Here is a 55,632-nt window from a genome sequence, read left to right as displayed (position 1 = left end):
ACCATCGCCCCGCATATGGGGATCGAGACGGCCACGAAATAAAGACCGAGGAATATCAGCTTGCTGGCCGCGTCGGGGTCGCTCGCCTCCACGAACTGAGGCAGAAAAGTCAGGAAGAAGAGCGCGATCTTCGGATTGAGCAGGTTGACGAGGAGGCCCGTCATGAAGACGCGCGACATGGACCTGCGCTGCGCATTCTCCTTGGATACCGTGAGCGCCGAACCGTGCCGGATCGTGTCAACAGCGAGCCAGACGAGATAAAGCGCGCCGACAAGCTTGACGACGAAAAAGGCCGATGCCGAAGCCGCTATCAGCGCCGACAGGCCGAAGGCGACCAGCATCGTATGCACGACGCTTCCCGCGAGTGCACCTGCCATCGACATGAAGCCCGCCCCCCTGCCTTGCGAAAGCGCGCGGCTCACGAAAAGCGTCATGTCCGGGCCCGGCGTGACCGCCAGCACCACGCAGGCAAGGGAAAACGCGAGCAGAACAGGCGTATCAGGCACGAAATTCATGGCGAACCCATTCGGAATTGCGCGTGCAATCTACTCTTTCGCGCGGTTAAGGGCGACAGGTTTATCCGGCACGGCGATGCGCCCATTCCAGCGCGTCCTCCAGACGGTCGTTGCCCCAGAAGAGCTCGCCGTCGGGCGTGACGAAGCCTGGCGCGCCGAAAATGCCGAGACGCTTGGCCTCCTCCACCTCCGCCCTGAGGGCGGCTTTCACCTCGCCCGTTTCGATGCGCTCCATGATATCCCGCGCCGGCGCCCCGATATCGACCAGAACGGAGGCGAGAAACGCCGGATCGGAAATATCCTGTCGTTGCCCGAACTCGGCTGTGTAGACGGCCCGCACGAAACCGCCGATCCACTCACCCCCCCTAAGGCACCATGCGATGCGCGCCGCCTTGATGCCGTTTTGGGGAAACGGTTCGGGGCGCGACAAGGGCAGCGACAGGAGTTCGCACTGGCGTTCCATATCGCGCCACATGTAGGCCCCCTTGGCGGGCTGGATGTTGAAGGGCGAGGTCGACCATCCGAGTTCCGCGAAAATCGGGCCGAGCAGAAACGGGCGCCAGTCGATATCGACGCCGCGCTTGGCCGCAAGCGTCTCGATGCGCATCGCGCTGAGGTAGCTGTAGGTCGAAGCGAATTCGAACCAGAAGGAGATTGCGGGCCTGGTCATGATCGGGTCCTGCTAAAAGACGCGGCATATCGGCCATTGGACGCGCCCGTCAATTGGGTTAGGTGATGGGCTCATGAATAAGGCCGGAATGGCGCTTAAAACGGCAACGAGATGCAGAACAGCTTCATCAAAAGCCCATGGGCAGGAACGGTCAAGGCGGCGGCGCGCCACCCGGTGCTGGCGACGCTCGCCTATATCGCGCTCGTATCCGCGTTCTTCCTCCTGTTCCCGGGGGTGGACCGCTGGGCCTCCGGCCTTTTTTATTCAGGCGACGAGGGATTCCGGGCAAAGGATACCGCTTTTCTCGTCGAGCTGCGCCATCTCGGACCTCATCTGGTCAAGCTCATTGCCGTCGCCAGCCTCGCGGTTCTGGCCTTGAAGCTCGCCTTTCCCGATCGCAAATCCGTCGTGCCCTTGCGCGCCCCGCTATTTCTCATCTCGACGCTCATTCTCGCGCCCGGCATCGTCGTCAACGCGATCCTGAAGAACAACTGGGGCCGGCCGCGCCCGCGCAACGTCGATTTCTTCGGCGGCGACCTTCCCTACGTTCCAGTCTGGCATGTGACGGACCATTGCGACACCAACTGCTCGTTCGTTTCGGGTGAGGCGTCCTCCAGCATCTGGCTCCTGTCGCTGGCATTTCTCGCGCCGAAAACCTGGCGGCTTCCGGTAACCGCCGCCGTGCTCGTCCTTGCGGCGGCACTTTCGCTCAATCGCGTCGCCTTCGGCGGGCATTTCCTTTCCGATACGCTGCTTTCCTGGGGCATCACATTCCTGATCCTGCTGATCGTCCACCGGGTCTTCTACGTGCAGCCGCCGGCTTTCCTTTCCGAGGCAGCACTCGAATGCGGCTTCTCGCGCGCCGGCCGGGCGCTTAAGCGCAATCTTGCGAAGGCCGCAAACGGGCTTCGCTCCGGCTTGGCACGTTGGGCAGGGATGTTCGGAAAGGAATAAGCGCCACAGGTTTCCCGCGACGCACGATTCATCACCAGTCTCCCGCGTCAGTCCTTCGTCGACAGGATCTTCTCGATCTCCGAAGGCGGATGGCCGGTCAGGGTCTTGTCGACTTCGGCCACGACACGGCTCAGGACTTCCTTGTGGAACGCCTTGCGCAAGTCTCCCAGCGTCATGGGCGGCGCCGCCACCACCAGCTTGGAAAAGCGCCCCTTGTGCGCGGCCTTATAGAGCGCATCGGCGATTTCCTTGGCGAAACGGTGCTTTTCCAGCCTGTGCCAGTCGGTCGTCTCGACGGCGCTCTTGTGCTCGCTCGGCCCGTCGTTGAAACGCCCCGGCGCATCCGTCCCCTGTTCGCGCGTCGCGGGGTTTTCATGTTCGAGCATCTGCACCACCTGCAGGTTCGGGTAGTCGGCGTCGCCCTCGTTTCGGAAGACAAGCGCCTTCTCGCCGTCGCCGACGAGCACCCATGCATCATGGTCGATACGCACACCGCTCATGTCATGTCCTCCTGATCCTGACTGTTTCAATCTCGAGCCCGGAATTCAGCCTACCCTGCCGCAAAGCCGCCGCGCGCTCGAATTTCGTCGATCAGCGCAAGCGACCCGTCCCGAACCATCCGGTAAACGCTCGCGAAACCGTCGTTCCCGCCGTAGTAGGGGTCGGGCACATCGCTTGCGAGAAACCGGCGAAGCTCGGCTTTTGCGTTTGCCGGCCTCAACCGTTCGAGATCGGTCAGGTTGGAGCCGTCCATGGCGAGGATCAGCTCGAAGCGGGAAAAATCATCCGCTTTCACCTGCCGCGCGCGCAGACCCGCTATATCGATGCCGTTCAGGCGGGCGATATCGATCGAGCGCGGATCGGGCGGCTTGCCGATGTGCCATGCGCCCGTGCCCGCGGAATCGGCCACGACGCCGCGCCCAAGTCCCGCGGCCTTGGCCTCGTGCCGGAATATTCCTTCAGCCAGCGGCGAACGGCAGATGTTGCCAAGGCAGACGAACAGAACCGAGTACATTGAAGCGATGGCCTTCCTCCCCAGGGGCGGAGCATCCGCTGGCATGCGCACCCCGCCTCGTTATTTCATTTGGGGTTGGTATTATGCAGACGCAACGGGAGAAAGCGAATGGCCGACTTGCTGGACCGGGAAAGCCGTAAACGCGCACTTGCCGAATTGAAGGGCTGGTCGCTCGCCGAAAGGCGGGACGCCATCACAAGGACGTTCGAGTTCAAGACCTTCGTCGAGGCCTTCGGCTTCATGACCAGGGTCGCCCTGAAGGCGGAGAAGATGAACCACCATCCCGAGTGGTCGAACGTCTACGGGCGGGTCGAAATAACATTGTCGACCCATGACGCGGGCGGTTTGACCGAACTCGATGTGAAGCTCGCGAAAGCGATCGACAGGCTGGCCGGCGAATAGGGTCTGGACCCGATCAGCCTTTTTCGATCACGAAACGTGACAGCTCACCTTCCACCTCCTGGGAAAGAAGGCGGTGCCCGGCTTCATTGCAGAAATGGGGGATGTCGATCGTCGCCAGAGGGTCGGTCGCTTCGATCGAGACCCTTGCGCCGCTTGCAAGACGGGACATGGCCTTGCGTGCTTTCAGGACCGGCAGCGGGCATTTCAGCCCTTTCAGATCGAGATGCAAATCGCTTTCGCTCAACATGAACCCCATTGCAGACGGTGCGCACGCTAGGTGATGGACCCATTAACAAGGCTGAAATGGTATGCGCGAATTTATTCGGATGCCGGAGGGCTTTCCACGAAAGCGTCCCAAGCTGCTATATAGGTCAAAATCGCCATATTCGAAAAGACCTTGAATAAGGGTCTGGACCCATAAAATTGATGCAAATGGCACCTGAAACGGCAAAGAGATGCGAGAAGAAGGGCGCGGAGCGGGTCGGCCACCCGGTCAAGCCCTTCGACGCGGCAGATCGAAGCCGTTTCGGTGTCTGGAAGATATGGCCGATTTGGCCGGCTGCCTTGTCGCAAGATCTTGAAAGCCTGCCTGGTTTCTTGCGCTCTTGCTCCTCGTATCCGCCTCAAATCGGCTCATACCATTTCCGTCAATTTTATGCGTCCAGACCCTAACCGGAGACCACCCTATGAGTGTTAGCTTTCCCTCCCCTGTCGATATTCTGGATTTCTGGTGGCGGGCAGGCCCGTCGAAGTGGTTCGCCAGGAACGAGAGTTTCGACACGGAAATCCGCACGCGTTTTTCCGGTGCGGTGGAGGCGGGCCTCAACGGCGATCTCGACGATTGGGCGAATGCGCCGCATTCCGCGCTGGCGCTCATCATCCTGCTCGACCAGTTCCCCCGGAACATCTTTCGCGGCTCGCCGCGCGCCTTTGCGGGCGACGCCAAGGCACTGGAAATCGCAAAGCGCAGCGTCGAAGCCGGCTTCGACCGGGCGTTTCCCAGGGAGGCACGAACCTTCTTCTATCTGCCGTTCGAACATGCGGAGGACATGGCCGCGCAGGAACGTTCGGTTGATCTCTTCCGCCGTAACGGCCGGGAAAACGAGCAGCTTTATTCGCTCATCCATATGGATGTGATCCGCCGCTTCGGCCGTTTTCCCCACCGAAATGAAGTCCTTGGCCGCGAAACGACGGAAGCCGAAGCCGCCTATCTCGCGGACGGCGGCTTTTCGGCCTGATCCGGGTTCTCCGTCGGATCCAATCGGAGATGGTGGACTGAGCTCGCCACGGCGCTCACCGTCACGGTGGCGGTGGCCGCCTGGAACACATGGAGCCACGCATGCTCTCCGGAAATCCGGCGAGGCCGCATTGAAGAAATCGCCAAGCGGTTTTGGCGGTCGCTTGTACCTTAGAGCATGCCCCTTGCCTGCAACATCCGGTTCTGCTCCTTCGGCTCTTGCGTGATCGAACGCTAAGTAAACATGCAATTGACGTATAGTTGCCCATTTTATAATCAATATCGTATTTTTAATTTGCTTAATTTTTAATCACTCCATACTCTAACAGACACCCTTTTCCACTGTTCATGCCGGCCTTGCTGCACTGCAAGATAGCACCTTGAGATTCCACGACGAATCCGGCTGAAAACTTCTCTAACTCCCCTGATTTCGCCCACGTTTCCCGAGTTGGCACGGTCCTTGAAATAACGCATGGGCATCGGCCTTTCCCGCCGCTTCCGGCGGCCGGGTTGACCTCAGCCGGGCCGCAACAGGCATCGGCATGGAAATCGAAGAAGAGGATCGGGAAGCGAGCATGAAAATAGTGATGGCTATCATCAAGCCGTTCAAGCTCGACGAGGTGCGCGACGCCCTCACGAGCATCGGCGTCCAGGGCATCACCGTCACCGAGGTGAAGGGCTACGGGCGCCAGAAGGGACATACCGAAATTTATCGCGGCACCGAATACGCGGTGAGCTTCCTGCCGAAGCTCAAGATCGAGGTCGCCGTACCGTCGGAGACCGCCGACAAGGTCGTGGAGGCGATCGCGTCCGCCGCCAAGACCGGCCAGATCGGCGACGGAAAGATCTTCGTCTTCCAGATCGACCAGGCGCTGCGCATCCGCACCGGCGAATCCGACGCCGAAGCGCTTTAACCGCGCGGCGACCAAAGCAAAATTCCCAAAGGAAAGACCCATGAAGAAACTTACCCTTCTTACAGCCGCAGCGGCCGGCAGTCTGATCTTCGGCTTCGATGCCGCAATTGCCCAGGAAACGACGGCGCCAGAGTTCGCGGCCGCCGCAGACACGGCCTATATCTTCAACACGCTGCTGTTTTTGATCGGCGGCTTCCTCGTCATGTTCATGGCGGCGGGATTCGCCATGCTGGAAGCGGGCCTCGTCCGCTCAAAGAACGTGTCGATGCAGTGCCTGAAGAACATCGCGCTTTATTCCATCGCCTCGCTGATGTTCTGGATCTTCGGCTACAACCTCATGTACGACGGCGTCGACGGCGGCTTCATCGGCTCCTTCACGCCGAAGGCGATCCCGGCTCCGGACGCCGACGCCGGCGACTATGCGGCGGCTTCCGACTTCTTCTTTCAGCTCGTCTTTTGCGCCACCACGGCCTCCATCGTCTCCGGTACGCTCGCCGAGCGTATCAAGTTGTGGCCGTTCCTGATCTTCACGGTCGTCCTCACCGGCTTCATCTATCCGATCGCCGGTTCCTGGCAGTGGGGCGCGGGCTGGCTTTCCGAAATGGGCTTTTCCGATTTCGCGGGCTCCACGCTCGTGCACTCGGTCGGCGGCTGGGCGGCTCTTGCCGGCGCCTTCGTGCTCGGCGCGCGCAAGGGCAAATTCGGCGCGGACGGCCAGGTTCACGCCCTTCCCGGATCGTCGATGCCGCTCGCCACGCTCGGCACCTTCATCCTGTGGCTCGGCTGGTTCGGCTTCAACGGCGGTTCGCAGCTTGCCATGGGCACCATCGCGGACGCTTCTTCCGTCGCCCGCATCTTCGTGAACACGAATGCGGCAGCAGCCGCCGGCGTGGTGGTCGCCATCGTCGCCACGCAGATCATGTACAAGAAGGTCGACATCACCATGGCGCTCAACGGCGCTCTGGCCGGCCTCGTCTCCATCACCGCGGAGCCGCTGACGCCCAGCATCTTCATGGCGGTCGTCATCGGTGGCATCGGCGGCATCATCGTCGTCATCGTCGTGCCGCTGCTCGACAAGCTGAAGATCGACGATGTGGTCGGCGCCATTCCGGTGCACCTTGTCGCCGGCATCTGGGGCACTTTGGCTGTCCCGCTCACCAACGACGGCACCAGCTTCGGCACGCAGATCGTCGGCATCGTCTCCTACGGCGTCTTCGCCTTTGTCGCGAGCCTGGTAATCTGGGTCATCCTCAAGGCCACCATCGGCGTCCGCGTCACCGAAGAGGAAGAGGCGCTCGGCCTCGACAAGGCGGAAATCGGCGTGGAAGCCTATCCGGAGTTCGGCGTCGGCAGCCAGCGCGTCTGACACCGCAACATCTCTACCCGTCGCGCTTTCCCGTTTCGGAAAGCGCCACCTTCGGGCCCGGCGAAAGCCGGGTCCTTTTTATTTGCCCACAGATTGCCCAAAGCGCCCAGTTTTTATGCCTCGTTTTTCGGCAGTTACGGCCAACAGGCGCACCGTGCCCAAAGATTAACCGCGCGTTTGCAGTGGCAAACGGCATCTTGCCCAGATGGCATGCCTCTTGAATTCATAACTGCCCGAAATGCCGGCAAACGGCGAAACGGGCAAGGGGCATTGTTTGATGAACGAGGGTGCAAACGTCTTTTTCGTGCTTTTGGGCGCGATACTGGTTTTCGCCATGCACGGCGGCTTCGCGTTTCTGGAGGTCGGATCGGTCAGGCACAAGAACCAGGTGAACGCGCTGGTCAAGATCCTCGTCGATTTCGCGCTTTCAACGCTTGCCTATTTCATCATCGGCTACACGATCGCCTACGGCACGACGTTCCTTGCAAGTGCGGCCACGCTATCGGGCGAAAACGGCGGCGGTTTCGAGCTTCAGGGCCTGACGCTCGTGAAGTTCTTCTTTCTCACCACCTTTGCCGCGGCAATTCCGGCCATCGTCTCCGGCGGCATCGCCGAGCGGATGAAATTCGTGCCCCAGTGCCTCGCGACCGTTGCCCTCGTCGGCCTTGCCTATCCCTTCTTCGAAGGCATCGTCTGGAACGGCAATTTCGGCTTCCAGGGTTGGCTTGAGGCCGCCTTCGGCGCACCGTTCCATGACTTCGCGGGCTCCGTCGTCGTTCATGCGGTCGGCGGGTGGATCGCCCTTGGCGCGGTGCTTCATCTGGGCCCGCGCCTCGGCCGCTACACGCCGGACGGCAGGGCCGTCGGCATTCCCCCGTCCTCGCTGCCGTGGCTTGCGCTTGGCTCCTGGCTCCTTTGCGTCGGCTGGTTCGGCTTCAACGTGATGACGGCGGGCTCGCTCGAAGCCGTCTCGGGCCTCGTCGCGCTCAATTCGCTCATGGCCATGGTCGGCGGCATCCTCGTCGCGCTCGTCGTCGGGCGCAACGATCCGGGCTTCGTCCACAACGGCGCGCTCGCCGGCCTCGTCGCCGTCTGCGCGGGGTCCGACGTCATGCACCCGCTCGGCAGCCTTCTCGTCGGCGGCGTCGCAGGCGCGATCTTCGTCAAGGGCTTCGAGTGGTGCCACTTCAAGCTGAAGGTGGACGACGTGCTTGGCGTCTGGCCGCTGCACGGCATCTGCGGCGCCTGGGGCGGCATTGCGGCCGGCGTCTTCGGGCTGGAGACGATGGGCGGCATCGGCGGCGTCAGCTTCGCCTCGCAGCTCATCGGCACGCTTGCCGGCGTCGCCTTCGCCTTCGCCGCTGGCTACCTCGTCTACGGCGTCCTCAAGGCAACGCAAGGCATCCGCTTGTCGCCGGAAGAGGAGCGGCGCGGCGCAGACCTTTCCATTCACAAAATCGGCGCCTCGCCTGAGCAGGACATCGGGCGGTAAGGCAGCGAAAAAGCTCTCCCTGAGGGTGCAGCCGCCCTCAAGACTCGGCCCGGAGCCAATCGCTCCGGGCTTTTTTTTCTAAAGAACCACGATGCCGGAGTGCTTGGCCTTCTGCTCCGGCTCCACATGGATCGTCGTCTTCGCGCCCGGCACCGCCTCGCCGATGGCCGCCTCGATCCGGTCGCAGATGTCATGCGCATCGACGACCGTCATCTCCGCCGGCACCACCAGGTGGAAGTCGATGAAGGTCACGCGCCCCGCCGGCCTTGTTCGCAGGTCATGCGCCTCCAGCGCGCCTTCGCCCGCGCCGGAGATGATATCGCGGATCTTGTCCTGCACCTCCTGGGAGGCGGCCTCGTCCATCAGCCCACCGATGGATTCCTTCACAAGCTGCCAGCCCGACCAGAGGATGTTGAGCGCCACGAGCGCGCCGAGCAGCGGGTCGAGCGCGAGCCACCCGGTCAGGAACACAAGGGCCACGCCCGCCAGCACGCCGAGCGAGGAAACGACATCGGTGACGAGATGCTTCCCGTCCGCTACCAGCGCCATCGAGCGCGCCTTGCGGCCATGGCGAATCAGGACGAATGCCCACACCCCGTTGATGAGGCTGGCCCCGCCGTTGACCGCAAGGGCCTCAATGGTGAATTCGACCGGCTTTTGCGCGATGAAGGCGAACCACGCTTCGCGGGCGATCGACACGGCGGCCAGGACGATCATGACGCCGACGAAGACGGCGGCGAAATATTCCACCTTGTGGTGGCCGTAGGGGTGGTTGCTGTCAGCGGGCTTTGCCGCGTACCAGACGGCGCCCAGCGCCGCGATCGCGGAGGCAACGTTGACGACCGATTCCAGCGCGTCGGAATAAAGCGCGACCGAGCCCGTCAGGTGATAGGCGACATATTTCAGCGCGAGCACGACAATGCCGACGACAACGCTGCCGAAGGCGATGCGCAGACGAACATCCATACGCGCCACACTCTCTGCCGGGCAGGGCCGACCTCCGGGAACCGGAAAATCGGCGCGTCGCCAGTGAAAACTGGCAATGGCCTATCATTTTTTTGCGCTCGCGCAAGGCAAGGCGCGCCGATTACCGCGTCAACACGCAAAAAACCCGGCGAAACCTTGGGGATTCGCCGGGTATCGGGGAGCTGTCAAAAGAACAGGGTGTCCCTGCGCCAGAATATTCAGTGGATCGCGGCACCGAGGATCGGGCCAGGCCTGCCATGCTCCTCGATCTGGACGAGAGCCGCGAATCGGTCCGTCTTCATGCGCTCAAGTTCGCTCGCCGGCAGGCTGAAACTTGCTTTTCCGCCCTTCCACATGCCGACCGCACGCATATCGCGCACGATATTGGTATAGGTGATGGTTCGGCCCGTGTTCTCGCCCCTGCCGATCTGCACCGTCTCGCTGCTGTCGACGAAGAGGAAGAAGACGGTCGCGGATCTCGCGCCTTCCGGCAAGTCCCCGTCGATCTCGATCTCGATGAGCTCGCCCGCGGCTTTCACATCCACATCGCAAGGCATGGCGGAAGCGGCGCGAAGATGGGCCGCGATAGCCCGCGCGTCGGAGCCGACCATGTGCGGGCCGCCATTCACGACGATCTGCGGGGTATAGACCGAACGGTCGCCGCGCCGCTCGGCATAGGCGCGCTGGCGGGCGCTGTAGGCCGGGGAGGCCAGCGTGTCCCGCCACCCCAGGTAGTCCCAATAATCTACCGGAAAGGAAAGAGCAACGATTCCCGGGTGGTCGGCAACCTTTTCCAGAAGTTTATCCGCCGGCGGGCAGGAGGAACACCCTTGACTTGTAAACAACTCAAGCACCGCCGTCTCACCGGCACTTGCCGGTACGCTCGAAATCATCATTGCACTCAATATTGCCGCCCCTAACCGGGCGGAAGCGTTGAATATCCGCATGAAAGATCCTGCTCACGATCTTGGGTCGCTCGGTTGAATAAAGGATATGCAAGCAAGGTGGCCAAGACGAGTCACGAGCCGGTGAGAACATTCGCGCGCGCCCGGCGCGTTTCCTCCCAACCATCGCTCGGTGCAGCGTTAATTCTACGGTTTTCCTGACATTTCAGGCGGTCAGGATCCGGTTTTCGCCCTGTCGGGAGCTGCGATCACTTTTTCGAGTTCCGGAAGAAAAGTGCTCGCATAGGTTTCTTCGGACAGTGGCCCGATGAATTTGAAGCGGATCGTTCCGCCCGCATCGACGATGAATGTCTCCGGCACGCCGTAGACGCCCCAGTCGATCGTCGCCCGGCCGGCTTCGTCGGCTCCCACAAGCGCATACGGGTTGCCAAGGCTGCCGAGGAAGCGGCGCGCGTTTTCAGGCTTGTCCTTGTAGTTGATGCCGACAACCTGCAAGCGGTCATCTCCGGCCAGGCGTTCCAGCAGAGGGTGTTCCTGCCGGCACGGTACGCACCATGAGGCGAAGACATTCACCACGCTGACATGTCCGAGAAGGTCCGCGCGCGAAAGGCCCGCCACCTGGTCGCCGCCACGCTCCAGTTCCGGTACGGGCGGCAGCGAGAATTCGGGTGCCGGCTTGCCGATCAGCGCGGAAGGAACCTCGCTCGTGTCGCCGCCGTCGAGAAGCTGCACGAGAAACAGAACGGCGAGGGCTGAAAAGACGACGAGCGGCAGGAGGGCTGCGACGGGAAGGCGGCGCTTGCGCGCTTGCCCGCTTTCGCCGGTGGTGTTTTCAGCGGACATCTTGTGCCTTGTTCCCGGTTTCTGCCGAACGGCGTGAGACGCCGCGCCTATCAAGTTCGCCAAGCGCGCTTTTCTGCCGCGCGAAATCGATGCGTATCCACACGATCAGCCCCAGCGCAATGAGGATCGTGATCGCGTAGGAGGCGACGATGAAGGTGCTGTGCGCTCCAAGGTCCAGCATCGTTTACTCCGCAGCTTGCGCGGCCGCCGCCGCCGGCTGGATCTGGGCGGCACGCATCTGCAATGTGCGCACACGCCGGCGCAGGATCTCGTTTCGCATCGCCATCACGTGAACCACCAGGAAGAACAGCGTGAAGGCGAGCGCCATGACAAGAAGCGGCCAGAGGATCGTCGGGTGGATCGTCGGTCCGTCGAGGCGGATGACGCTTGCCGGCTGGTGCAGCGTGTTCCACCAGTCGACGGAAAACTTGATGATCGGCAGGTTCACCGCGCCCACCAGCGTCAGGATCGCCGCCGCCTTGCCGGCGCGGATCGGGTCCTCGATCGTCCGCCACAACGCGATCAGGCCGAGGTACATGATGAAAAGCACCAGCACCGAGGTCAGCCGCGCATCCCACACCCAGTAGGTGCCCCACATCGGCTTGCCCCAGAGCGAGCCGGTCAGCAGCGAAATGAAGGTGAAGGCCGCCCCGATGGGCGCTGCCGCCTTGGCGGAAACGTCTGCCAGCGGGTGTTTCCACACCAGGGTGCCGAGCGCGGACAGCGTCATCGTCGAATAGGCGAACATGGCAAGCCAGGCCGCCGGCACGTGGATGAACATGATCTTCACCGTCGCACCCTGCTGATAGTCGTCGGGCGCGACGAAAAAGGCCATGTAGAGGCCAACCGCGAAACACGCGAGCGTCGCCGCCACCAGCCATGGCAAAAGCCGCCCGGCAAGGGTTAGGAAACGTGTGGGATTGGCGAGATCGATAAGAGCCATGGAACCGTTCTAGTCCGGGAACGCGGGCCTTTCAATGCAACGTTCCGCGACCAATCGCCTTGATCGGCGTCAACTCGAAAGCAGGTGTACCTGCCAGATAGTAATCACCTGCGGCAATTTCATGTTTTTCAATCGCTCGCGTGGCGCAATGCCGCCGCCGCCGCGACCGGGCCGACGACGGCGGAAATCAGCGTCAGCGCGCAAAGGAAAAGAAACGGCGTCAGGAAGGGTGTGGGATCCGTCACCGCCGCATCGGCCGCGCTCACGCCGAAGATGAGGACGGGGATCGCGATCGGCACCACGAGAACGGCAAGCAGGAGCCCGCCCCGCCGGAGCGAAACCGTGAGGGCCGCGCCGATTGCCCCGACCAGCGTCAGTGCGGGCGTGCCGACAAGAAGCGTGAGTGTCACCGCGCCCATGGCAACGGGTTCGAGGTTCAGGAAAATCGCCAGCACGGGCGCGGCGATGACGAGCGGCAGGCCCGTTCCCGCCCAGTGCGAGAGGCATTTCAAAAGCACGACGAGTTCCAGCGGCCTGCCGGACATGAGAATGAGGTCGAGCGAGCCGTCGTCCCGGTCGGCCTGAAAGAGACGATCGAGGCCGAGAAGCGTCGCCAGCAGCGCGCCGATCCAGAGCACCGCCGGCCCGATGCGCGCCAGCAGGTTGAGATCCGGCCCCACGCCGAAGGGAATGACGGTCACGACGGCGAGGAAGAACAATACGCCGATCAGCGCCCCTCCGCCGACGCGCACGGAAAGTCTGAATTCCTTCACGAAAAGTGCTGCGATCCATCCTTGCTTCGGGCCGCTCATGCCGCCGCCTCCATTCGCAAGTTCCGCATGGCCACAAGGCCAAGGGTCTGGTGGGTCGCGGCGACGATCATCCCGCCGGAATTGAGATGCGCGCTCATCAGTTCGACAAGCTTTGCCTCCGAAGCCGCGTCGAGCGCCGATGTCGGCTCGTCGAGCAGCCACACCGGGCGCGGCACCGTCAGAAGTCTTGAAAGCGAAAGCCGCCGCCGCTGGCCGGCGGAAAGATAGGCCGCCGGCAGATGCGCGGTATGGCCGATGCCGAGTGTGTCGAGCGCCTCCATCGGCGCCATCGCTTCATGGGCGCCGTCAAGGCCGGGCGCGGGTGCTGAGAAGGAACGCCAGAAATCGAGGTTTTCCAGAACGCTCAAGGCGGGCTTCAGCGCGTCGAGATGGCCGAAATAGTGGCAATGCTCGGCAACGGTGAACTCCGCCTCGCCGCCGTCCACGCGGATTTCGCCTTCCGACGCCCGCACCAGCCCGGCGAGCACGCGCAAAAGGCTCGACTTGCCGACGCCGTTCGGCCCGGTCACCGCCAGCGCCTCTCCCCTGCCGAGGGAGAAGGAGACGCCTTCGAAGACCCTGCGCCCGCCACGGTCGCAGGCAAGCTTTTCGGCGGTGAGCTGCATGGACGTGAACTTGTGCCCCCGAGGAAATATCACCCGACGCTTGTGCCCGAGCGTTGCTGCGCAATCAAGAGCGGACGATCATGACAGCCGCCCGGCAGGCCCGCATCAATCGCCCCCGCGCGCTTCCCGCTCCTTGAGCAAGATCAAGCCCGAACGCGCGAAAGGCTGCAAGGTGCCTGAAAAAGCCACGACACTATCCTATATGCCGAGGAAAATGGTGCCTCTCGGTGCTGGCACGCGGGTTTAAAATTCGCTATAGGAGCGCCAACCCGCGCGAGGCGGGGCTTGCGGCACCGGATTTTCAAAAGCCTTCGCCCTGCCCGCGTGTTTCGTGACCCATCCGCCGGCGGACCTCCCAAGCCCGGCCGGGGGAACCATACCTGAAGGCGCTTGCGGCCGCTGGGCCCCGCGCCGCTGACATAAAGGGGATCGCCAGCCGTGACCAAATCACTCGACAGCTTCAAGGCCCGCAAGACATTGCAGGTCGGCGACAAGACCTACACCTACTTCAGCCTGCCCGAGGCGGAGAAGAACGGTCTTTCCGGCGTCTCAAAGCTTCCCTTCTCGCTGAAGGTGATCCTTGAGAACCTGCTTCGCTTCGAGGACGGGCGCACGGTCACGAAGGACGATATCCAGGCCGTTGCCGACTGGCTGAAGGAGCGCAAGTCCTCGCACGAGATCTCCTACCGCCCGGCGCGCGTGCTGATGCAGGACTTCACCGGCGTTCCGGCGGTCGTCGACCTTGCCGCCATGCGCGACGCCGCGGTGAAGCTCGGCGGCGACGCCAAGAAGGTCAATCCCCTCGTCCCGGTCGACCTCGTCATCGACCACTCGGTCATGGTCGACTATTTCGGCACGGCGACCGCCTTCACCCAGAACGTCGAGCGTGAATACGAGCGCAATCAGGAGCGTTACGAGTTCCTGCGCTGGGGCCAGTCGGCGTTCGATAATTTCCGCGCCGTGCCTCCGGGAACCGGCATCTGCCACCAGGTCAACCTCGAATATCTCGCCCAGACCGTCTGGACGAAGGACGAGGACGGCGAAACCATCGCCTATCCCGATACGCTGGTCGGCACCGACAGCCACACGACGATGGTCAACGGCCTTGCGGTTCTCGGCTGGGGTGTGGGCGGCATCGAGGCGGAGGCCGCCATGCTCGGCCAGCCGATCTCCATGCTCATTCCCGAAGTCGTCGGCTTCAAGCTTGAGGGCAAGCTCAACGAAGGCGTCACGGCGACCGACCTCGTGCTCACCGTCGTGGAAATGCTGCGCAAGAAGGGCGTGGTCGGCAAGTTCGTGGAATTCTACGGCGAGGGTCTCGATCATCTTTCGCTGGAAGACGAGGCGACGATTGCCAACATGGCGCCGGAATACGGCGCGACCTGCGGCTTCTTCCCCGTCGACGGCGACACGCTGAACTATCTCACCGCCACGGGCCGCGACGCGGAGCGTGTCGCGCTCGTCGAGGCCTATTCGCAGGCGCAGGGCATGTTCCGAGACGGTTCGCTCGAGCCGGAGTTCACCGACACGCTGGAGCTTGATCTTTCCACCGTCGTGCCCTCCATCGCCGGGCCGAAGCGCCCGCAGGACCGCGTCGCGCTGACAGAAGCCGCGCCGAAGTTCGCCGAGGCGCTTAAGGAAATCAAGGGCGGCCACAAGAACCAGGACGCCATCCCCTCGCCGAACGGCGAATCCCGCTTCATCGACGAGGGTGCGACCGGCGTCCTCGACGCACCGACGCGCCATGAGGTCGCCGGCACCGACCACGGCCTCGCCGACGGCGATGTTGTGATCGCGGCGATCACCTCCTGCACCAACACCTCGAACCCGAGCGTGCTGATCGGCGCGGGGCTTCTCGCCCGCAACGCCCGCGCCAAGGGGCTGAAGGTGAAGCCCTGGGTGAAGACGTCGCTGGCGCCCGGCTCCCAGGTCGTCACCGACTATCTGGAGAAGGCGGGCCTGCAGGACGATCTCGACGCGCTCGGCTTCAACCTGACGGGCTACGGCTGCACGACCTGCATCGGCAACTCCGGCCCGCTGCCGGAAGAAATTTCCAAGACGATCAACGAGAACGACCTCGTCGCCTGCTCGGTTCTTTCCGGCAACCGCAACTTCGAAGGCCGCGTGAACCCGGATGTCAGGGCGAACTATCTCGCCTCGCCGCCGCTGGTGGTGGCTTACGCCATCGCCGGTTCGCTCAACGTGAATATCACCGAAGACCCGCTCGGTGAGGATCAGGACGGCAATCCGGTCTATCTCAAGGACATCTGGCCGACGACGAAGGAGATCGCCGATCTCATCCGCTCCTCCGTCACGGAGGAGATGTTCCGCACGCGCTATTCGGACGTCTTCAAGGGCGACGAGCACTGGCAGGCGATCAAGGTCGAGGGCGGCATGACCTATTCCTGGCCGGTCTCCTCCACCTACGTGCAGAACCCGCCCTATTTCGAGGGCATGACCATGGAGCCGAAGCCGCTCCAGGACATCGAGAACGCCGGCGTGCTCGGCCTCTTCCTCGATTCCATCACGACCGACCACATCTCGCCGGCCGGTTCCATCAAGGCCGACAGCCCGGCGGGACAGTACCTGTCGGAGCATCAGGTTTCGGTGCGCGACTTCAACTCCTACGGCTCGCGGCGCGGCAATCACGAGGTCATGATGCGCGGCACCTTCGCCAACATCCGCATCAAGAACCAGATGGTTCCGGGTGTCGAGGGCGGCTACACGATGAAGGACGACAAGCAGCGCTTCATCTATGACGCGGCGATGGAATACAAGGAAGCGGGCACCCCGCTCGTGATCTTCGCGGGCAAGGAATACGGCACCGGTTCCTCGCGCGACTGGGCGGCCAAGGGCACGACGCTTCTCGGCGTTCGCGCCGTCATCGCGCAGTCGTTCGAGCGTATCCACCGCTCCAACCTCGTCGGCATGGGCGTGCTGCCCTTCACCTTCAAGGACGGCGAAAGCTGGCAGTCGCACAACATCACCGGCAAGGAGAAGGTCACCATCAAGGGCGTGGCGGACCTGAAGCCGCGCCAGATGGTCGACATCGAGGTGGAATACCAGGACGGCACGAAGAAAACGATCGAGGTCCTCTGCCGCATCGATACGCTCGACGAGCTGGAATACATCAAGGCCGGCGGCATCCTGCACTATGTGCTGAGAAACCTCGTCGCCAACTGAGCCTGAAAAAGCCGACCAATACGAGAAAGGGCCGGTCCAGCACCGGCCCTTTTTGTAAGTTTTTTATTCGCGAACCCTTGGATCGCCGGGTCAAGCCCGGCGATGACGAATCAATAAGGCAGTGCCTCTCCTCCGTCATTGCCGGGCTTGACCCGGCAACCTATCCAAAACCGGAAACAAGCCCGGGTGCCGCTTCCTACTTTCCCCTCACCCCTCGTCGCCGGCGAGCGAGAATGCGCCCGTCTCGGAGTCCATCACGCGCAATTCGCCAAGGCCGATGTCGAACCACGCGCCGTGCAGCGAAAGCCGCCCCTTCTCCTCAAGGATCTTCACGCAAGGAAATGTCCTGAGGTTGTCGATCGACTGCCGGACGCCGGCATATTCCATGGCGAGCTGGCGGTCGTCCTCATCGCGGATTTCGAGACAGGCGAAGGTTTCCGCGGCCGGTTCCAGAAGCGTCATCCACTTGCCGATGAAGTCGCCCGGCGAAAGCGGCTCGAAATCCTTCTTCAGGAACGCGGACACGCCGCCGCAGCGCCCGTGGCCCATGACGACGATGTGCTTGACCTTCAGCGCCTGGACGGCGAACTCAAGGGCCGCACTCGTCCCGTGGTAGTCGTTGTCCGGCTGATAGGGCGGCACGAGGTTGGCGACGTTGCGAACCACGAAAAGCTCCCCCGGCCCGGCGCCGAAAATCCCCTCCGGCGTCACGCGGCTGTCGCAGCAGGAGATGACCATGGTCTCCGGGGTCTGGCCGTAGATCGCAAGCCGCTCGTATTCCTCGCGGTATCGCACGAATCCCTTTTCGCGATAACGCCCGTATCCTTCGAGCAGACGGCCCGGAAACTGAGAAATCATGATGCCCCGCGCGTTTCTCGCCTCGCGGACGCGCGAAAGTCGAGCGCGTCCGGGCATTGGTTCACGCGCCGTTATAAAGGCCCGATCCCGGCCTGCCCAGTATACGGACGGCGGAGGGTGGATCGAAATTTCCACTGTCTACGCACAAAGGCCGTTTCAGAAACGCTCCGCGCGCAGCACGCCGCAGTCCGTCACGCTCACGACGCCGATGTGCCGTTCCACCACGGTGAAGGCTGCGTCAAGCAGCGCGTCGAGGCGTTCCTCCCGCACGATCGCGATGATGGCGACCATGCCGCTTGCGCGCGAGACCTGCCCCTCCCGGCTCCACAGCCCCGACCGTCCGCTGCCGCCCAGAACCGGCAGAACCGTGAACCCCGTGATGCCCGCTTCGCTCAAGGCGTCGGTCAACCGCCGCTCCATCGGCGCTTCGATGATGATTTCGACACGCTTTGCCTTGTGTATCTGCATTTGCCTATCCTCCCGCCGCGGTCGCGAGCGCAATGTAGATCGGGATGCCGATCGTGAGGTTGAAGGGGAAGGTTATTCCGAGCGACAGCGTCAGATAGACGGACGGGTTCGCCTCCGGCAGGGCGACGCGCATGGCCGCCGGAACCGCGATATAGGATGCCGATGCGCTCAGCGTCATCAGCAGCACCACGCCTCCCGCCGAAAGCCCGAGCGCAAGCCCGGCGGCGAAGCCGAACAGGCTGCCCACAAGCGGCATGATAAGCCCGAAACCGACGAGACCCGGCGTCAGGATCGCCCGGCTGGTCCGCAGCCCGCGCCCGGCGACAAGCCCCATGTCGAGAAGGAAGAGGCAGAGCACCCCCTTGAAGGGCGAAACGATAAAGCTGTCGATTTCCGCAAGCCCCTTCTCGCCCGTAACCATGCCGATGAGGAAGGCTCCGACGAGCAGGACGATAGACCCGTTCAGCAGGATTTCGCGCCACAGGCCCTTGTCCAGTCCACCCTCTCCCGCGCCCCCGCGCGCGGCAAGCCACAGTGCGGAAAGGATGGCCGGCGCTTCCATGGCAGCTGCTACCGCCACCATATAGCCTTCGCTCGACAGGCCCCGCCCCTGGATAAGGGACGTGGCGGCGACGAAGGTGACGATCGAGATCGACCCGTAATGCCCGGCAACCGCGGCGGCGTCCACCGTGCCAAGCCGCGTCATGACCCTTAGAAGGGCGAATGCGACGAAGGGGATCGCCGCGGAGAGGATCACGCCCGCGATCAGCGAAAGCACCAGGGTTGCGTCCAGCCCGTGGGACGAGACGCTGACCCCGCCCTTGAAGCCGATGGCAAAGAGAAGATAGAGCGACAGCGCCTTTGCGGCGGCCTCCGGAAATGTCAGGTCCGATCGCGCCATGGCGGCCGCCACCCCCAGCGCGAAGGACAGGATGATCGGCGAAATCAGGTTTTCCGCCGCCAGGCCAAGCAATGTTTCCATCGTGCCGCACACTCCGGGATCAGGCTCTAGTGAAAGAATTCGCTTTTCGGTCAGGCCGTTTCGGACATCACGCAGCCGTGAAATAAGTAGTTTACCGGATACGGCAAGAGGGTTTTCCCCTCGTCCAAAGGTCGATGCCAGGAGGGAGACGAAGCGCAGTCCGGCGTCATTTTGCCTTATTCGTCGAACGGCTCACTTGCGGGCGGGCGCCATCCCGGATTTCATCGTTCGCCACAATATTCGCACCACACGGAAAGCCTCATGAGCGACAAGACGAACCCCGGCAATTTCTTCGAGGACTTTTCGATAGGCCAGGTGATCCGCCACGCCACGCCGCGCACGGTGACTGCGGGCGACGTCGCGCTCTACACCTCGCTTTACGGCTCGCGTTTCGCCGTGCAGTCGTCGGATGCCTTCGCCTATTCGGTCGGTTATTCGAAGGCGCCCGTCGACGATCTTCTCGTCTTCCACATCGTCTTCGGCAAGACGGTGCCCGATATTTCGCTGAACGCCGTCGCCAATCTCGGTTACGCGGGCGGCCGGTTTCTTTCTCCCGTCTATCCGGGAGACACGCTGTCGGCCGTTTCCGAGGTGATCGGCCTCAAGGAAAACTCGAACGGAAAGACCGGCGTCGTCTATGTGCGCTCCACCGGCTACCGGTCGGACGGCACGGAGGTTCTGGACTATGTGCGCTGGGTGATGGTGAGAAAACGCGACGAGGCATCGCCCGCGCCCGATCCTGTCGTTCCCGTGCTGCCCGACGCCATCGAGGCGGATGCACTGGGGGATGCCTGCCCGATCCTCGACAACGGCGAATGGGATTACGATCTTTCGGGCTCGCCTTTTCGATTTTCCGATTACGACGTGGGCGAGCGGATCGACCATGTCGACGGCATGACGGTGGAGGAAGCCGAACACCAGATCGCGACGCGGCTTTACCAGAACACGGCCAAGGTGCATTTCAACCAGCATTCGGAAGGCAAGGGCCGTTTCGGCAGGCGGCTCATATACGGCGGCCACGTCATTTCTCTCGCCCGCGCGCTTTCCTTCAACGGTCTTTCGAACGCGTTCCATATCGCGGCGATCAACGGGGGGCGGCACGTGGCGCCGCTTTTCGCGGGCGACACGGTCTATGCCTGGTCGGGCGTGCTCGAAAAATCCGCAATCGAGGGCCGCACGGATGTCGGGGCGCTGCGCCTTCGCACCGTCGCCACCAGGAACCGGCCCTGCGCCGGTCATCCGCTAAAGGATCATGAGGGCAGGTACGAGCCGGACGTCATCCTCGACTTCGATTACTGGGCGCTCGTCCCGCGTTGACAGTTTTGCGTCGATTTCGCCAGCGATGTTTCAAGGCTGCCGGAAATTTCAATGCCGATACATGAAAATTAAAGGAGCGGTAAGAGGATATCCCCTATCGTTCGCCCGCCAGTGGGACGAGATTTCGTGAAGGGGTTCGCCGTGAAACCATTGCCGCCGGACAAGGTTCAGGTCGCTCTGCTTTACCAGACCTGCAAACCCGCCGATCCGGGTGAATTCATCAAGCAGATCAACAAGGTTATCGCGTTCACCGGTCTCCGGTTCGAAGATACGCTATACGGCCACGGGCGAAACTTCTTCTTCACGGGCGGCGGGCTTTATATCCAGGTCGAGCAAAGCGACAATCCGCTGTCCGCGGGCGGTTTCCAGCAAACGCTTTCTTCTCCCTTCACGCGCATCTCGTTTCCGGAAGCGGACCAGGCCGTTCGCTCTCACGCCTCGCATGTCCTGATCAGCATCGGCAAGGGCATTCCAATGCCCTCCATCACAGGCATCAATCTGCCGGAGACGGGGCTTTCTCAGGGGGAATTTTCGATCGTAATGACCCTTGCCCAGGTGGCGACGAATTTTTTCTTCCACCGGGCCGCGCCGATGGCGGTCCACTGGGGTCAGTCCAATATTCTGATGAGCGGCAAGGCCTATGGCTCTCTCGCTCAGCAGCCGGATCCCATGCCGCTTTATATCCACCCTTCGCTGTTTTCCAGCCGCGCGGTGATCGGCGGCAGGCAGGTGATCGGTTTCAGGACATTCGGCGCGGCGCATTTTCTGGGCAAGGAGATCGTCTTCAACGAAGCGCCGGTCCCGCTCGACTGGATGCTTTCGCGCGTCTACAGCTTCGTCGCAACCATGCGCGAACGCGGTGAGCTTCCCCCGGCGGGAGACAGTTTCGGCACGAGCGCGGACGAGATCATCCGCATCTCCTACAATACGCCGTCGCCAGAGGATCCCGAGGAATTCATAGGCCTCACGCTCGAGCGTTGCCCGGACTTCGGCATCGGCGACATGCCGGAAGGCGTGGAGACACCGCGGCCGCCTTCCGAGCCCGCGACGCCTCCACACGCGGCACCGCAACCCCGCCCTGCGCCTTCATCGACATTGCGCCCGTCGCCTCCACCCAGGCCGGAGCGCAGGCCATACGGCTCACGCTCGGTCTTCGGCAAGCGCGGCCTGCATTAACCGTCAAGACCTTGCCAGCGGATGGTGGCTTTCGACCAACTCGCGCAGCCGCTCGTCCAGCACATGTGTGTAGATCTGCGTGGTGGAAATATCCGCATGGCCCAGAAGCTGCTGGACGACGCGCAGGTCCGCGCCATTTTGCAGGAGATGCGAGGCGAAGGCATGGCGCAGCACATGCGGGCTAACGCTTGCCGCCTTCAGGCCGACGCTTGCCGCCAGCGACTTGAGGTCGCGGGCAAACGCCTGGCGCGTGAAATGACCGCTTTCGCCGTGCGAGGGGAAAAGCCAGGGGCTGCCCGCATAGGCCCCTTCGGCCCGGCGCAGCGCCACATAGGCGCGCATGGCATCCCGAGCGCGCCCCGACAGCGGCACCGCGCGTTCCTTGCCGCCCTTGCCGCGCACCAGGATCAGGCGCTCGTCGCGCATCGCCGCGCTTGTCGGCAAGGCGACCAGCTCCGAAACGCGCAGACCCGTGGCATAAAGCACCTCCAGCAGCGTGTGGAGACGGCTTGCGCGAAGGGCCGCCCCGCGCGTTCCGTGTTCCAGTTGCGCGTTGAAGCGCGCGGCCTCGATCAGCCGGTCCACCTCTTCCACGGATAGGACGTGTGGCAGGGAGGCCCGCTTCTTCGGCGCCTTCACCTTGCGCGTCGGGTCGTCCGCCCTCAGGCCTTCGGAATAAAGGAACTTGTAGAACTGGCGGAGTGCGGAAAGGCGTCTGGCCTGCGAGCTTTCGGCAAAGCCCCGCTTGTTGAGGTCGCGCAGATAGGCGGCGATATCGTCGCTTGAGGCGTCCAGCACGCCGCTTGCGTGAAAGCCTGAGAAATCCTCAAGGTCGCGGGCGTAGCTTTCCAGCGTGTTGAGGGCAGCCCCCCGCTCGGCGGCGAGCATTTCCAGAAAGCTTTCGATATGGACGGCGTCGCTTGCCATTGGCCGGGCCGGACCTCCGATTCGTCAGCGGATTCTAATTGAAACGCGGCAAACCGGCCATCGCGTCAGCGCCCGAAGCCTTCCTTCTGGATGCGCACGGTGATTTCGCGCGGCGTAGGCTCGTAGAAAGTGCCAAGCGCAAAGACCGCGCCATAGCCTATGCCGGCGATGATCGAAAGGGTCAGAATGAGACGAAAAAGGGTGGGCATCGGCCGTCGGTCGGGTGGAAGCTCTGGGTCTTTCCTTTTGGTCGATCCGCCACGCGCATGCAAGAAAAAGCCTGTCTTAATCGTACCTCCCCGTGCTTATGCTTGACAGGACGCGGGCGAGACGGGCAAAGCCCCCTAACCGGAAACGATCGAGATACGCGAAGGGAGAAGCGCCTTTGACACCGGCCCCGCCCCTGCCGCTCGCCACGAGCGAGCGCATCGCCCGCCTGAGAGCGGCGATCGGCGAGCGCGCGATCGTGCTCGTCGGCATCATGGGCTGCGGCAAGTCGAGCGTCGGGCGCAGGCTTGCGAACACGCTGGGCGTCGCCTTCGTCGACGCCGATCACGAGATCGAGACGGCGGCGAACATGACGATCCCCGAAATCTTCGCCGAACACGGCGAGGCCTATTTCCGCGCCGGCGAGCAGCGCGTCATCGCCCGCCTCCTGAACGAGGGCACGGGCGTGCTTGCCACCGGCGGCGGCGCATTCATGAACGCCGAAACGCGCGAGGCGATCGCCCGCTCGGGGATAAGCATCTGGCTGAAGGCCGATTTCGATGTGGTCATGATGCGCGTGCGCCGGCGCTCCAACCGCCCGCTTTTGCAGCAGCCGGATCCCGAAGGCGTCATGCGCCGGCTGATAGACGAGCGCTATCCCGTCTACGCGAAGGCCGATATCACCGTGTTGTCGCGCGACGTGCCGCATGAAACCGTGGTCCTGGAAATCCTGGACGCCCTTGAAGAACACCTCGGCATCGCCGTCCCGGCGGACCGGGAGGAAAGCCGCCAATGACCGAACAACTGACCGACACCGAGACCGTCCGCGTCGATCTCGGGCCCCGCTCCTACGATATCCTCATCGGCCGCGGCCTTCTTGAGCAGGCCGGAGCGCGGCTTGCCGCACTTCTTCCCGGCTCGCGGGCGGCGATCATCACCGATGAGAATCTCGCGAAAACGCATCTCGAGGCGCTTCAGGCCTCTTTCGATGAAGCGGGCGTTTCGCATGTGACGTTCAAGGTGCCGGCGGGCGAATCCACCAAGCGCTTTTCCATGTTCGAGCGGCTTTGCGACGACGTTCTGGGCGCGAAGCTAGAGCGCGGCGACGCGATTGTGGCCCTTGGCGGCGGCGTCGTCGGAGATCTTGCGGGCTTCGTTGCGGCATCGGTGCGCCGCGGCATGAATTTCATCCAAGTGCCGACGAGCCTGCTTGCTCAGGTCGACAGTTCGGTCGGCGGCAAGACGGGCATCAACTCGCGCCACGGCAAGAACCTGATCGGCGCTTTCCACCAGCCTCGGCTCGTCCTTGCCGATACGGCACTTCTCGACACGCTTTCTCCGCGCGAGTTTCGCGCAGGCTACGCGGAAGTCGCGAAATACGGGCTGATCGACGACGCGGATTTCTTCGCGTGGCTTGAGGAAAACCACGCGGGCATCTTCTCCGGCGGGCCGGAGCGCGAGCGGGCCGTCGCCACATCCTGTCGAGCCAAGGCGCGCATCGTCGCGGAAGATGAGTTCGAGGCGGGCGCCCGCGCGCTCTTGAACCTCGGCCACACTTTCGGACACGCGCTGGAAGCCGCCGTCGATTACAACGGCGAGCGTCTCGTCCATGGCGAGGGAGTGGCGATCGGCATGCGCCTTGCGCATGATTTCTCCGTCTCCCTCGGCCTTTGCGCGGAAGACGACGCGCGGCGCGTGGAGGCGCATCTTAAAAAGGTGGGCCTCCCCACCCATATGAGCGATATTCCCGGCCAGTTGCCGCCCGCCGAAACCCTTCTTGACATCATCGCCCAGGACAAGAAAGTGACGAAGGGTACGCTGACCTTCATCCTGAAGCGCGGCATCGGCCGGTCCTTCGTCGAACGCGGCGTCGAGCGAGAGCGCGTGCTGGCGTTCCTCGAAAGGGAACTGGCCTGAGTTGAACTGAACCGAACCGAGACCCGCAGGGCCTGACATGAGCAATACCGAAATCTGGATTTCAACACTGGCGATCCTGGTGCTGCTTGTGCTTTCCGGCTTTTTCTCGGGCTCGGAAACGGCGCTGACGGCGGCCTCGCGCGCGCGCATGCACCAGCTCGAGAAATCGGGCGACAAGCGCGCCGGCGTCGTGGCGAAGCTGATCGCCGCGCGCGAGCGGCTGATCGGCGCGCTGCTTCTCGGCAACAACCTCGTCAACATCCTCGCCTCCGCGCTTGCCACGAACGTGCTCCTGTCGCTCTTCGGCGATGCCGGCGTCGTCTATGCCACGCTGGTGATGACCTTTCTGGTGCTGATCTTTTCCGAGGTCCTGCCGAAGACATGGGCGATCTCCCGGCCGGACCGCTTCGCGCTTGCCGTCTCGCCCATCGTGAGCCCCGTCGTCAGCATTTTCGGCCCCATCGTCGCGGGGGTGGAAAAGATCGTGCGCTTCATCCTGCGCCTGTTCGGCGTCAACGTGGAGGAAGGCCAGGCGGTGCTTTCCGCGCATGAGGAACTGCGCGGCACGGTCGATCTGCAGCATATGGAAGGCGGGCTCGTGAAGGACGAGCGCGACCGGATCGGCGGCCTGCTCGACCTTGCCGAGCTGGAAGTGTCCGACATCATGGTCCACCGCACCAACGTCATGGCGCTCAATGCGGACGACCCGCCGGACAAGATCGTCGAGGAGGCGCTGAAAAGCCCCTTCACGCGCCTGCCGCTGTGGCGCGGGGAAAGCGACAATTTCATCGGCATCCTGCACGCCAAGGACCTGTTGCGCGCGCTGGCGCGGGCGAACGGTAAGCCGGACGACCTCAAGATAGAGGATATCGCCAGCCCACCGTGGTTCGTGCCGGATACGACCAGCCTTCAGGACCAGCTCAACGCCTTCCTCAAGCGCAAGGCGCATTTCGCCCTCGTCATCGACGAATACGGCGAGGTGATGGGCCTGGTCACCCTTGAGGATATTCTGGAGGAGATCGTCGGCGAGATTTCCGATGAACACGATGTGGAGCTTCCAGGCGTTCGCCCCCAGCCCGACGGGTCGGTCATCGTCGACGGGTCGGTGGCGATCCGCGATCTCAACCGCGCGACCGACTGGAACCTGCCGGACGAGGAGGCGACGACCATCGCCGGCCTCGTCATCCATGAGGCGCGCATGATTCCGGAAGAGCGGCAGGTCTTCACCTTCTACGGCTTCCGCCTCACGGTGCTTCGCCGCGAGAAGAACCGGATCACCAGGCTCAGGATCATGCCGCTTGCCGAAGGCGACCGTGTTTTCGGCGTCAAGAGCGCGGTCATCCCCTCGGCCAACGCCGGCCAGGGGTGAGGCGCACCGCGACCGATTCACGGTAGCGATGACACGCTAAACGCCAGCAGATGCGAAGAACGTCATCCCGGCCTGCGTGCGCCCTGGCGCATCGCAAGAGCCGGGATCCAGATATCTTCTGCGGGCGGAGCCCGCGCATATTTTTTATGGCCGCGCTTACGCGCGATTTACGCGCTGGATCCCGGGTCTGCGTTCAGCTTCGCTTCACGTACCCGGGATGACGTCCTTCGTGTCGATCCGCTGCCCGGCCCATTCAGCGAAAACGCCACACCCCTCAGGGCCCGGAAACCTTCACAGTACGCGGGTCCGTCTCGTCGGGTGCGCGCGCTTCGATGGCGAGCGCATGCACGCCGCCTTTCAGTTCGCCGTCCAGACAGGCGTTTACGGCGCGGTGGCGCGCAAGCCGGTTCATGCCCGTAAAGGCTTCTGCAACGATCCTTACGCGAAAATGCGTCTCGCCGCCTTCGCGCCATCCGGCGTGGCCGCGGTGGCGTTCGGATTCGTCAATCACATCCAGCTCTTGCGGAGAAAACGTCTCCCGCAGCCTGGTTTCCATGGTTTCGCGCATGCTCATGATTCGCGTTTTCGCCCGCTCGGGAATTGCCGTCAAGACCTTGCCGAACCGCCGCCCGATCCATTATCTAAACGCCTCGCAATCGCCGGGAGGCGCTTTCCCGGCTTGTGAGCAATGCTCCACCTTCACATAATCGGTTCATGAAGCTCGACTCGAAGATATTCGATCGCATCCGCATAAAGCCGGAACAGGAACGGCTTGAGGAGGATCTGCACCAGGAGTGCCAATGGGACGGCTGCACGCGCGCCGGCACCCATCGTGCGCCCAGGGGCCGCGATCACGAGGGCGAGTATCTGAATTTCTGCATCGACCACGTCCGCGAATACAACAAGTCCTACAATTATTTCGCCGGCATGGACGACGATCGGGTGCGCCAGTGGCAGAAGGCCGCGACAACGGGCCACAGGCCGACGTGGAAAATGGGCGTCAACGCCAAGGCTGCCGGTGTGAACGGCGAAGCGCCCGGCGCGAAGGCCAATGGCGGATACCGGTCCTACCACAGCGCCTGGCGCCGGCATGCGCAAGCACCGCGCCCGCCCAAGCTGAAGCCGCTAGAAGCCAAAGCGTTCGAGACACTCGGCCTCGGTCATGCCGCGCGTGGAAACGACATCAAGACGCGTTATAAAGAACTTGTGAAGCGCCATCATCCGGACGCGAACGGCGGCGACCGTTCGTCGGAAGACCGGCTTCGCCAAATCATTCAGGCCTACACTCTTCTGAAAAAGGCCGGTTTCTGCTAGACCGTCTTCGAAAAGATCTGGCCGTTCACGCTCATGGTTAGCCGCGAACGGGCTAAGTGGATTGGATCGCACGCATTTTCGGGCTGGCGGATTGCCTTGCGGCTTCGTAGATGCAAATTGTTGCGATCGAAATCTTCCCTCGTATGCGCGCAATCCCGCGTGTATGAATTTGTGGAGATCAGCGCCAGCCCGCGCCTGGGCGCGGGCCTGCGGAGGACCGATGACTGAGACAATGACGACGGCCGAAGGCCTGCCCGATACCAAGGTAAAGGCGAGCGAACTGTTCGGCTTTGACACCGATCTGGAAGTTCCCGCCTACCGGGAAGCCAACGAGCACGTTCCCGAGCTTGATCCCGATTACCTGTTCGACCGCGCGACCACGCTCGCGATCCTCGCCGGTTTCGCGAAGAACCGCCGCGTCATGGTGACGGGCTATCACGGCACGGGCAAATCCACCCATATCGAGCAGGTCGCCGCCCGGCTTAACTGGCCATGCGTGCGCGTCAATCTCGACAGCCACATTTCGCGGATCGATCTGGTCGGCAAGGATGCGATCGTCATTCGCGACGGCCAGCAGATCACCGAGTTCCGGGACGGTATCCTGCCCTGGGCACTGCAGAATAACGTCGCCCTGGTCTTCGACGAATACGACGCCGGCCGTCCGGACGTCATGTTCGTGATCCAGCGGGTGCTGGAGGTATCCGGCCGCCTGACGCTTCTCGACCAGAATCGCGTCATTCGCCCGCATCCCGCCTTCCGCCTGTTCGCGACCGCCAACACGGTCGGCCTGGGCGACACGTCGGGCCTTTACCACGGCACGCAGCAGCTCAATCAGGGCCAGATGGACCGCTGGTCCATCGTCACGACGCTGAACTACCTTCCGCATGACAACGAGGTGGAGATCGTTCTCGCCAAGGCCAAGCACTACCAGGGTGCGGAAGGCCGGGCGATCGTTTCCAAGATGGTGCGCCTTGCCGACATGACGCGCAATGCCTTCATCAACGGCGACCTCTCCACCGTCATGAGCCCGCGCACGGTCATCACCTGGGCGGAAAACGCGGAAATTTTCGGCGACCTCGGCTTCGCCTTCCGCGTCACCTTCCTAAACAAGTGCGACGAGCTGGAGCGCACGCTGGTCGCGGAGTTCTATCAGCGCTGCTTCGGAGAGGACCTGCCGGAATCGGCGACCAACGTCGTGATGAGCTAACGGGCGAATATGCGTCAGCCTCCCTCCGAGAAGCCGAAACAGCCGACGACGGAGCCGCTGAAACAGGCGGTTTCCGGCGCGATGCGCGCCATCGCCGGCGATCCGGAACTGGAAATCCTGTTCACCGCCGATCGTCCCTCGCTCGTCGGCAATATCGCACGCGTGCCCGAGCCGCCGCGCAAGCTCACGCTCGAGCAGGTGGCGATCACCCGCGGCATCGGCGATTCCATGGCGCTGAAGCTCGCCTGCCACGATGCGGCGGTGCATCGAAAGCTCATGCCCCAAGGTCAGACGGGGCGGGAGATTTTCGAGGCGGTGGAGCGCGCGCGCTGCGATGCCGTCGGCGCGACCCGCATGCCGGGCGTGGCCGAAAACCTTTCCGCCATGCTGGAGGACCGCTACCAGAAGGCGGGGGCGGCCCAGATCACGCAGCGCTCCGAGGCGCCCCTTCAGGACGCGCTTGCGCTTGTCGTGCGCGAGCGGCTGACCGGCCGCAAGCCGCCGGCATCCGCCGAAAAGCTCGTCGACCTGTGGCGCGACTGGATCGAGGAGAAGGCGGGCAGCGACCTGGACCGGCTCGTTACGCGCCTTGAAGACCAGTCGGCCTTCGCCAGCCAGCTGAGAAACGTTCTTACCGCGCTCGACATGGAAGACGAGCTCGGCGACGAGGCCGAAGACGAGGAGCAGGAGGGCGAGGAAGAAAACGAAGGCCGCAACGAGCGGGCCGAAACGTCTGCCGACGGCGAGGAAGACGCCGGCGAGGAGGAAGGCGCGCCGCAGGAAATGGAGATGTCCGGCGAGGAGCAGGAGGCCGGCGAGACCGAGGCGCTCGACGGCGATTTCGACGAGTTCGACGAAAACGCCGACATGGACGCCGAAGAACCGGGAGAAACACCGCGCCAGGACCAGCCGTTTTCCAACCAGCCGCCGGGGCCCGATTACAAGGTTTTCACCACCGAATTCGACGAGACGGTCACGGCGGAGGATCTTTGCGACCAGGCCGAGCTCGACCGGTTGCGCGGCTATCTCGACAAGCAGTTGACCAACCTTCAAGGCGCGGTCGCCCGCCTTGCCAACAAGCTCCAGCGCAAGCTGCTTGCCCAGCAGAACCGCTCGTGGAACTTCGATCTCGAGGAAGGCATCCTCGACACCGCCCGCCTGACGCGTGTCGTCACGGACCCGATGCAGCCGCTCGCCTTCAAGGAAGAAACGGACATCAATTTCCGCGACACCGTGGTGACGCTGCTGCTCGACAATTCGGGCTCCATGCGCGGACGGCCGATCACGGTTGCCGCAACTTGCGCCGATATCCTTGCCCGCACGCTGGAACGCTGCGGCGTCAAGGTCGAGATTCTGGGTTTCACCACCCGCGCGTGGAAGGGCGGACAGTCGCGCGAATCCTGGCTCCAGCGCGGCAAGCCGGCCACGCCGGGTCGCCTCAACGACCTTCGCCACATCATCTACAAGTCGGCGGACGCGCCCTACCGCCGCTCGCGGCGCAACCTCGGCCTGATGATGCGCGAGGGGCTGTTGAAGGAAAACATCGACGGCGAGGCGCTCGACTGGGCGCATCATCGCCTGCTCGGACGTCCGGAGCAGCGCAAGATCCTGATGATGATCTCCGACGGTGCGCCGGTCGACGATTGCACGCTTTCTGTCAATCCCGGCAACTACCTCGAAAAGCATCTGCGCTGGGTGATCGAGGACATCGAGACGCGCTCGCCGGTCGAGTTGATCGCAATCGGCATCGGTCACGACGTCACGCGCTATTACCGCCGCGCCGTCACCATTGTCGATGCGGAGGAACTGGCGGGTGCCATGACCAACCAGCTCGCCGATCTTTTCGACGAGGAAGCAGCACCCCAGCCGGCGCGGCCGGGCCGCAGGCGCCACGCCGCGCCGAGATGAGGCGCAAGACCCCATCCGGCCTCGCGGCCTTGATCTGCGCGGCCCTCTTTCTTGCCGCGCCGCCCTTCGCCGCGCCCCCGTTCACCGCGCCCCTGTCCGCCGCGCCCGACCTGCCGCGCGGCAAGGTGATAATCGACACCAAGCCAATCCCCTATTTCGGGATCGGCGAGGCGAACCGCGATCGTTTCGGCAAGCTGGAATTTCTGGGCGGTCTGGAGCTTCTGCCCCGCAACCGTCATGTCGGCGGGCTGTCCGGCCTTGCCGTCGCCGATGACGGCGCATCATTCATCGCGGTCACCGACAACGGTCTGTGGGTCACTGGCGGCATTCGCCAGGATGCGGCGGGCCGCCCGCTTGGGCTGCGGCCTGTCGAGGTCGCTCCGATACTTGGGTCCGACGGAACGCCCCTCGTCCTTGCCGGGCGCGGCGATACCGAAGCCGTAGCGATCGACCGGTCGGGCGAAGCTCCACGCCTTCTCGTTTCCGCGGAAGGGCACCACTCCATCTACGCCTTCGGCTATCCGCTCGACACGTCCGAAAGGGCGCACTCCATACCGGTGCCGAAAGCCGTAACGCGCCTTCGCGCCAACAAGGGGCTGGAAGCGGTTGCCGTTTCATCCCCGGACGGGCCGCTCGGTGGTACAATCGTCGCCATCGCCGAGCGCGGCGCATCCTTCGACGACGATATGCAGGGCTTCCTGATCGGCGGGGCCGTGTCCGGCGCCTTCACGGTCAGGCGGCATGACGATTTCGACGTGACGGATGCCGCCTTCCTGGACGACGGCGACCTGCTATTGCTGGAGCGTCGCTTCAACCTTCGTCACGGCATCGGCATGCGCATCCGCCGCATCGACGGGGACAAGTTGAAGCCGGGGGCGGTGATAGACGGGGTGACGATCATCGAGGCTGGCTTCGCCCACCAGATCGACAACATGGAGGCGCTCGCCGTCCATACCTCCGCGTCCGGCGATACGATCCTGACGATCCTGTCGGACGACAACAGATCGATCCTGCAGCGCAGCCTGCTCCTCAGATTCCGCCTGGCGGATCGCTGACGGAATTCTGAGGAACCTTTTTCGCCCCCGTTGTCGGCGAGTTGCACCCTTTTGGATTTCTCTTCGCCGACGTTTTTTATGCCGCCGCCGGGTCCGCCTTGAGGCCGAAAACCGCCAGAAGAACCCGGTAAGGCGCAAGCAGCGCGGTCGCGACGAAGATCTTCACCACATAATCGCCAAGCGCCCAGGAAACCCAGCGCGGAACCTCGATCGCGAATGCGCCGAGAAGGGGTGCGGTTTCGGTCGCAAAAGCTTCGTCGAAACCAAAGACGGGCGCGAAAACACTAGCGAAAGCAAGGCTGAAGAACAAAACCGTATCGAGGAAAGAGCCCACCAGCGACGAGATCACCGGCGCCTTCCACCAGGCCTGCAGGCGCAGACGGTCGAAGATCGCAACGTCCAGAAGCTGGGCGAACAGGAAGGCCGAACCGGAGGCGATCGCGATCCTGGGCGTCGCCAGCCAGATGGAAAGTATCACCGCCACGGCGAAACCCACGATCACGACCTTTCGCGCCGCGGCCGGGCCGAAACGGCGGTTCGTCAGGTCGTTGACGAGGAAGGCCGCCGGATAGGTGAAGGCGCCCCAGGTCAGGATATCCGCGAGATTTATGGGCCCGAGCATGCCCATCACCGGATATTGAACGAGAATATTCGCGGCGACGACGACCGCCACCATGACGCTCATGGCAAGAAGAGCTGAAAGTGGAGAAAACCGGCGGAATCCCGTCATTTTCGGAGTGTCCCGATTATCTTTGGTTTTGGAATGGCCATGCGAGAAGCATCGCATAAACGCGAAAAGAGGCGCCGGGGCGCCTCTGGCTTCCAATCGCGCTAAAGCGGTGAATTTACGCAGCGACTTCAGCCTGACGGCGCTTGATTTCGCGCTTCAGGATGCGGGCGCGCGGCGAAAGTTCGCTGTCGGCCGCCTTGGCCAGGAACGCGTCGAGACCGCCACGATGCTCCACCGTGCGCAGGGCATGCGCGGAAATGCGCAGCTTCACGGTTTCGCCAAGCGTATCGGAAATCAGCGATACATTGCACAGGTTCGGCAGAAAACGGCGGCGCGTCTTGTTGTTGGCGTGACTGACGTTATTGCCGGTCATCACGTCCTTGCCGGTGAGTTCGCAACGGCGGGCCATTTGGTCACCTTCTTGTCTCGCTACGGCCTCGCCTCGAGGCCGGAAACACGTAAAACCGGAGCGGTGCGGGCCCTTTCGGTCCGGCAATCTCGCGCCCGGCGCTGATTGGAAAGTCGGGTTCGTATAAGCATCATGGGCTGCGAGGTCAAGCGGAGTCGCACGCCCTTTACCAAATTCGGCAAACCGCATGGCGGGAAATTTCCGTTTGCAGTACATTAACCATACGGTTACCGCATTTGGCGACACTCCGCGACGGGCCATGACGGCCCGCCGGACGGGGGCGCGATATCCGGCGAGAACCGAAGCCGCCGCCGGCATGGAGGGTCGAAGAGTGCCGAGTGTCATGAGCCGTTTTACCAAGCCCACCTGCCGCATCGCAGCGCAACTTGCATCCGCTGCGGCCATCGCGTTGTTTTCCTTCGCGGCGGCGGCGCAAGGCGCCTCGGCGCAGACGGCCCGCCTCGGCGGCGTCTACGATGTCTCCCTCGCAGGCCTCAAGATCGCCCGCGGTTCGCTTTCTCTCGTCGTGCAGGGCAACGCCTATTCCGCGAAGGCGGGAATGGAGCCGGCCGGCGTCGGCACGATCTTCTCCACCGGCAAAGGCGGCGCGCAGGCTTCCGGATGGATCGGCCGGGACGACGTGCGCCCGTCGCGCTATACGATGGCTTCGCGCGCGGCGAGCCGCGATTTCTATGTCGACATAGCACTCGGCGGCGGGCGGGTGAAATCCGCCGACGTCACGCCGAAACTCAAGAAAAGCCCGGAACGCATCAAGGTCACGTCGAAGCATACCCGCAAGGTGGTCGATCCGCTGAGCGCGATCCTCATGCCCGTTCCAGCCAACAAGGGCGCGAAAAACGAAGCCGCTTGCGACCGCAAGATCCCGGTCTACGACGGCTGGACGCGCTTCGACATTCAGCTTTCCTACAAGGAAATGCGCGAGGTTTCCGGCCGCGGCTACGACGGGCCGGTGGTTGTCTGCGAAGCGCGCTGGATTCCGGTGGCGGGTCACCGCCCGTCGCGTATCAAGGCTTCGGGCATCGAGAACCGGCACATGGAGGCCTGGCTCGCCCCCCTCGGCGAGAGCCGGGTTTTCGTTCCCTATCGCATCCAGATGTCGACAGGGACGGGCACTCTGGTGGTGGAAGCCAACCGGATCAAGCTCTACGGCGGCAAGGATACCGCAGCCCGCTGATACGGTCACGACAACAGGCCCCTTTGCAGCCTTGACAGCGGCGCCCGCTCTCGCCAGTGTCGCGCCGCAACGCAACGGAGTGTCTATTCTTCCGTTACCGGCACCATCCGCGAGATATTGAGCCCATGCACAGCTTCCTCGAATTTGAAAAGCCGGTCGCCGACCTGGCCGGCAAGGTCCACGAGCTGCAGTCGCTTGCGCAGAGCGGCGAAGCGGTCGACGTCGACGAGGAGATTTCGCGGCTGCAAACCAAAGCCGATCAGGCGCTGAAGGACATTTACGCGAAGCTGACGCCCTGGCAGAAGACGTTGGTGGCGCGGCACCCCGACCGGCCGCACGCCATTGACTATATCGAAGGTCTGATCGAGGACTTCTCACCGCTTGCCGGCGACCGGAAATTCTCCGAAGACGCCGCAATCGTCGCCGGGCTCGGCCGGTTTCGCGGACGTTCCGTCGCCGTGATCGGCCAGGAAAAAGGCAACGATACCCAATCGCGCCTGAAGCGCAATTTCGGCATGGCGCGCCCTGAAGGCTACCGCAAGGCGGTACGCATCATGGAACTTGCGGGGCGCTTCGGCCTTCCCGTCATCTCGCTGGTCGATACCGCCGGAGCCTATCCGGGCATCGGCGCGGAAGAACGCGGTCAGGCGGAAGCAATCGCCCGCTCCACCGACGCCTGCCTCATGCTCGACACGGCGAATGTCGCGCTCATCATCGGCGAGGGCGGATCGGGCGGCGCGATCGCGATCGCGACGGCGAACCATGTGGCGATGCTGGAGCATTCGATCTACAGCGTGATTTCGCCGGAGGCCGGAGCCTCGATCCTCTGGCGCGACAGCGCGCGCGCCCAGGATGCGGCAACGAACATGAAAATTACCGCACAGGATCTCATGAAACTCGGCATCATCGACGAGATCGTGGAAGAGCCGCTCGGCGGGGCGCATCGCGCCAAGGAGACCGTCATCGACCGCGCGGGCGGCGCTATCGAAGCCGCGCTTGCCCGTTTCGACGACATGCCGGCAGATGAAATCCGCAGGCAGCGGCGGGAAAAATTCCTAAAAATCGGGCGCGGCCTCTGAACCGGCCCCCCGCCCGGGAACAGTCGCGAAGATGCAACAGGCGCGCAGAGATTTTCCCTGCATGGAGCCTTTGCCGCCAAATTGCCGGATTCCTGACGCAAGACCAGCCGATTACGGCACTTTAGTGCCGGGATTTTGCCGAACCACAGTAACGTCTGATCAACCTTAAGCGCATAGCGTCGACAGACGGGGGCAAACGTATATGGTGCGTGGTCAATCCCGCATCGCGGTAAATGCTCAAACGGATCAACAGGCTGGATCTTCGACGATGAAGGCTCTCGCATCTCGCTTCCGGACCAAAGGGCTCAAAACAGCCAGCGTCCTGCTTGTCGCGGGCTTCCTTGCCGCCTGCCAGGCCGACGAGCTGGGCTACGGGCCCAAGCACATGCGCCCCGTCAGTTCCGAGATCAAGGCCAAGATGGAGCGCCTGAACCTCGCCCCTGAATCTCCGATCATGATCCGCATCTACAAGGAAGATTCGGAACTGGAGGTCTGGAAGGAAGCGAAGGACGGAAAGTTCAAGCTGCTCGATACCTTCGAAATCTGCAGTTGGTCCGGCGAGCTGGGGCCGAAGAAGAAAGAGGGCGACCGCCAGGCGCCCGAAGGCTTCTACGAGATCACGCCGGCCCTGATGAACCCGAATTCGAACTATCACCTCGCCTTCAACATGGGCTATCCGAACAGCTTCGACCGGGCGCACGGGCGTACCGGCAGCCACCTGATGGTGCATGGGGCGTGCTCGTCGCGCGGCTGCTATGCGATGACGGACCCGCAGATCCAGGACATCTACGCGCTTGCGCGGGATTCCTTCCGTGGCGGCCAGCGTTCCTTCCAGGTGCAGGCTCTCCCCTTCCGCATGACGGCGGAAAACATGGCGCGTTTCGTCGACAACGAGAACTACGACTTCTGGAAGATGCTGAAGCGCGGTTCCGACCACTTCGAGGTCACAAAACGCCCGCCGCAGATCGCCGTTTGCGACAAGCAATATGTTTTCGATGCCACGAAGCTGGTGGAAGGCGTGCCCTTCAACGCAGTGGGCCAATGCCCGGAATTCGACGTGCCGGATTCCGTCGAGCTTGCCGTCCTTGCCAAGCAGAAGCGGGACGAGGAAAAGATCCGGCAGATCGTCGCAAGCCGGGAACGCGCCGAAAAGCGCAAAGAGGCAATCGCCTCGATCTTCGGCGGTGGCGCCGAGGCGGCCGAGAGCGAAACGCCTGACGCGAATCCGGCAAAAACAACGGACACGGCAGTTGCGACGGCAACGAATGCCGCAAAAGCGGCCGACACCGCGATTGCCAGCGCGACAGCGGGAACGAAGCCCCAGGCGACGGAGGCCGGAGCCGTCAACGCGACGCCCATCCCGACAACCGCCTTCGCCGCACAGGACAAGCCGTCCAAGGGCGGTTTCTTCAGCCGGTGGATCCCCAGTTTCGGCGGTGAAGAGGAAACGGCCGCCACCGCTCCCGATCCCGCGCTTGGCGAAGCCCCGCCACCTTCCGCCAAACCCGAATAGGCGGCACTTTCAGGCCCAGATCGCCATGCGAAGGCCGCGCCCGTCCCTTTCGAAGTTTTCAGGATGCGGGCGCGCCCGACCGTGAAGGATGCGCTCCGCGATCAACGCATTTACGCAAGCGTCCAGCAAATCGTCACGCCCTGCGCCATTCGGCAGTTGCTGATCGAGAAACGTCCTCGCAAAGCCGAAGCCTTCAAGAAGCCTCGCCCTTTCCTCAAGGCCGGGCCGGTTTGCACTGCTTTTCACCTTTTTCGGCAAGGACATCGGTTTTTCGCCGTTCAGCCGCCAGAAAGCCACTTCCGGATGAACCTCGTAAATACAGTGCTCAAGGTGGGGCGTCATCAGTTCGTCGATTTCGCGGATTTTCGGAAAAATGTTGAACGCTTGCTTCGATATCTTGCGCGGGGGATCGGAGGTCTCCAGCGCTATACGGCAGGCATTTCCATAATCATCGCAATAAACTGCCGCTCTTGAGGGAATGGAGAATACGGACGACTGCCGCTCACCCAGTAACGGGCGAACCGTCCGCTCCGGTCCGCGCCCGCCGATGCCAGCTCGATCTGGCAGGCCGATCGGTATGTCGACGGCCACAACCGAGGGCGCATGTCGAAACGCCAGAATCTCGCAAAAATGAGAGACGGTTCTGACCTCGGCACGCCCGGGCACAGCAAGATCGCGTAATACGGCGATCCAGCCGGAGCGCGCGCCATCAACCCCTGCAACCAGCGCTTTTTCCGGCGCGCTCACGCCGTGCGAGGGCGCTCAAGCACCCGCCGCGAAGAAACAAGCGCCATCGGCCCAAGGATAGAGCCCTGCTCCGAATATAACAGAAGCTCGCTGGAGCCCTGCTTCACACTACGGGCCACAAGCTCGAATGTGGAGGCGGCCGCGCGCTTCAACGCGCCTTCTTCACCATGCTTCTCCAGAAGGCGGGCCGTGAACAGGGCGGAAAATACATCGCCCGTTCCATGCGGCGCATCAGGGACAAGGCCGTGTTCGGCGGCCAGAACGCCATTCGGCCCGACCAGCAGATTGCAGGCGGAGTTGCGCCTGAGAGCCGGCGACGACGTCACCACCACGCGTTCCGGCCCGAGCATGCGCGCCGCCGCGATCGCATCGGCTTCCGTTTCGATTTCGCACCCGGCAAGCCAGGCAAGCTCGAAGCGATTGGGCGTCGCGATATCGGCGCGGGCGACAAGCTCATCTCGGATAGCGTCTGCCGTCGCTTCGGGGACATAAAGCCCGGCCGCATCGCCGACCACGGGATCGCAGACATGCCAGGCTTTGGGATTGGCCGCCTTGACAGCATCCACCAGCCGGCCGACCTGCGCTGCCTGCCCGGCGTCACCCAAATACCCGGTGATGACCGCGCCGATACCGCTCAGGCTTCCAGACCCGGCAAGATCATCGACAAGTCCTGAAAAACTCTCGCTGGCCGGGACAATGCGCGTTCCCCGGCCATGACCCGGGTGCCATGGCAACAGGACCGTCGGGACGAACCAGACGGGAAAGCCGAGCCGCTCGAGAACGAAGACGGCTCCGCGCCCGCCGACGGCGCCACTGACGACCTGCGACGTGACGACAAGAACGGTGGGAAGCGGCGAAGGATGCTGCGGCGACATGGGCGAGCCGATCACGAAGCGGACTTCATGGCAGGTTTTGCGCCCTGCCCGAAGCGTTGCTCGATATAATCGGCCACCATATTCTTGAAGTCATCCGCAATGGCCGGCCCGCGCAGGGTAGCGACCTTCTTGCCATCCACGAAAACGGGGGCTGCCGGCGTTTCGCCTGTACCAGGCAGGGAAATGCCGATATCCGCATGCTTGCTTTCCCCCGGACCATTGACGATGCAGCCCATGACGGCGACCTGAAGCGCCTCGACGCCTGGATATTTCTCCCGCCACTCGGGCATCGACACGCGGATGTTTTCCTCGATATCGCTGGCGAGTTCCTGAAATACGGTCGACGTGGTGCGCCCGCAGCCTGGGCATGCGGCAACGACGGGAACGAAGGAGCGGAAGCCCATCGTCTGGAGAAGCTCCTGGGCGACCTGCACCTCGCGCGTACGATCGCCGCCAGGTTCCGGCGTGAGCGAAACGCGGATCGTGTCGCCGATACCCTGCTGCAGCAAGATGCCCATGGAGGCGGAGGAGGCGACAATGCCCTTGGAGCCCATGCCGGCCTCCGTCAGGCCCAGATGAAGCGCGTAATCGCAGCGCCGGCCAAGCTCGGAATAGACCGATATCAGATCCTGAACCTGGCTGACCTTGGCCGACAGGATGATCTTGTCTCGGCCCATGCCGAGCTCTTCGGCTCGTTCGGCGGAAAGCAGACCCGAGCGGATAATCGCCTCGCGCATGACGGCGGCCGCTGATACCGGCCTGGCGCTATTGGCGTTCTCATCCATGAACCGGGTGAGCAGTTCCTGGTCGAGCGAACCCCAGTTGACGCCGATCCTGACCGGCTTGTCGTGCTTCAGCGCGATGTCGATGATCTGGGAAAACTGGGTGTCGCGCTTGTCCTTGAAACCCACATTGCCCGGATTGATCCGGTATTTGGCAAGCGCTTCGGCGCAGGCCGGATGATCCGCCAGAAGCTTGTGGCCGATATAATGAAAATCGCCGACGAGCGGAACGAAGACGCCGATCCGCTCCAGCCTTTCGCGGATTTTGGGCACGGCGGCGGCCGCCTCCTCGCGGTCGACCGTGATCCGGACGATCTCGGAGCCGGCGCGGGCAAGGCTGGAGACCTGCGCGACCGTTGAATCGATATCCGCCGTATCGGTGTTCGTCATGGACTGGACGACGACCGGCGCATCGCCGCCGACGACGACGGAACCGACCTTGACCGGCACGGACACCCGACGTGGCGCGGGGCCGCTGACGTCACTCATCTGGTCGCTGACATTCTTCATGAGGATAGCCCAAACATTTGCGGACTTCCGCCGCACGTTTTATGAGTACATGACCTAATGCCCGGCAGGACGGTAGGCAAGAGGCGATGGATGCCGCAACTTGCACGAAACGCCAAGGAAGCTGACCTGCGAGGCCGAAAGCCGCAATGATCATTGCCGTCCTGAGCCGGACCGCGCAACTCGCACTCAACCGCTTCGGCACGCTGTTTGCCGCAGGCTGGGGGTATATGCTGCTGCTGGTCGCAGTCAATCTCGCAATCAGCATGGCGCTTGCCCCCGACGGCGGATTTACCACCGGCTCCTATATGACCGAGCCTTTCGAAGGCGCCGACGACATCGAAAAGGCAAGGGCGCTACGCCTGCTCGCGGTTGTCGCCACCCCGTTCCTGGCGCTCATGATGGTGCTGAAGTTATCGCTGATCCTGCCGGCGGCAGCCGTCGACGACGATCTGAGCCTGGGAGAATCCTGGCGTGCGACCCGCGGGCTCGGCTTGGCCCTCGTTCTTGCCGGGACGGTTGCGATCCTGGCGTGCGGACTTGCCACGGGAGCCTGGGCGCTTCTGCTTTTCATTGCCGACGCCTTCATCCCGCAAGGCGGAATGGCCGCCCAATTGCGCTCCGCCCTTTTCCCGATGGGGACCATGGCGATCGTCACTTGGATATTCGCAAGTCTGCATGCAACAATATACGCATTGGTCCGCGAACGCTTCGCCGAGGAGGTGGGGTTTTCGGCGGATGACGTGAAACGGTCCCAGGCCCTGAGGACCATAGCAACCGCCCACCACATGAGCCGCGACCGCGGATAGGATTCGAAACAATTTGTTGACGCTACGATAACGATGCCGCCTTTACGCAACCATAGCGCAAAATCATCGATTTTTTAAGGATTTGTCCATGCGTACGACATTCCGGTTGCTCCAGGGAACCTTCAAGGCGCTCTATTACAATTTCGACGTGTTCGTGCGCCTTTGCTGGGCCTGGTTTCTGATCCTGATCGCGCTTATGAGTGCCGTCATGGCCTTCATCGGATCGAAAGGCGACCCGGAACTGACAAGTGCCGCATTGATCGTCGTCATCCTGTTCGGCCTTGTCGCGAACGCTTCCATCGCCGTCAGCTGGCACCGTTGTCTTCTTCTGGATGAAACGCCAGGCATCACCCACCTCAAGATCGGCGCGCGCGAATGGGCTTATCTGGGCCGAACCGTCCTGGTCGGAGTCATTTCCTTTGCATTGATGTTCGCGGTCGGCTTTACCGTTCATTCCTTCAGCGCCGCCGCCAGGGGCGCGATTTCAGACCCGATGTCTTTCCTTGCCATCCTGACAGCGGCGGCCGTCATCTTCCTGATTGTTCCTGCCGTCTTGCGTCTTTCGCTGATCTTGCCCGCAGGCGCGGTCGACAGGCCGCTCGGCCTGGGCGAAGCATGGCGCATGAGCAAAAGCCTCGGCTATCCGATGCTGTTCGCACTGCTCGGCATTTCCATCGTCATCGGCCTGGCCCGGGAATTAATCGACACGCTCTTGAACCTTGTATCCTTTCAATGGTTTCTCGGCGTCTACTTCGTCCTGAAATCCGGGATACTGTGGGTGGCGCTGCAGATCCTCTCGCTTGCCCTGACGATCGGCATTCTGACCGGCGGCTACAAGATCATGCTCGAGCGGTTGGCGCGCGACTGAGGTTAAGCCGCAACCGCGAACCGCGATGCCGGGCGTACCGTTTTCCCTTCGCCTTTCGCCCTATATTGCGGTGCAACGCGAGTTGCGCTCATATGCGGGCAGGCGAACACGACACGCTGGCCAAATCCGGCAGCCGGCGACGCACGAAAACGGGAGACACCGCATGCTTGCCAATAAAACCGCCGTCGTAACCGGCTCCACATCCGGTATCGGACTTGCAATCGCCAAGGCGATGGCCAGGGAAGGCGCCAATATCGTGATCAACGGCTTTGGAGACGCGGGCGCCATCGAAAAGGAAAGATCCGGCATCGAGCGCGAATTCGGCGTGAAATGCGTCTATTCCGGCGCCGACATGACGAAGCCGGACGAAATCTCGGCAATGATTGCCGATGCGGAAAAGGAATTCGGCGCGGTGGATGTTCTCGTGAACAACGCCGGCATCCAGCACGTTTCCCCGATCGACGAATTCCCGGTCGAAAAGTGGGATCAGATCATCGCCATCAACCTGTCTTCCTCCTTCCACACGATCCGCGCCGCCCTTCCCGGCATGAAACGCAAGGGCTGGGGCCGGATCATAAACACGGCCTCGGCGCATGCCCTTGTCGCATCGCCATTCAAATCGGCCTATGTGGCGGCGAAGCACGGCATTGCGGGCCTTACGAAGACCGTGGCCCTCGAGGTTGCCCAGCAGAAGATCACTGTCAACGCAATCTGCCCGGGCTATGTCTGGACGCCGCTGGTGGAAGCGCAAATTCCCGATACGATGAAGGCGCGCAACATGACCGAGGAGCAGGTGAAACGCGACGTCCTGCTGGCCGCGCAGCCGACCAAGGAGTTCGTGACCGTGGACCAGGTCGCGGCAATGGCGATCTTCCTGTGCTCGAATGCAGCAAGCTCCATCACCGGCACGATGCTGCAGATGGACGGAGGCTGGACGGCCCAGTAAGCGCGCTAGCGGTGCAGCGTGCGCTATCCGCGTCGCGCCGCAGCCATGTGAGGACATCGACCGTGGCAAAGAAGGAAAAGAGCGCGCCGAAAAGAATCAACCTGGCGCTGCAGGGCGGCGGTGCGCATGGCGCTTACACATGGGGCGTGCTCGACTGGCTGCTTGAGACCGAGGATTTCGAGATCGACGCCATCACCGGCACGTCGGCGGGCGCGATGAATGCCGTCGTGCTTGCCTCCGGATACCAGAAAGGCGGAGCGCAAGGAGCCCGCGAGGCGCTGGAGGATTTCTGGCGGGAGGTGAGCTACGGCGCTTTTCTGAGCCCGATCAAACGCACTCCGGTTGACTATGCGCTTGGGCAATGGAGCCTTGATTTTTCGCCCAGTTACCTGGCCTTCGACCTCGTCTCGCGGTTCTCCTCGCCGTATGAGTTCAACCCGCTCAACTTCAATCCGCTTCGCGACATCGTGGCGGGCGCCGTCGACTTCGATGCCGTCCACCACTGCAGGCAGATCAAGCTCTTCATCGCCGCCACGAATGTCCACACCGGCAAAATCCGCGTTTTTTCGGAAAAGGAAGTCACGCTGGATGCCGTCATGGCCTCCGCCTGCCTGCCGCATCTTTTCCAGGCGGTGGAAATCGACGGTGAGCCCTATTGGGACGGCGGATACATGGGCAATCCGCCGCTCTATCCCCTGTTTTACGGCACCAGAACGCCTGATGTCGTTCTCATCCAGATCAATCCGCTGGAGCGGCGGCAAACGCCGCGCTCTGCACGCGAGATCCTGAACCGGCTGAACGAGATCACATTCAATTCCACCCTCATGAGGGAAATGCGCGCGATCGACTTCGTCACCCGGCTTATCGAGGAAGGCAAGCTGGACAGCAACACATACATGAAGGTGCATGTTCACCGCATCACGGCGGAAGAGCTGAAACCCTTGCAGTCCTCTTCGAAACTCAATGCCGAATGGGCCTTTCTGACCGAACTTCGCGATATCGGACGCGCCACCGCGCAAGAATGGGCGCGCGAAAACTTCGAGGCGATCGGCGAGCGTTCGACCATCAATCTCAGGGAGGAATTCGGATGACCTCATCCGGGGAAGTCATACACCGCTCTCCGGCCACGCCCCTATTCCGATGTTGCCGCTTTTGGAAATCGAACGAAACTTCTTAAGAAAATTAACGCGTTAACCGATATTTACCCCCACTCGCGTCCTGCATTGCAGCTTGCATCGCGGAGAAGACTACACAATCCTTAACAACCGCCAGATATTGGGGTTTTTATCGAGGTTCACACCGCATGTAGACCGATCAGCGCACCAACGATTTGGCAAGAGTTTTGCTCCATCATTGGCACGCTGATCGTCAGGTTGTGCGTCGTCAGCGACTGGCGAACGAAGAAGGACGGCAATGCGACCCCGCCGCCTTCTTCGTTCCGCCACTCATGGCATTCCGCTCCAGTGCGAAGGGAAATGCCGGATTCGAACGGACCCTACCTCAGGACATTCGCGACAGCGAAGAGCGGAAGCGCCGGTTCGTAAACAAAATCTTAGCGCGTTACGATGATTCGCGCATTCTTCTTTCCGTTCTGCTTGATCAGCGTGAAAAGCCGCCGTGCGTTGTCCGGATGCAGACGAACGCACCCATGCGACACGGGCCGGCCCAGGTGCCTGATCTGATCCGTGCCGTGAATGGCATAGCCATGATAGAAAAACACCGACCACGGCATAGGCGCGCCGTCGTATTTTCGCGAGAAATAGCGCCTGTGCATCCGGCCCGGGCGGAAACTGCCGACCGGAGTGCGATACCCCCGCCTTGCGGTGGAAACGGGCCAACTGTGGCGTGGAAAGCCGTTTATGTAGACGCGCATCCGCTGCTCGGAGAGGTCTATCCGGGCAACGATGCTTGCCGCCTCGACGGATGATATCGGATAAGCCACGAGAATGGCGGAGACGAAAACGCATGCCACCACCTTGTGAAAGTTACGCATGACCTCTTCCTCCACAACCGACTACGTGCCTTCGGGCCGGGACCTGATCTCGTAACGCACCACCCGCGGCGCACAATATTATTACGTCAGGGTAGCATATTATTTCATCGCCTCGGCCGCGAAACTCGATCACCCGTCAAGCACCATGGTCACTTTCATGCAGCATCCATACCGCTCCACCTTCCCTGCAAGGGGCGAATACCCTAAATCTGAAAAGAAGATGTCTGTCCGGGACGGAACAAATGATCGCCGCTCGCCTTGCCACTCTCGCCGCCGCATTCACCCTGGCCGCAGCAACGGCCCTGCCCGCTCAGGCCGACCAGATATCGGTCGACAAGCTTCTGGCAAGCGGATCCTGCCCCGGGTGCGATCTAAAGCTTGCGGAGCTGCGTGCGCTCGATACCGATGAAGGCAATCTGAACAAAGCCAATTTGCGCGAGGCCGACCTGAAAGGTGCGATACTGACGAACTCCGATCTCAGGGAAGCGGACCTTCGCAGGGCGGAACTTGAGCGGGCCAATCTGTCCGGCAGCGACTTCACCTATGCCAAGATGCGCGGAATCGACCTGGAAAAAGCGAATATCGCAAAATCGATCCTGGTTGAGACCGATCTGCGGGATGCGGATATGGCGGAAGTCAATGCGACGGGAGTCGATTTCACCGGGGCGGACCTACGCGCCGCAAACCTTATTCGCGCAAGCGCCGCGGGCGCGATGTTCCGAGATGCGAAAATGGACACCGCCGACTTCGAACGGGCAAACCTCGAGCGAGCGGATTTTACCGATGCCCGCCTTCCCTATGCGGATTTCGACCGCGCCGTGGCTATTGGGGCGATTTTTCGCGGAGCGGATCTTTCCGGGGCGCGCATGACGAGCGCCGATCTTTCCGAAGCGGATCTCACCGGGGCCAATCTGGAAGGCGCGCTTTTACGACATACCAAGCTTGCAGGCGCCAACCTTACCGACGTGCGCGGCCTTGATCCACGCCGCATCATCAACGCGTGCGGGAACAGCAGGACACGTGTTCCGGAAGGTATCAAGCTGAAACCCTGCAAGTGACTCCGGAGATACGCCTCCGCCGTGCGGACGGGGCTACTTTCAATTAAAAATGTCGAAGCCGAAGCGGTAGCTCACGCCGATGCCGATTGAGAACTGGTCGTCATCGCCGCGGCTGACGATCGGGCTGTCTTCGGCGTCGCCGACGAAACGGTCCCATCCACCCTGAAGGTGAAAGGTCGTGTTGTCGGTCCAGGCGTAGCTTGCGCGTGCTGCCACGCCGACCGTCTTGAAACCCGCATCCGGGTCATAAGAAGTGAGGATACCGCCCGAAGCGGCAGCTTCGCCGGGCGTTACCCCGAAGTAGGTGTCCATGTAATCTTCCGATGCCCAGGACGCACGCGGGCCGATGCTGAACTCCAGCCGGTCGAGCGGGTTCGTAATGACATCGATACCGAAATCGGCAACCTGGCCATGGTGACCATTGATGCCCTGGCGCAGTTCCACAAAGCCGCGCAGCCAGTCGTAGCGATACCCGGCGCCGAGCCCGAGCTCCAGTGCCCAGTCGACCGTGCGCGTGCCCGTCAGATCCGAAGAATCCGACGCCTTGCGCTCGCCATTGAAATCGAAAGACGGGTAAAAGAAGAAGCCGCGCTTGACCACGTCCCCGTCGACGATCTGCCCGAGGCCCGGCAGATAGAACCGGCCGACGGCGATAATCGGGAAGGGATAGACGAGATAATCATCCGCACCCGGATAGCGCGGCTGGACAATCGCTCCGCCGCCGAGATCGAGCACATATTGCTTTTGCGGTAGGGGCCTGTCTTCCGGCGCGAGATATCCATCCTGCGCCTGCGCCACGGAGGCGGTTGCAAGCGTGGCGGCAGCAAGGCAGGCGCGGGTGACAAGCGATCGCGGCATGTTGTGGGTATCCAGCTCGAAAGACGGTTCCGTCAGGAAATTTCTGACACGTTATAACCCCGTTTCGAAGCGCATCTACTAACGAATCCGCGAATGTCGCGAAGGTGTTGCAGCGTTGCACCGCTTTAGATGCTTGCCAGAGAAGGTGAAGCAGGGATGCTCACAAATCCTTGGAAAGCCGCAATGCCTCGTAAATGCCGGCGTGAATATTGCGAGAGGCAACGGCATCCCCGATGCGCATGAGAAAGAAAGACGCGTCCGGCTTCACCTCCCTCAACGGGTCATGACCGCGCAGAAGCGCGCGCCAATCGATCGCTCCGAGGTTTTTCGAATGCGGTTTCAGCGCGAAATAGAGCTCGTCGAGCGGCAACGTTCCATGCTCCACGACGACCTGATCGACAAGCCGTTCTTCCGTTCGCCCTCCGTAGTCAGAACCGATGACGGCCTTCAGCTTGTTGCCTTCCCTTGAGACGGCCTGAAGGCGCGCGTTGATCGTGATACGCGCTCCCGCTTCGTGGAGAACCTCGGCATAGGGCACGTGATTGAGGCCGCCGATCTCTGGCGCGAAGAACCGCTCCGGGCTGACGATTTCGAGCGTGGAGCCCGCACGAGCGATGGTTTCCGCCGCCTGCATGCCCGGATGGCCGCCATTGTCGTCGTAAACGATCACTTCGGCGCCCGGTTTCACTTCACCGGCAACGATTTCCCACGAAGAGGTCACGAGTTCGCCGCCATATGCGACGACACCGGTATTCGGTAATCCGCCGGTGGCAACGAAGACCACATCGGCATCGAGAGCCGTCACATCTTCAGCTTCAGCATAGGTGTTGAAGCGAAAGCTCACCCCGCGAGCCTCGCATTGCTCCATGCGCCAGTCGATGATGCCGATTAGCTCGCGCCGGCGCGGGCTGAGCGAAGCAAGCCTTACCTGGCCGCCTGGAGCATCGGCGGCTTCCAGCACCGTCACGTCATGGCCCCGATCGGCACATACGCGCGCCGCCTCGAGCCCGGCGGGCCCAGCGCCGACGACGACTATCCGCTTCTTCCTGCCCGCCGTCGGCTTGACGATATGCGGCATGGTCGCTTCGCGGCCCGTTGCGGCGTTGTGAATGCAAAGCGCCTCATGCCCCTCGTAGATCCTGTCGAGACAATAGGTCGCGCCGACGCAAGGCCGGATGTCCCGCTCGCGGCCTTCCGCCACCTTCCTGGCGATATGCGGATCGGCGATATGCGCACGAGTCATGCCCACCATGTCGAGCTTGCCTTCCGCGATCGCATGGCGAGCGGTGGCGACATCGCCGATGCGCGCGGCATGAAAAACCGGAAACCTGGTCTGCGCACGAACCTCGCCCGCGAAATCCAGATGAGGCGCGGAGCGCATGCCCTGCACCGGTATCACGCGGGAAAGGGCGGCATCCGTCTCGATGTGGCCGCGGATGAGATTGAGGAAGTCGATTTGGCCGGACGCAGCCAGACGCCCGGCGATCTCCACGCCTTCCTCGCGGCTCAGGCCCTTGTCCCAATCCTCGTCTGCAACCATACGGATGCCGACAATGAATTCCGGCCCGACACGCTCCCGGATAGCCGCCAGCACCATGTCCGTGAAGCGGAGCCGGTTTTCGAGCGGGCCGTTGAACCGATCGGTGCGTTCGTTCGTTGCCGGCGACCAGAAACCGTCCATAAGGTGGCCGTAGGCTTCAAGCTCTATACCGTCGAGACCGGCAGCCCGCATGCGCTCCGCCGCATCCGCATAGTCGGTCACGATGCGCTCGATATCCCATTCCTCGGCTTCCTTGGGAAATGAGCGATGCGCAGGCTCGCGGATGGGCGACGGAGCGAGGACCGGAAGCCAATCCGCCTTGTTCCAGCTCGTCCTGCGGCCAAGATGCGTGATCTGTATCATCACGGCCGCGCCATGCTCGTGACATTCGTCGGAAAGTTCCTTCAGCCAGGGAACGATCTCGTCCTTGTAGGCGTGCAGATTGCCGAAGGCGGCCGGACTGTCCTCGGAAACAACCGCCGATCCCGCCGTCATCGTCAGCGCGATGCCGCCCTTTGCCTTCTCCGCATGATAGAGGCGATATCGCTCCTTCGGCATTCCGTCTTCGGAATAGGCCGGCTCGTGAGCCGTCGACATGATGCGGTTGCGGAGCGTCAGATGCTTGAGCCGATAGGGCTGCAGAAGCGGATCGGAGGTCATGCGGCGGGCCCCTGTATTTCAGGCCGGTTTTCAATACCAGGCATCCGGCATTTCTGCCTTCCTGCAGGCTATGAACTCCTGAAGCGCCTGGTCAACGCCCGGGTCGATCGGCGGCGCCTCGTAGGCATTAAGAACCTTCTTCCAGCGCGCATTTGCGCGGCTCGCCATGTCCAGACCGCCATTTTCATCCCACGTTTCGAACGGATCGTTGTCGGATAGGTCCGTGTCCCAGAAAGCGGTCTCGTAATTTCGCATGGTGTGGGATGCGCCGAAGAAGTGATTTCCCGGCCCGACCTCGGCGAACGCGTCAAGCGCAAGGCTGTTATCGTCCACCGGGACGCCGGCAAGATAGGTGTGCAACGCGCCGCAATAGTCGACGTCCATGACGAACTTCTCGTAGCTCATCGAAAGAAGCCCATCGAGAAAGCCCGCCGAATGGAGCAGGAAATTCGCACCACAATGAACGGCGGAGAGCATAGAGGTCACGCTTTCCTGCATCGCCTGGGCATCGGGCAGCTTCGACGTCGTGAAAGAGCCGGCGCAGCGAAGCGGCAAGCCGAGGCGACGCGCGAGCTGACCGACGACGAGCGAACCTGCCGCCGGTTCCGGCGTGCCGAAAGTGGGCGAGCCGGAGCGCAAGGCCATCGACGAGAGGAAATTGCCGAATATCACCGGCGCGCCGGGGCGCACGAGCTGGGTCAACGCACAGCCGACCATGGTTTCGGCAAGCGACTGGGCGATCGCGCCGGCGCTCGTCACGGGCCCCATCGCGCCGCCTAGGATGAACGGCACAATCACCGAGCCCTGGTTTGCGGCGGCATAAGCGCGGATCGCACCCGTCATCGTCCCGTCCCAGACCAGCGGCGAATTGACGTTCACGTTGCCCATGACGACGCAGTTTTCTTCGACAAATTCCGGCCCGAAGACAATCCGCGCCATCTCGATGGAATCTTCCGCCCGCTCCGGGGCCGTTATCGACCCCAGGAAGGATTTGTCGGAATAGCGCAGATGCGCGTAGACCATATCCAAATGACGCTTGTTGACCGGAACGTCCGTCGGTTCGCAAACCGTACCGCCCGAATGATGCAGCCAGGGTGCTGCGTAGGCGAGCTTCACGAAATTCCGGAAATCCTCGATCGTCCCGTAACGGCGCCCCCGGTCGAGGTCCATCACAAAAGGCGAGCCATAGGACGGCGCGAAAACCACATGCGGCCCGCCGATCTTGACCGAACGGGACGGATTGCGGGCATGCTGCACGAACTCGCGCGGAGCGGTTTTCAGGATCTCGCGCAGCATGCCGGGCTCGAACATGCAGCGCACGCCATCCGCCTTCGCGCCAGCCTTTCGGAAAAGATCGAGCGCGACATCATCGCCACGGAACTCGATCCCAACCTCGGCAAGGATGCGATCTGCCGCAGCCTCAATGCGCAGGAGACTTTCCTCGCCCAAAATCTCATAGGGTGGAATCTGGCGCGTGATGTAGGCGGGGGCCGCATGAACCGTCGTGGCGCGACGTTCTTTTCGTCTTTCGCGCGCGCTTTTCTTCGGGCGAGTGCCACCCTCGGCCAACTTCAAGGACGGCATGGCGATCTCCCTTCACCCGAACTTATGCCAGAAAGGCTATCAGCCCGGACTATCGATGTGATGTGGCGAAATTCTAATCTCTGGAATAAGATGAACTTATGAAAAGCCTGCGCCACCTTCTGCCCTCGCCGAGCGCGCTTATCGCCTTCGAGGCGGCCGCGCGCCATTCAAGCTTCACTAGGGCTGGAGAGGAGCTTGCGATGAGCCAGGCCGCCGTCAGTCTGGCGGTCAGGTCCCTTGAAGAAAACCTCGGCGTACGGCTGTTTCATCGCCGCCACCGCCATGTCGAACTGACGGAGGCAGGCGCGCGGTTTTATGCCGATGTTTCGTTGGGCCTCGGCCATATCCGGAAATCCGCCGAGGAACTGCGCGCGCTCGGCAGCGAAGGGCATGTAACGCTTTCGGCCTCCACCGCTTTCGCGAGTTTCTGGATGCTGCCGAGGCTTGCGAAATTTCGCGAGGAGCTGCCGGAGATCGATCTGCGCATCCAGACGAGCGACCGGGACATCGACATTGTTGCCGAGAACATTCCCCTCGGCATCCGCTCGGCCCCGACCGGGGCCTTCCACAGCTATGAGGCGGAGGTTTTGGCACCTGAACGCATCGAGCCCGTGGCAAGCCCTTCCTACGTGGCACGCAACGGCATGCCGGCCAGTTCCGAGGACCTTCTGCACCACCGGCTTATCCATCTGGAAGAGCCCTATCGCCCGTGCACCGACTGGGGCGACTGGTTCACCGATAACGGCCACCCGCGGCCGAGCCTGGCGAGCGGACTTCTGATCAACGATTACGTGCTCGTGATCCAGGCGGTGATGGAGGGACAGGGTATAGCGCTCGGGTGGAAGCACCTGACCGACCGCCTTGTCGAGGCGGGGTTGCTCTTGCGTGTTTGCGACCGCGTGCTTGAAACCGAGCAGCCATTCCAGGTCGTATGGCCCAAGTTCTCCACGCTCAACAAGCCAGCCGCGCTTGTGCGCGACTGGCTGCTTTCTCAGAAGACGGAATAAGAGCCCTACTCTTCGGTTTCGACGAAGGGGTCGCCATTCGTGCGAGCACCGGTGCCGAGCTCCTGAGATGCTTCTTCCAGAGGCTGCTCCGTGAAACCCTTCATCGGGCCGATTTCCTTGGCATCGCGTTCGATAACGACCGGGCTCAGCGTATAGGCGGTCAGGAGTTCGGCTACCGACCTTAGCGCGTGCATGTTAATGCGCTCGTATCCGTGCGAGGCGTCCACGCCAAATGTCGCCAGGGCCGTACGCACATCCGCGCCCGCCTCGATCGCCGATGCGCTGTCCGAGCGATAGTAGCGAAATACGTCGCGCTGGTGACGGATCTCGTTTTCCTTGCAGAGCTGGATGAGCTTGTGCGTCAGATGATAATCGAACGGCCCGGACTGATCGGCCATAGCGATAGTGACGCCGAATTCCGACGAATTCTGGCCCGGCGCGCTGGTACCATTGTCGACGACGACCAGCGATGCGACATCGTGTGAAAGCACCGCCGAAGCGCCGACGCCAACCTCCTCGGAGATGGAAAACAGCCAGTATGTATCGACTGTCGGGACGGCTTTCTCGCGCTTGTGCGCTTCAAGGGCAGCGAGCATCAACGCAACGCCTGCCTTGTTGTCCAGGTAACGCGAAACGATAAAACCATTGTCGAGAAACTCTGGCTGCGGATCGATCGCCACCAGATCGCCAACCTCGATCCCAAGACGCTGGACATCGTTGTGCGACTTGGCAAGCGCATCGACGCGAAGCTCGACATATTCCCAACCGACGGGCAGCTTGTCGACGCCCTCCCCGTAGGTGTGCCCCGATGCGCGGAGCGGAAGGATGGTGCCGCGATAGCTGCCGCGATCGGAAATGATGGTACAGCGCGCGCCTTCGGCGAAACGCGCGGACCAATGCCCGATCGGCACAAGCTCGAGCCGCCCGTTTTCCTTGATCTGCTTTACCTGCGCGCCGAGCGTATCGAGATGCGAAATCACCGCCCGGCGCTGATCGCTCGCCTTGCCGTCGAGCCAGGCACGGATGGCGCCGCGCCTTGTCAGCTCGAACGGCACGCCAAGACGCGTCAACTCCTCGCCCGTCGCTCTGACGACCGTGTCGGTAAAGCCGGTGGGAGACGGTATCTCCAGGAGCTTCTTCAGTTGATCGGCGAGATAGTCGATATCAATCTGCAGTCGCGCCATTCGGCATGCCCCCTTATGAGTAGGCCACCGTTAGCGGAAAGAGGAGGTCCATGAAGCGTTCCGCCGTCGGTTGCGGTTCATGGTTGGCAAGCCCCGGCCGCTCGTTGGCCTCTATGAATGCGTAGTTCGGTTCGGACGGATCCTTGACCATGAAATCAATGCCGACCACGGGAATGTCAATCGCCCGCGCGGCCCTTTGTGCGGCCTCGATAAGGTCAGGATGGGTGAAATCTGTCACATCGTGGATCGTGCCGCCGGTGTGAAGATTGGCCGTTCGCCGCACCTCGAGCTTCACGCCTTCGGCCAGGATACTGTCGAAACCATATCCTTTCGCGGCCACGCAGCGCTGCGTTTCGTCATCCATCGGAATGGCCGATTCACCGCCTGTCGCCTCGCGCCGACGACGGCTCTGCATCTCTATCAAATGCGCTACCGTGCTCTTTCCATCGCCGGTTACGGTCGCGGGCTTGCGCATGGCGACCGCTACCACTTCGAAATCGATGACCACGAGGCGCATGTCGTGGCCTTCGACAAGTTCCTCCACCAGCACCTTGTCGCAAACCTCGCGGGCGCGCAGGATCGCGCGCTTGATCTCCAGCTCGTTCTTCACGCCAACCGAAATGCCGCGACCCTGCTCCCCTCGCGCCGGCTTGACGACGACCGCTCCGGATTTTTCAAGCACCTGTTTCCAGGCGTCCGGATCTTCGGCATCCGCCTGATCCGGCACGCGCAGGCCCGCCTTTTCGACGAAGCGGCGCGTGATCGCCTTGTCATCGCAGATGCTCATGGCAACCGCCGTGGTCAATTCGCTCAAGGCTTCGCGACAGACGATCTGGCGGCCGCCGTGGCTCAAGCGGAAGAAGCCGCCTTCAGCATCCAGGATCTCGACATTGACGCCCCGCCGCCTCGCCTCATCGACAATGATGCGTGCGTATGGGTTCAGCTTTTCCTCGGGCAATTCCCCGATGAAAAGCCTCTCGTTGATCGGATTCTTCTTCTTTAGCGCAAAGACCGGAATGCGTTTGAAGCCCAGCTTCTCGTAAAGACTGATGGCCGATGAATTGTCATGCAGCACCGACAAGTCGAGATAGGCGCAGCCGCGCGCCTGGAAGAGATCCGCAAGGCGGCGCACCAATGCGGTTCCCGTTCCCGAGCGTGCCTGCTGACTATCCACCGCAAGGCACCAGAGTGAGGCTCCGCGCTCGGGATCGCCGAAGGCGCGCGCGTGATCGACACCGGTCACTGTGCCGACGATTTCGCCGGTCGTTTCGTCCTCGGCCACGAAGAATGTCATGACGCGGCTGTCGCGCCGTTTCCAGAAGAATTCGGGCGCCACGGGCGCCATACCTCGCGCGATATAGATGCGGTTGACCGCTTCCGCGTCGGCCTGCGTGCAAAGCCTGCGGATGATAATGCCTTCGACCGGTTTATGCGCCGGGCGATAGGTCGCAAGATCGAGCCGGAAGGTGTGCGAAGGATCGAGAAAAAGCTGCTGCGGCGCGGCAGCAAGCGCGACATGGGGATCGCGAATGTAAAAGGCGATATCGCGCTCGCCCGGCGTCTCGGCCCGCAACGTCCGGGCAATCTCTTCGGCACTTTCGAACGTCTGGCCGAAAAGGAGGCGACCCCAGCCGACGTCCAGCGAAAAATTCGACGGGACATCGCCTTCACCACCGACCGAACCGATCGGTGGCTTGAGGCTTTGATTGCGCATCCTGCGCAGGCGATAGGATTGCGCGTGAGGCTCGCTTCTCTTGCTCTGCTGGGTAGACATTGACGCCTCCTGGGTCAGAGATCGTGGGCCTGCATCCACAGTTCAAGCAACGCGCATTGCCACAGCTCGGACCCGCGCAGCGGCGTGATGAAAGCGGCCGGGTCGTCGAACATCGCGTTGAGATAGTCCCCTCGGAATAACCCGCGTTCGCGCGCTTTTTGTGACGTCAGCGCATCGCGTGCCATTTCAAGGTAGGGGCCATCGAGATATTTCAACGCCGGAACCGGGAAATAACCCTTCGGACGGTCGATGACTTCCTTGGGCACGACACGCCGGGCAACGGCTTTCAAAACACCCTTGCCGCCATCCGCCAGCTTGTGACGCGCCGGGATCCTTGCCGCGAGCTCCACCAATTCGTGATCGAGGAAGGGAACACGCGCTTCAAGCCCCCAAGCCATCGTCATATTGTCGACGCGCTTTACCGGATCGTCGGCCAGCATGATCTGCGTATCGAGACGAAGAGCCTTGTCAACCGGATCGGTTGCGCCCGGCAGCGCGAAATGGTCGCTCACCACCTTGCGCGCCTCGTCCGCACCATGCCAGCGCGCTTCAAGATGACGGCTCATCTTCTCGTGGTCGCGATCGAAAAAGGCTTCAGCATAGTCCTCGATGGGCTGGTTCGAGCCTTCAAGCTTCGGATACCAGTGATATCCGGCGAAGACCTCATCCGCGCCCTGGCCGGACTGAACGACCTTCACATGCTTCGCCACCTCGCGGGACAGAAGGAAAAACCCGACGTTGTCATAAGAAACCATCGGCTCCGACTGTGCGGCGATCGTGCGCGGCAGGGCGTCCATCAACTCGCTCGAAGGAACGAAAATCTTCCGATGGTCGGTGCCGAAATGCTCCGCGATCATGTCGGAATAGGTGAACTCGTCACCCTTTTCGCCCTTGGCTTCCTCAAAACCGATGGAAAAGGTCTTCAGACCCTTTTGCCCCATGTTAGCAAGCAGGCCGACTATCAGGCTTGAATCGACACCGCCGGACAAAAGGACGCCCACGGGGACATCGGCGACCATGCGCCGTTCAACCGCAAGCGTCAGCGCTTCGTGAACCCTGTCGGTCCACGCCTCGAAGCTGCGCTCCTCTTCTTCCACTGAGCGCGAAAAATCGAGATGCCAGTACATCGTATCGGCAAACCGACCGTCCGGCTCATACCGGCGGACAGTGGCGGGCGGAAGCTTGCGCACCCCGTTCAGGATCGTGCGAGGAGGCGGAACCACCGCATGGAAGCTCATGTAGGTGTTGAGCGCGCCCAGGTCGATCGACGTATCGACACCGCCGCCCGCGACGACCGCCGGAAGAGTGGATGCAAAACGCAGCCTGCCCGGCAGATCGGAATAATAAAGCGGCTTGATGCCGAAACGGTCGCGCGCAAGAAACAGCCGGCCGCTGTCGCGTTCATATACGGCATAGGCGAACATGCCGTGAAACTTCTTCGGAGCGTCCTCGCCCCAGGCGTGATGCGCCTTCAGGATGACTTCCGTGTCGCCGTGGGAAAAGAAATCGTAACCCTTGGCTTCAAGCTCCGCGCGCAATTCCTTGTAGTTATAGATGCAGCCGTTGAAAACGATATCGAGCCCTAGTTTAGGGTCCGTCATCGGCTGTTGCGCATGATCCGAGAGGTCAATGATCTTGAGCCGTCGATGGCCGAGGCCGATACGACCACGCCTCAGGATTCCATCTCCATCCGGGCCGCGGGGAGCAAGCTCCGCCGCCATCGCTTCAAGGGCTGTAGTGGACGCCGAAGCGCCGTCAAAGGTGATTTCTCCGCAAAGTCCGCACATGAATCCAATGTTGGTTGATCGAAGGAAAGGCTGCGGTTGCAGCCTCAAGCGGTATTTACAACACAAATGATTTGAGTTCAAATAATAATAGATCAAACAAACAACCGGCTGGAAACGCATGACCGAGCAGGCGCAGTTGAACGCGGTGCTGAGATCCATCCGACGCATAATGCGCGCGG

Annotated in this window: 56 protein-coding genes (2 of these 56 cut by a window edge); 26 read left to right on the top strand and 30 right to left on the bottom strand. The window is 62.3% G+C overall.

The features are described from left to right. On the bottom strand, positions 1 to 515 hold the 5' portion of the coding sequence (locus HPQ64_RS05155; protein WP_172887270.1) for a LysE family translocator. It extends 127 nt beyond the left edge of the window; 515 of the gene's 642 nt are visible here — the first part of the coding sequence; the start codon lies at positions 513 to 515; its stop codon lies off the left edge, out of view. Between the two features lie 61 nt (positions 516 to 576). Beyond that, positions 577 to 1,185 carry a 2-hydroxychromene-2-carboxylate isomerase gene (locus HPQ64_RS05150; RefSeq protein ID WP_172887269.1) on the bottom strand — a complete coding sequence of 203 codons (609 nt, stop codon included), beginning with the start codon at positions 1,183 to 1,185 and terminating at the stop codon, positions 577 to 579. A 111-nt stretch (positions 1,186 to 1,296) separates the two neighbouring features. Between HPQ64_RS05150 and HPQ64_RS05145 the strand changes: the two genes are divergently transcribed. Next, a complete protein-coding gene (locus HPQ64_RS05145; protein WP_172887268.1) occupies positions 1,297 to 2,139 on the top strand; it encodes a phosphatase PAP2 family protein in 843 nt (280 codons plus the stop codon). 47 nt (positions 2,140 to 2,186) lie between these two features. On the opposite strand, the gene HPQ64_RS05140 is transcribed toward HPQ64_RS05145, so the two are convergent. Then, positions 2,187 to 2,639: a baeRF12 domain-containing protein gene (locus HPQ64_RS05140; protein WP_172887267.1), complete on the bottom strand. Its 453-nt coding sequence runs from the start codon at positions 2,637 to 2,639 to the stop codon at positions 2,187 to 2,189. 50 nt (positions 2,640 to 2,689) lie between these two features. Continuing rightward, positions 2,690 to 3,154, bottom strand: coding sequence for a low molecular weight protein-tyrosine-phosphatase (locus tag HPQ64_RS05135; protein ID WP_172887266.1), 465 nt, complete (start codon positions 3,152 to 3,154; stop codon positions 2,690 to 2,692). Between the two features lie 75 nt (positions 3,155 to 3,229). On the opposite strand from HPQ64_RS05135, the gene HPQ64_RS05130 reads away from it, so the two are divergent. Beyond that, positions 3,230 to 3,556 carry a 4a-hydroxytetrahydrobiopterin dehydratase gene (locus HPQ64_RS05130; protein WP_281358279.1) on the top strand — a complete coding sequence of 109 codons (327 nt, stop codon included), beginning with the start codon at positions 3,230 to 3,232 and terminating at the stop codon, positions 3,554 to 3,556. Positions 3,557 to 3,569: 13 nt separating this feature from the next. On the opposite strand, the gene HPQ64_RS05125 is transcribed toward HPQ64_RS05130, so the two are convergent. Beyond that, positions 3,570 to 3,803: a sulfurtransferase TusA family protein gene (locus HPQ64_RS05125; RefSeq protein ID WP_172887264.1), complete on the bottom strand. Its 234-nt coding sequence runs from the start codon at positions 3,801 to 3,803 to the stop codon at positions 3,570 to 3,572. Positions 3,804 to 4,242: 439 nt separating this feature from the next. Between HPQ64_RS05125 and HPQ64_RS05120 the strand changes: the two genes are divergently transcribed. The 4 genes from HPQ64_RS05120 (at position 4,243) to HPQ64_RS05105 (ending at position 8,565) form a co-directional block, all read left to right on the top strand. Then, positions 4,243 to 4,794: a DUF924 family protein gene (locus tag HPQ64_RS05120; RefSeq protein WP_172887263.1), complete on the top strand. Its 552-nt coding sequence runs from the start codon at positions 4,243 to 4,245 to the stop codon at positions 4,792 to 4,794. Between the two features lie 574 nt (positions 4,795 to 5,368). After that, complete coding sequence (locus tag HPQ64_RS05115) at positions 5,369 to 5,707, top strand: P-II family nitrogen regulator (RefSeq protein WP_172887262.1); 339 nt, start codon at positions 5,369 to 5,371, stop codon at positions 5,705 to 5,707. A gap of 40 nt (positions 5,708 to 5,747) precedes the next feature. Further along, on the top strand, positions 5,748 to 7,073 hold the full coding sequence (gene amt, locus HPQ64_RS05110) for an ammonium transporter (RefSeq protein WP_172887261.1): 1,326 nt from the start codon (positions 5,748 to 5,750) through the stop codon (positions 7,071 to 7,073). Positions 7,074 to 7,350: 277 nt separating this feature from the next. Then, on the top strand, positions 7,351 to 8,565 hold the full coding sequence (locus tag HPQ64_RS05105) for an ammonium transporter (protein ID WP_172887260.1): 1,215 nt from the start codon (positions 7,351 to 7,353) through the stop codon (positions 8,563 to 8,565). Between the two features lie 78 nt (positions 8,566 to 8,643). On the opposite strand, the gene HPQ64_RS05100 is transcribed toward HPQ64_RS05105, so the two are convergent. From HPQ64_RS05100 to ccmA, 7 genes are all read right to left on the bottom strand, one after another. After that, complete coding sequence (locus tag HPQ64_RS05100) at positions 8,644 to 9,531, bottom strand: cation diffusion facilitator family transporter (RefSeq protein WP_172887259.1); 888 nt, start codon at positions 9,529 to 9,531, stop codon at positions 8,644 to 8,646. A 218-nt stretch (positions 9,532 to 9,749) separates the two neighbouring features. Continuing rightward, complete coding sequence (locus HPQ64_RS05095) at positions 9,750 to 10,427, bottom strand: DUF1223 domain-containing protein (RefSeq protein ID WP_246270538.1); 678 nt, start codon at positions 10,425 to 10,427, stop codon at positions 9,750 to 9,752. Positions 10,428 to 10,649: 222 nt separating this feature from the next. Continuing rightward, on the bottom strand, positions 10,650 to 11,279 hold the full coding sequence (locus HPQ64_RS05090; RefSeq protein WP_172887257.1) for a DsbE family thiol:disulfide interchange protein: 630 nt from the start codon (positions 11,277 to 11,279) through the stop codon (positions 10,650 to 10,652). Next, complete coding sequence (gene ccmD / locus HPQ64_RS05085; protein ID WP_172887256.1) at positions 11,269 to 11,460, bottom strand: heme exporter protein CcmD; 192 nt, start codon at positions 11,458 to 11,460, stop codon at positions 11,269 to 11,271. The genes HPQ64_RS05090 and ccmD overlap by 11 nt, the downstream gene beginning before the upstream one ends. 3 nt (positions 11,461 to 11,463) lie before the next feature. After that, on the bottom strand, positions 11,464 to 12,222 hold the full coding sequence (locus HPQ64_RS05080) for a heme ABC transporter permease (protein WP_172887255.1): 759 nt from the start codon (positions 12,220 to 12,222) through the stop codon (positions 11,464 to 11,466). Positions 12,223 to 12,350: 128 nt separating this feature from the next. Next, a complete protein-coding gene (gene ccmB / locus HPQ64_RS05075; RefSeq protein WP_172888517.1) occupies positions 12,351 to 13,010 on the bottom strand; it encodes a heme exporter protein CcmB in 660 nt (219 codons plus the stop codon). Between the two features lie 20 nt (positions 13,011 to 13,030). Continuing rightward, positions 13,031 to 13,660: a heme ABC exporter ATP-binding protein CcmA gene (gene ccmA / locus HPQ64_RS05070; RefSeq protein ID WP_172887254.1), complete on the bottom strand. Its 630-nt coding sequence runs from the start codon at positions 13,658 to 13,660 to the stop codon at positions 13,031 to 13,033. Between the two features lie 438 nt (positions 13,661 to 14,098). Between ccmA and acnA the strand changes: the two genes are divergently transcribed. Then, complete coding sequence (gene acnA, locus HPQ64_RS05065) at positions 14,099 to 16,843, top strand: aconitate hydratase AcnA (RefSeq protein WP_172887253.1); 2,745 nt, start codon at positions 14,099 to 14,101, stop codon at positions 16,841 to 16,843. A gap of 207 nt (positions 16,844 to 17,050) precedes the next feature. Here the strand turns inward: acnA and HPQ64_RS05060 are convergent, their stop codons facing one another. The 3 genes from HPQ64_RS05060 to HPQ64_RS05050 all read right to left on the bottom strand — a co-directional run bounded on the left by HPQ64_RS05060 (position 17,051) and on the right by HPQ64_RS05050 (position 19,151). Further along, positions 17,051 to 17,758, bottom strand: a complete 708-nt coding sequence (locus tag HPQ64_RS05060) for a carbonic anhydrase (protein WP_246270296.1) — start codon at positions 17,756 to 17,758, stop codon at positions 17,051 to 17,053. Positions 17,759 to 17,857: 99 nt separating this feature from the next. Then, positions 17,858 to 18,169, bottom strand: coding sequence for a DUF3240 family protein (locus HPQ64_RS05055; RefSeq protein WP_172887252.1), 312 nt, complete (start codon positions 18,167 to 18,169; stop codon positions 17,858 to 17,860). Positions 18,170 to 18,173: 4 nt separating this feature from the next. Beyond that, positions 18,174 to 19,151 (bottom strand): sodium-dependent bicarbonate transport family permease, encoded by a 978-nt coding sequence (locus tag HPQ64_RS05050; RefSeq protein ID WP_172887251.1) that lies wholly within the window; start codon positions 19,149 to 19,151, stop codon positions 18,174 to 18,176. A gap of 261 nt (positions 19,152 to 19,412) precedes the next feature. Between HPQ64_RS05050 and HPQ64_RS05045 the strand changes: the two genes are divergently transcribed. Together HPQ64_RS05045 and HPQ64_RS05040 are read left to right on the top strand one after the other, a co-directional pair. Beyond that, complete coding sequence (locus HPQ64_RS05045) at positions 19,413 to 20,468, top strand: MaoC family dehydratase (RefSeq protein WP_172887250.1); 1,056 nt, start codon at positions 19,413 to 19,415, stop codon at positions 20,466 to 20,468. Positions 20,469 to 20,594: 126 nt separating this feature from the next. Next, on the top strand, positions 20,595 to 21,644 hold the full coding sequence (locus HPQ64_RS05040; RefSeq protein ID WP_172887249.1) for a hypothetical protein: 1,050 nt from the start codon (positions 20,595 to 20,597) through the stop codon (positions 21,642 to 21,644). A 3-nt stretch (positions 21,645 to 21,647) separates the two neighbouring features. Here the strand turns inward: HPQ64_RS05040 and xerD are convergent, their stop codons facing one another. Both xerD and HPQ64_RS05030 read right to left on the bottom strand, forming a co-directional pair. Then, entirely contained in the window at positions 21,648 to 22,571 is a 924-nt protein-coding gene (gene xerD, locus HPQ64_RS05035) for a site-specific tyrosine recombinase XerD (protein ID WP_172887248.1), read from the bottom strand. A 65-nt stretch (positions 22,572 to 22,636) separates the two neighbouring features. Continuing rightward, on the bottom strand, positions 22,637 to 22,780 hold the full coding sequence (locus tag HPQ64_RS05030; RefSeq protein WP_172887247.1) for a hypothetical protein: 144 nt from the start codon (positions 22,778 to 22,780) through the stop codon (positions 22,637 to 22,639). A gap of 176 nt (positions 22,781 to 22,956) precedes the next feature. On the opposite strand from HPQ64_RS05030, the gene HPQ64_RS05025 reads away from it, so the two are divergent. Genes HPQ64_RS05025 through HPQ64_RS05015 form a run of 3 tightly spaced genes read left to right on the top strand, consistent with a single transcriptional unit; the run spans position 22,957 to position 26,064 of the window. After that, complete coding sequence (locus HPQ64_RS05025) at positions 22,957 to 23,574, top strand: shikimate kinase (protein ID WP_343035924.1); 618 nt, start codon at positions 22,957 to 22,959, stop codon at positions 23,572 to 23,574. Then, positions 23,571 to 24,695, top strand: coding sequence for a 3-dehydroquinate synthase (aroB, locus tag HPQ64_RS05020; protein ID WP_172887246.1), 1,125 nt, complete (start codon positions 23,571 to 23,573; stop codon positions 24,693 to 24,695). The genes HPQ64_RS05025 and aroB overlap by 4 nt, the downstream gene beginning before the upstream one ends. A gap of 37 nt (positions 24,696 to 24,732) precedes the next feature. Further along, positions 24,733 to 26,064 carry an HlyC/CorC family transporter gene (locus tag HPQ64_RS05015; RefSeq protein ID WP_172887245.1) on the top strand — a complete coding sequence of 444 codons (1,332 nt, stop codon included), beginning with the start codon at positions 24,733 to 24,735 and terminating at the stop codon, positions 26,062 to 26,064. A gap of 274 nt (positions 26,065 to 26,338) precedes the next feature. Here the strand turns inward: HPQ64_RS05015 and HPQ64_RS05010 are convergent, their stop codons facing one another. Continuing rightward, positions 26,339 to 26,638 carry a BolA family protein gene (locus HPQ64_RS05010; protein ID WP_172887244.1) on the bottom strand — a complete coding sequence of 100 codons (300 nt, stop codon included), beginning with the start codon at positions 26,636 to 26,638 and terminating at the stop codon, positions 26,339 to 26,341. A gap of 140 nt (positions 26,639 to 26,778) precedes the next feature. On the opposite strand from HPQ64_RS05010, the gene HPQ64_RS05005 reads away from it, so the two are divergent. The 4 genes from HPQ64_RS05005 (at position 26,779) to HPQ64_RS04990 (ending at position 31,548) form a co-directional block, all read left to right on the top strand. Then, positions 26,779 to 27,378 (top strand): J domain-containing protein, encoded by a 600-nt coding sequence (locus HPQ64_RS05005; protein ID WP_172887243.1) that lies wholly within the window; start codon positions 26,779 to 26,781, stop codon positions 27,376 to 27,378. 220 nt (positions 27,379 to 27,598) lie between these two features. Next, positions 27,599 to 28,585, top strand: a complete 987-nt coding sequence (gene cobS, locus HPQ64_RS05000) for a cobaltochelatase subunit CobS (RefSeq protein WP_172887242.1) — start codon at positions 27,599 to 27,601, stop codon at positions 28,583 to 28,585. Between the two features lie 9 nt (positions 28,586 to 28,594). Beyond that, positions 28,595 to 30,493: a cobaltochelatase subunit CobT gene (gene cobT / locus HPQ64_RS04995; RefSeq protein ID WP_172887241.1), complete on the top strand. Its 1,899-nt coding sequence runs from the start codon at positions 28,595 to 28,597 to the stop codon at positions 30,491 to 30,493. Then, positions 30,490 to 31,548 carry an esterase-like activity of phytase family protein gene (locus HPQ64_RS04990; protein ID WP_172887240.1) on the top strand — a complete coding sequence of 353 codons (1,059 nt, stop codon included), beginning with the start codon at positions 30,490 to 30,492 and terminating at the stop codon, positions 31,546 to 31,548. The genes cobT and HPQ64_RS04990 overlap by 4 nt, the downstream gene beginning before the upstream one ends. 76 nt (positions 31,549 to 31,624) lie before the next feature. Here the strand turns inward: HPQ64_RS04990 and HPQ64_RS04985 are convergent, their stop codons facing one another. Continuing rightward, positions 31,625 to 32,278 (bottom strand): VUT family protein, encoded by a 654-nt coding sequence (locus tag HPQ64_RS04985; RefSeq protein WP_172887239.1) that lies wholly within the window; start codon positions 32,276 to 32,278, stop codon positions 31,625 to 31,627. Between the two features lie 115 nt (positions 32,279 to 32,393). Continuing rightward, a complete protein-coding gene (rpmB, locus tag HPQ64_RS04980) occupies positions 32,394 to 32,687 on the bottom strand; it encodes a 50S ribosomal protein L28 (protein WP_172887238.1) in 294 nt (97 codons plus the stop codon). Positions 32,688 to 33,030: 343 nt separating this feature from the next. Between rpmB and HPQ64_RS04975 the strand changes: the two genes are divergently transcribed. From HPQ64_RS04975 to HPQ64_RS04965, 3 genes are all read left to right on the top strand, one after another. After that, entirely contained in the window at positions 33,031 to 33,882 is an 852-nt protein-coding gene (locus HPQ64_RS04975; RefSeq protein WP_172887237.1) for a DUF3108 domain-containing protein, read from the top strand. A 125-nt stretch (positions 33,883 to 34,007) separates the two neighbouring features. Beyond that, entirely contained in the window at positions 34,008 to 34,961 is a 954-nt protein-coding gene (locus HPQ64_RS04970; RefSeq protein WP_172887236.1) for an acetyl-CoA carboxylase carboxyltransferase subunit alpha, read from the top strand. 268 nt (positions 34,962 to 35,229) lie between these two features. Beyond that, on the top strand, positions 35,230 to 36,474 hold the full coding sequence (locus HPQ64_RS04965; protein ID WP_172887235.1) for a L,D-transpeptidase family protein: 1,245 nt from the start codon (positions 35,230 to 35,232) through the stop codon (positions 36,472 to 36,474). Positions 36,475 to 36,483: 9 nt separating this feature from the next. On the opposite strand, the gene HPQ64_RS04960 is transcribed toward HPQ64_RS04965, so the two are convergent. From HPQ64_RS04960 to ispG, 3 genes are read right to left on the bottom strand one after another with little or no spacing between them, the layout of a single operon-like run. Beyond that, positions 36,484 to 37,221, bottom strand: coding sequence for a DUF429 domain-containing protein (locus HPQ64_RS04960; protein WP_172887234.1), 738 nt, complete (start codon positions 37,219 to 37,221; stop codon positions 36,484 to 36,486). Continuing rightward, positions 37,218 to 38,111 (bottom strand): pyridoxal kinase, encoded by an 894-nt coding sequence (gene pdxY, locus HPQ64_RS04955; protein ID WP_343035922.1) that lies wholly within the window; start codon positions 38,109 to 38,111, stop codon positions 37,218 to 37,220. Before pdxY ends, HPQ64_RS04960 begins: the two co-directional genes overlap by 4 nt. Further along, positions 38,108 to 39,367, bottom strand: a complete 1,260-nt coding sequence (gene ispG / locus HPQ64_RS04950) for a flavodoxin-dependent (E)-4-hydroxy-3-methylbut-2-enyl-diphosphate synthase (protein ID WP_425483810.1) — start codon at positions 39,365 to 39,367, stop codon at positions 38,108 to 38,110. Before ispG ends, pdxY begins: the two co-directional genes overlap by 4 nt. A 167-nt stretch (positions 39,368 to 39,534) precedes the next feature. On the opposite strand from ispG, the gene HPQ64_RS04945 reads away from it, so the two are divergent. From HPQ64_RS04945 to HPQ64_RS04930, 4 genes are all read left to right on the top strand, one after another. Continuing rightward, a complete protein-coding gene (locus HPQ64_RS04945; RefSeq protein WP_172887232.1) occupies positions 39,535 to 40,194 on the top strand; it encodes a hypothetical protein in 660 nt (219 codons plus the stop codon). A gap of 88 nt (positions 40,195 to 40,282) precedes the next feature. Next, on the top strand, positions 40,283 to 41,062 hold the full coding sequence (locus HPQ64_RS04940; protein WP_172887231.1) for a hypothetical protein: 780 nt from the start codon (positions 40,283 to 40,285) through the stop codon (positions 41,060 to 41,062). A gap of 163 nt (positions 41,063 to 41,225) precedes the next feature. Continuing rightward, a complete protein-coding gene (locus HPQ64_RS04935; protein ID WP_172887230.1) occupies positions 41,226 to 42,008 on the top strand; it encodes a 3-hydroxybutyrate dehydrogenase in 783 nt (260 codons plus the stop codon). A 62-nt stretch (positions 42,009 to 42,070) separates the two neighbouring features. Then, the gene (locus HPQ64_RS04930) at positions 42,071 to 43,099 is read left to right on the top strand and encodes a patatin-like phospholipase family protein (protein WP_172887229.1); all 1,029 of its coding nucleotides are present in this window, start codon (positions 42,071 to 42,073) and stop codon (positions 43,097 to 43,099) included. 461 nt (positions 43,100 to 43,560) lie between these two features. Here HPQ64_RS04930 and HPQ64_RS04925 read toward each other — a convergent pair whose 3' ends face one another. Then, a complete protein-coding gene (locus tag HPQ64_RS04925) occupies positions 43,561 to 44,001 on the bottom strand; it encodes a L,D-transpeptidase (protein ID WP_172887228.1) in 441 nt (146 codons plus the stop codon). A 242-nt stretch (positions 44,002 to 44,243) separates the two neighbouring features. Here HPQ64_RS04925 and HPQ64_RS04920 point away from each other — a divergent pair, with 242 nt between their 5' ends. Continuing rightward, complete coding sequence (locus tag HPQ64_RS04920) at positions 44,244 to 45,059, top strand: pentapeptide repeat-containing protein (protein ID WP_172887227.1); 816 nt, start codon at positions 44,244 to 44,246, stop codon at positions 45,057 to 45,059. A gap of 39 nt (positions 45,060 to 45,098) precedes the next feature. Here the strand turns inward: HPQ64_RS04920 and HPQ64_RS04915 are convergent, their stop codons facing one another. The 3 genes from HPQ64_RS04915 to HPQ64_RS04905 all read right to left on the bottom strand — a co-directional run bounded on the left by HPQ64_RS04915 (position 45,099) and on the right by HPQ64_RS04905 (position 49,701). After that, the gene (locus HPQ64_RS04915) at positions 45,099 to 45,917 is read right to left on the bottom strand and encodes a MipA/OmpV family protein (protein WP_172887226.1); all 819 of its coding nucleotides are present in this window, start codon (positions 45,915 to 45,917) and stop codon (positions 45,099 to 45,101) included. A 160-nt stretch (positions 45,918 to 46,077) separates the two neighbouring features. Further along, positions 46,078 to 48,117 carry an NADH:flavin oxidoreductase gene (locus tag HPQ64_RS04910; RefSeq protein ID WP_172887225.1) on the bottom strand — a complete coding sequence of 680 codons (2,040 nt, stop codon included), beginning with the start codon at positions 48,115 to 48,117 and terminating at the stop codon, positions 46,078 to 46,080. Between the two features lie 30 nt (positions 48,118 to 48,147). Then, the gene (locus tag HPQ64_RS04905) at positions 48,148 to 49,701 is read right to left on the bottom strand and encodes a trimethylamine methyltransferase family protein (protein ID WP_172887224.1); all 1,554 of its coding nucleotides are present in this window, start codon (positions 49,699 to 49,701) and stop codon (positions 48,148 to 48,150) included. Positions 49,702 to 49,799: 98 nt separating this feature from the next. Between HPQ64_RS04905 and HPQ64_RS04900 the strand changes: the two genes are divergently transcribed. Continuing rightward, on the top strand, positions 49,800 to 50,708 hold the full coding sequence (locus HPQ64_RS04900) for a LysR substrate-binding domain-containing protein (RefSeq protein WP_172887223.1): 909 nt from the start codon (positions 49,800 to 49,802) through the stop codon (positions 50,706 to 50,708). Between the two features lie 5 nt (positions 50,709 to 50,713). On the opposite strand, the gene HPQ64_RS04895 is transcribed toward HPQ64_RS04900, so the two are convergent. The 3 genes from HPQ64_RS04895 to HPQ64_RS04885 are packed head-to-tail and all read right to left on the bottom strand — an operon-like array spanning position 50,714 to position 55,453. Continuing rightward, on the bottom strand, positions 50,714 to 51,892 hold the full coding sequence (locus HPQ64_RS04895; protein WP_172887222.1) for an osmoprotectant NAGGN system M42 family peptidase: 1,179 nt from the start codon (positions 51,890 to 51,892) through the stop codon (positions 50,714 to 50,716). Between the two features lie 13 nt (positions 51,893 to 51,905). Further along, positions 51,906 to 53,666 carry an N-acetylglutaminylglutamine synthetase gene (gene ngg, locus HPQ64_RS04890; protein ID WP_172887221.1) on the bottom strand — a complete coding sequence of 587 codons (1,761 nt, stop codon included), beginning with the start codon at positions 53,664 to 53,666 and terminating at the stop codon, positions 51,906 to 51,908. Between the two features lie 14 nt (positions 53,667 to 53,680). Further along, the gene (locus HPQ64_RS04885) at positions 53,681 to 55,453 is read right to left on the bottom strand and encodes an N-acetylglutaminylglutamine amidotransferase (RefSeq protein WP_172887220.1); all 1,773 of its coding nucleotides are present in this window, start codon (positions 55,451 to 55,453) and stop codon (positions 53,681 to 53,683) included. A 118-nt stretch (positions 55,454 to 55,571) separates the two neighbouring features. On the opposite strand from HPQ64_RS04885, the gene HPQ64_RS04880 reads away from it, so the two are divergent. Further along, positions 55,572 to 55,632, top strand: partial view of a MarR family winged helix-turn-helix transcriptional regulator gene (locus tag HPQ64_RS04880; RefSeq protein ID WP_172887219.1) — the 5' portion only. Its footprint extends 434 nt past the window's final position; the window shows 61 of its 495 coding nt (coding positions 1-61); the start codon lies at positions 55,572 to 55,574; its stop codon lies beyond the right edge, outside the window.

The organism is Hongsoonwoonella zoysiae (assembly GCF_013266695.1).
Lineage (GTDB): Bacteria > Pseudomonadota > Alphaproteobacteria > Rhizobiales > Stappiaceae > Hongsoonwoonella > Hongsoonwoonella zoysiae.
The sequence above is the reverse complement of the archived record's forward strand: the minus strand, read 5'-3'. Positions and strand labels throughout refer to the sequence as shown.

Bases quoted from the DNA above. Each gene is read 5' to 3' on its own strand.
- HPQ64_RS05095 (WP_246270538.1), bottom strand. From the start codon at position 10,427: ATGATGATTTCGAGCGTACCGGCAAGTGCCGGTGAGACGGCGGTGCTT.
- xerD (WP_172887248.1), bottom strand. From the start codon at position 22,571: ATGGCAAGCGACGCCGTCCATATCGAAAGCTTTCTGGAAATGCTCGCC.
- aroB (WP_172887246.1), top strand. From the start codon at position 23,571: ATGACCGAACAACTGACCGACACCGAGACCGTCCGCGTCGATCTCGGG.
- HPQ64_RS05100 (WP_172887259.1), bottom strand. From the start codon at position 9,531: ATGGATGTTCGTCTGCGCATCGCCTTCGGCAGCGTTGTCGTCGGCATT.
- ispG (WP_425483810.1), bottom strand. From the start codon at position 39,367: ATGAGTGACGTCAGCGGCCCCGCGCCACGTCGGGTGTCCGTGCCGGTC.
- HPQ64_RS04975 (WP_172887237.1), top strand. From the start codon at position 33,031: ATGAGCCGTTTTACCAAGCCCACCTGCCGCATCGCAGCGCAACTTGCA.
- HPQ64_RS05090 (WP_172887257.1), bottom strand. From the start codon at position 11,279: ATGTCCGCTGAAAACACCACCGGCGAAAGCGGGCAAGCGCGCAAGCGC.
- HPQ64_RS05030 (WP_172887247.1), bottom strand. From the start codon at position 22,780: ATGCCCACCCTTTTTCGTCTCATTCTGACCCTTTCGATCATCGCCGGC.
- ccmD (WP_172887256.1), bottom strand. From the start codon at position 11,460: ATGCTGGACCTTGGAGCGCACAGCACCTTCATCGTCGCCTCCTACGCG.
- HPQ64_RS05125 (WP_172887264.1), bottom strand. From the start codon at position 3,803: ATGTTGAGCGAAAGCGATTTGCATCTCGATCTGAAAGGGCTGAAATGC.
- HPQ64_RS04920 (WP_172887227.1), top strand. From the start codon at position 44,244: ATGATCGCCGCTCGCCTTGCCACTCTCGCCGCCGCATTCACCCTGGCC.
- HPQ64_RS05050 (WP_172887251.1), bottom strand. From the start codon at position 19,151: ATGGAAACATTGCTTGGCCTGGCGGCGGAAAACCTGATTTCGCCGATC.
- HPQ64_RS04970 (WP_172887236.1), top strand. From the start codon at position 34,008: ATGCACAGCTTCCTCGAATTTGAAAAGCCGGTCGCCGACCTGGCCGGC.
- cobS (WP_172887242.1), top strand. From the start codon at position 27,599: ATGACTGAGACAATGACGACGGCCGAAGGCCTGCCCGATACCAAGGTA.
- HPQ64_RS04940 (WP_172887231.1), top strand. From the start codon at position 40,283: ATGCGTACGACATTCCGGTTGCTCCAGGGAACCTTCAAGGCGCTCTAT.
- HPQ64_RS05135 (WP_172887266.1), bottom strand. From the start codon at position 3,154: ATGTACTCGGTTCTGTTCGTCTGCCTTGGCAACATCTGCCGTTCGCCG.
- HPQ64_RS05005 (WP_172887243.1), top strand. From the start codon at position 26,779: ATGAAGCTCGACTCGAAGATATTCGATCGCATCCGCATAAAGCCGGAA.
- HPQ64_RS05015 (WP_172887245.1), top strand. From the start codon at position 24,733: ATGAGCAATACCGAAATCTGGATTTCAACACTGGCGATCCTGGTGCTG.
- HPQ64_RS04900 (WP_172887223.1), top strand. From the start codon at position 49,800: ATGAAAAGCCTGCGCCACCTTCTGCCCTCGCCGAGCGCGCTTATCGCC.
- ccmA (WP_172887254.1), bottom strand. From the start codon at position 13,660: ATGCAGCTCACCGCCGAAAAGCTTGCCTGCGACCGTGGCGGGCGCAGG.
- HPQ64_RS05120 (WP_172887263.1), top strand. From the start codon at position 4,243: ATGAGTGTTAGCTTTCCCTCCCCTGTCGATATTCTGGATTTCTGGTGG.
- HPQ64_RS05150 (WP_172887269.1), bottom strand. From the start codon at position 1,185: ATGACCAGGCCCGCAATCTCCTTCTGGTTCGAATTCGCTTCGACCTAC.
- HPQ64_RS04915 (WP_172887226.1), bottom strand. From the start codon at position 45,917: ATGCCGCGATCGCTTGTCACCCGCGCCTGCCTTGCTGCCGCCACGCTT.
- HPQ64_RS05080 (WP_172887255.1), bottom strand. From the start codon at position 12,222: ATGGCTCTTATCGATCTCGCCAATCCCACACGTTTCCTAACCCTTGCC.
- HPQ64_RS04990 (WP_172887240.1), top strand. From the start codon at position 30,490: ATGAGGCGCAAGACCCCATCCGGCCTCGCGGCCTTGATCTGCGCGGCC.
- HPQ64_RS05045 (WP_172887250.1), top strand. From the start codon at position 19,413: ATGAGCGACAAGACGAACCCCGGCAATTTCTTCGAGGACTTTTCGATA.
- HPQ64_RS05145 (WP_172887268.1), top strand. From the start codon at position 1,297: ATGCAGAACAGCTTCATCAAAAGCCCATGGGCAGGAACGGTCAAGGCG.
- HPQ64_RS05055 (WP_172887252.1), bottom strand. From the start codon at position 18,169: ATGCAGATACACAAGGCAAAGCGTGTCGAAATCATCATCGAAGCGCCG.
- HPQ64_RS05115 (WP_172887262.1), top strand. From the start codon at position 5,369: ATGAAAATAGTGATGGCTATCATCAAGCCGTTCAAGCTCGACGAGGTG.
- cobT (WP_172887241.1), top strand. From the start codon at position 28,595: ATGCGTCAGCCTCCCTCCGAGAAGCCGAAACAGCCGACGACGGAGCCG.
- HPQ64_RS05140 (WP_172887267.1), bottom strand. From the start codon at position 2,639: ATGAGCGGTGTGCGTATCGACCATGATGCATGGGTGCTCGTCGGCGAC.
- HPQ64_RS04905 (WP_172887224.1), bottom strand. From the start codon at position 49,701: ATGCCGTCCTTGAAGTTGGCCGAGGGTGGCACTCGCCCGAAGAAAAGC.
- HPQ64_RS04985 (WP_172887239.1), bottom strand. From the start codon at position 32,278: ATGACGGGATTCCGCCGGTTTTCTCCACTTTCAGCTCTTCTTGCCATG.
- HPQ64_RS04935 (WP_172887230.1), top strand. From the start codon at position 41,226: ATGCTTGCCAATAAAACCGCCGTCGTAACCGGCTCCACATCCGGTATC.
- HPQ64_RS04945 (WP_172887232.1), top strand. From the start codon at position 39,535: ATGATCATTGCCGTCCTGAGCCGGACCGCGCAACTCGCACTCAACCGC.
- rpmB (WP_172887238.1), bottom strand. From the start codon at position 32,687: ATGGCCCGCCGTTGCGAACTCACCGGCAAGGACGTGATGACCGGCAAT.
- HPQ64_RS04925 (WP_172887228.1), bottom strand. From the start codon at position 44,001: ATGCGTAACTTTCACAAGGTGGTGGCATGCGTTTTCGTCTCCGCCATT.
- amt (WP_172887261.1), top strand. From the start codon at position 5,748: ATGAAGAAACTTACCCTTCTTACAGCCGCAGCGGCCGGCAGTCTGATC.
- HPQ64_RS05010 (WP_172887244.1), bottom strand. From the start codon at position 26,638: ATGAGCATGCGCGAAACCATGGAAACCAGGCTGCGGGAGACGTTTTCT.
- HPQ64_RS04885 (WP_172887220.1), bottom strand. From the start codon at position 55,453: ATGTGCGGACTTTGCGGAGAAATCACCTTTGACGGCGCTTCGGCGTCC.
- HPQ64_RS05060 (WP_246270296.1), bottom strand. From the start codon at position 17,758: ATGCCCGGACGCGCTCGACTTTCGCGCGTCCGCGAGGCGAGAAACGCG.
- HPQ64_RS04895 (WP_172887222.1), bottom strand. From the start codon at position 51,892: ATGGCGCGACTGCAGATTGATATCGACTATCTCGCCGATCAACTGAAG.
- ngg (WP_172887221.1), bottom strand. From the start codon at position 53,666: ATGTCTACCCAGCAGAGCAAGAGAAGCGAGCCTCACGCGCAATCCTAT.
- HPQ64_RS04965 (WP_172887235.1), top strand. From the start codon at position 35,230: ATGAAGGCTCTCGCATCTCGCTTCCGGACCAAAGGGCTCAAAACAGCC.
- HPQ64_RS04910 (WP_172887225.1), bottom strand. From the start codon at position 48,117: ATGACCTCCGATCCGCTTCTGCAGCCCTATCGGCTCAAGCATCTGACG.
- HPQ64_RS05105 (WP_172887260.1), top strand. From the start codon at position 7,351: ATGAACGAGGGTGCAAACGTCTTTTTCGTGCTTTTGGGCGCGATACTG.